At 60.2% G+C, this 54,682-nt stretch carries 43 protein-coding genes, 3 tRNA genes and 2 riboswitches; of the genes, 20 read left to right on the top strand and 26 right to left on the bottom strand.

The features are described 5' to 3' along the window. Positions 1-238: 238 nt before the first annotated feature. A complete protein-coding gene (locus PMI26_RS15190) occupies positions 239-6,184 on the bottom strand; it encodes a peroxidase family protein (RefSeq protein ID WP_007974725.1) in 5,946 nt (1,981 codons plus the stop codon). A gap of 73 nt (positions 6,185-6,257) precedes the next feature. On the opposite strand from PMI26_RS15190, the gene PMI26_RS15195 reads away from it, so the two are divergent. Further along, positions 6,258-7,745 carry a sensor histidine kinase gene (locus PMI26_RS15195; protein ID WP_007974723.1) on the top strand — a complete coding sequence of 496 codons (1,488 nt, stop codon included), beginning with the start codon at positions 6,258-6,260 and terminating at the stop codon, positions 7,743-7,745. On the opposite strand, the gene PMI26_RS15200 is transcribed toward PMI26_RS15195, so the two are convergent. The 9 genes from PMI26_RS15200 to PMI26_RS15240 all read right to left on the bottom strand — a co-directional run bounded on the left by PMI26_RS15200 (position 7,746) and on the right by PMI26_RS15240 (position 13,881). Continuing rightward, entirely contained in the window at positions 7,746-8,444 is a 699-nt protein-coding gene (locus PMI26_RS15200; protein WP_007974721.1) for a response regulator, read from the bottom strand. A gap of 506 nt (positions 8,445-8,950) precedes the next feature. Continuing rightward, positions 8,951-9,037, bottom strand: a tRNA-Leu gene (locus PMI26_RS15205). A gap of 194 nt (positions 9,038-9,231) precedes the next feature. Continuing rightward, positions 9,232-9,305 (bottom strand) — tRNA-Cys (locus PMI26_RS15210). 47 nt (positions 9,306-9,352) lie between these two features. Then, positions 9,353-9,428: transfer RNA gene (locus PMI26_RS15215), tRNA-Gly, on the bottom strand. A gap of 63 nt (positions 9,429-9,491) precedes the next feature. Next, positions 9,492-10,052 (bottom strand): CDP-diacylglycerol--glycerol-3-phosphate 3-phosphatidyltransferase, encoded by a 561-nt coding sequence (gene pgsA / locus PMI26_RS15220; protein ID WP_007974720.1) that lies wholly within the window; start codon positions 10,050-10,052, stop codon positions 9,492-9,494. A gap of 32 nt (positions 10,053-10,084) precedes the next feature. Next, the gene (gene uvrC, locus PMI26_RS15225; RefSeq protein WP_007974717.1) at positions 10,085-11,908 is read right to left on the bottom strand and encodes an excinuclease ABC subunit UvrC; all 1,824 of its coding nucleotides are present in this window, start codon (positions 11,906-11,908) and stop codon (positions 10,085-10,087) included. 2 nt (positions 11,909-11,910) lie between these two features. Continuing rightward, complete coding sequence (gacA, locus tag PMI26_RS15230) at positions 11,911-12,552, bottom strand: response regulator transcription factor GacA (protein WP_008015884.1); 642 nt, start codon at positions 12,550-12,552, stop codon at positions 11,911-11,913. Positions 12,553-12,688: 136 nt separating this feature from the next. Continuing rightward, positions 12,689-13,123, bottom strand: coding sequence for a GNAT family N-acetyltransferase (locus PMI26_RS15235; protein ID WP_007974714.1), 435 nt, complete (start codon positions 13,121-13,123; stop codon positions 12,689-12,691). Next, positions 13,123-13,881 carry a carbon-nitrogen hydrolase family protein gene (locus PMI26_RS15240; RefSeq protein WP_007974712.1) on the bottom strand — a complete coding sequence of 253 codons (759 nt, stop codon included), beginning with the start codon at positions 13,879-13,881 and terminating at the stop codon, positions 13,123-13,125. Before PMI26_RS15240 ends, PMI26_RS15235 begins: the two co-directional genes overlap by 1 nt. Before the next feature lie 628 nt (positions 13,882-14,509). Here PMI26_RS15240 and PMI26_RS15245 point away from each other — a divergent pair. Next, entirely contained in the window at positions 14,510-15,589 is a 1,080-nt protein-coding gene (locus PMI26_RS15245) for a 3-deoxy-7-phosphoheptulonate synthase (protein ID WP_007974708.1), read from the top strand. A gap of 57 nt (positions 15,590-15,646) precedes the next feature. On the opposite strand, the gene PMI26_RS15250 is transcribed toward PMI26_RS15245, so the two are convergent. After that, positions 15,647-16,711: a hypothetical protein gene (locus PMI26_RS15250; RefSeq protein WP_007974707.1), complete on the bottom strand. Its 1,065-nt coding sequence runs from the start codon at positions 16,709-16,711 to the stop codon at positions 15,647-15,649. Positions 16,712-17,049: 338 nt separating this feature from the next. Between PMI26_RS15250 and PMI26_RS15255 the strand changes: the two genes are divergently transcribed. The 12 genes from PMI26_RS15255 to PMI26_RS15310 all read left to right on the top strand — a co-directional run bounded on the left by PMI26_RS15255 (position 17,050) and on the right by PMI26_RS15310 (position 33,256). Further along, complete coding sequence (locus tag PMI26_RS15255) at positions 17,050-17,931, top strand: esterase/lipase family protein (protein WP_007974705.1); 882 nt, start codon at positions 17,050-17,052, stop codon at positions 17,929-17,931. 107 nt (positions 17,932-18,038) lie between these two features. Next, positions 18,039-18,320, top strand: coding sequence for a peptidylprolyl isomerase (locus tag PMI26_RS15260; protein WP_007974703.1), 282 nt, complete (start codon positions 18,039-18,041; stop codon positions 18,318-18,320). A gap of 135 nt (positions 18,321-18,455) precedes the next feature. Continuing rightward, positions 18,456-20,324, top strand: a complete 1,869-nt coding sequence (locus PMI26_RS15265) for an extracellular solute-binding protein (RefSeq protein ID WP_007974701.1) — start codon at positions 18,456-18,458, stop codon at positions 20,322-20,324. After that, on the top strand, positions 20,324-21,385 hold the full coding sequence (locus PMI26_RS15270; RefSeq protein WP_007974699.1) for a microcin C ABC transporter permease YejB: 1,062 nt from the start codon (positions 20,324-20,326) through the stop codon (positions 21,383-21,385). The genes PMI26_RS15265 and PMI26_RS15270 overlap by 1 nt, the downstream gene beginning before the upstream one ends. After that, positions 21,385-22,407, top strand: coding sequence for an ABC transporter permease (locus tag PMI26_RS15275; RefSeq protein ID WP_007974697.1), 1,023 nt, complete (start codon positions 21,385-21,387; stop codon positions 22,405-22,407). The genes PMI26_RS15270 and PMI26_RS15275 overlap by 1 nt, the downstream gene beginning before the upstream one ends. A 13-nt stretch (positions 22,408-22,420) precedes the next feature. Then, positions 22,421-23,998: an ABC transporter ATP-binding protein gene (locus tag PMI26_RS15280; RefSeq protein WP_007974696.1), complete on the top strand. Its 1,578-nt coding sequence runs from the start codon at positions 22,421-22,423 to the stop codon at positions 23,996-23,998. Between the two features lie 146 nt (positions 23,999-24,144). Continuing rightward, positions 24,145-25,560 (top strand): sigma-54 interaction domain-containing protein, encoded by a 1,416-nt coding sequence (locus PMI26_RS15285; protein ID WP_007974694.1) that lies wholly within the window; start codon positions 24,145-24,147, stop codon positions 25,558-25,560. Positions 25,561-25,845: 285 nt separating this feature from the next. Then, a complete protein-coding gene (locus PMI26_RS15290; protein WP_007974692.1) occupies positions 25,846-27,237 on the top strand; it encodes a GntP family permease in 1,392 nt (463 codons plus the stop codon). A gap of 7 nt (positions 27,238-27,244) precedes the next feature. After that, complete coding sequence (locus PMI26_RS15295; protein WP_007974690.1) at positions 27,245-28,018, top strand: 3-hydroxybutyrate dehydrogenase; 774 nt, start codon at positions 27,245-27,247, stop codon at positions 28,016-28,018. A gap of 188 nt (positions 28,019-28,206) precedes the next feature. Further along, positions 28,207-30,162 (top strand): acetoacetate--CoA ligase, encoded by a 1,956-nt coding sequence (locus tag PMI26_RS15300; RefSeq protein ID WP_007974688.1) that lies wholly within the window; start codon positions 28,207-28,209, stop codon positions 30,160-30,162. A 207-nt stretch (positions 30,163-30,369) separates the two neighbouring features. After that, on the top strand, positions 30,370-32,907 hold the full coding sequence (locus PMI26_RS15305) for a PAS domain-containing hybrid sensor histidine kinase/response regulator (protein WP_007974687.1): 2,538 nt from the start codon (positions 30,370-30,372) through the stop codon (positions 32,905-32,907). A 73-nt stretch (positions 32,908-32,980) separates the two neighbouring features. Continuing rightward, on the top strand, positions 32,981-33,256 hold the full coding sequence (locus PMI26_RS15310; RefSeq protein ID WP_007898282.1) for a peptidylprolyl isomerase: 276 nt from the start codon (positions 32,981-32,983) through the stop codon (positions 33,254-33,256). A gap of 161 nt (positions 33,257-33,417) precedes the next feature. Here the strand turns inward: PMI26_RS15310 and PMI26_RS15315 are convergent, their stop codons facing one another. The 9 genes from PMI26_RS15315 to PMI26_RS15355 form a co-directional block, all read right to left on the bottom strand. After that, on the bottom strand, positions 33,418-34,353 hold the full coding sequence (locus PMI26_RS15315; protein WP_007974685.1) for a sugar kinase: 936 nt from the start codon (positions 34,351-34,353) through the stop codon (positions 33,418-33,420). A 140-nt stretch (positions 34,354-34,493) separates the two neighbouring features. Beyond that, on the bottom strand, positions 34,494-35,711 hold the full coding sequence (locus tag PMI26_RS15320; protein ID WP_007974683.1) for an amino acid deaminase: 1,218 nt from the start codon (positions 35,709-35,711) through the stop codon (positions 34,494-34,496). Between the two features lie 39 nt (positions 35,712-35,750). Further along, positions 35,751-36,515: an IclR family transcriptional regulator gene (locus tag PMI26_RS15325; protein ID WP_007974681.1), complete on the bottom strand. Its 765-nt coding sequence runs from the start codon at positions 36,513-36,515 to the stop codon at positions 35,751-35,753. Between the two features lie 146 nt (positions 36,516-36,661). Further along, entirely contained in the window at positions 36,662-37,051 is a 390-nt protein-coding gene (locus PMI26_RS15330; protein ID WP_007974678.1) for a RidA family protein, read from the bottom strand. Between the two features lie 30 nt (positions 37,052-37,081). Continuing rightward, positions 37,082-37,888 carry an amino acid ABC transporter ATP-binding protein gene (locus PMI26_RS15335; RefSeq protein ID WP_007974676.1) on the bottom strand — a complete coding sequence of 269 codons (807 nt, stop codon included), beginning with the start codon at positions 37,886-37,888 and terminating at the stop codon, positions 37,082-37,084. Continuing rightward, complete coding sequence (locus PMI26_RS15340) at positions 37,885-38,547, bottom strand: amino acid ABC transporter permease (protein ID WP_007974673.1); 663 nt, start codon at positions 38,545-38,547, stop codon at positions 37,885-37,887. Before PMI26_RS15340 ends, PMI26_RS15335 begins: the two co-directional genes overlap by 4 nt. Before the next feature lie 9 nt (positions 38,548-38,556). Beyond that, positions 38,557-39,219, bottom strand: a complete 663-nt coding sequence (locus tag PMI26_RS15345) for an amino acid ABC transporter permease (RefSeq protein WP_033047866.1) — start codon at positions 39,217-39,219, stop codon at positions 38,557-38,559. 51 nt (positions 39,220-39,270) lie between these two features. Next, positions 39,271-40,119, bottom strand: coding sequence for a transporter substrate-binding domain-containing protein (locus PMI26_RS15350; RefSeq protein WP_007974668.1), 849 nt, complete (start codon positions 40,117-40,119; stop codon positions 39,271-39,273). A 417-nt stretch (positions 40,120-40,536) separates the two neighbouring features. Further along, a complete protein-coding gene (locus tag PMI26_RS15355) occupies positions 40,537-41,094 on the bottom strand; it encodes a hypothetical protein (protein ID WP_007974666.1) in 558 nt (185 codons plus the stop codon). 395 nt (positions 41,095-41,489) lie between these two features. Between PMI26_RS15355 and PMI26_RS15360 the strand changes: the two genes are divergently transcribed. Then, positions 41,490-42,215 carry a hypothetical protein gene (locus tag PMI26_RS15360; RefSeq protein WP_007974664.1) on the top strand — a complete coding sequence of 242 codons (726 nt, stop codon included), beginning with the start codon at positions 41,490-41,492 and terminating at the stop codon, positions 42,213-42,215. Between the two features lie 12 nt (positions 42,216-42,227). Here the strand turns inward: PMI26_RS15360 and PMI26_RS15365 are convergent, their stop codons facing one another. Beyond that, the gene (locus PMI26_RS15365) at positions 42,228-42,632 is read right to left on the bottom strand and encodes a MerR family transcriptional regulator (RefSeq protein WP_007974662.1); all 405 of its coding nucleotides are present in this window, start codon (positions 42,630-42,632) and stop codon (positions 42,228-42,230) included. A 76-nt stretch (positions 42,633-42,708) separates the two neighbouring features. Here PMI26_RS15365 and PMI26_RS15370 point away from each other — a divergent pair, with 76 nt between their 5' ends. Next, entirely contained in the window at positions 42,709-43,932 is a 1,224-nt protein-coding gene (locus PMI26_RS15370) for an NADH:flavin oxidoreductase/NADH oxidase family protein (protein ID WP_007974661.1), read from the top strand. Between the two features lie 121 nt (positions 43,933-44,053). Here the strand turns inward: PMI26_RS15370 and PMI26_RS15375 are convergent, their stop codons facing one another. From PMI26_RS15375 to cobW, 4 genes are all read right to left on the bottom strand, one after another. Beyond that, positions 44,054-44,599 carry a VWA domain-containing protein gene (locus PMI26_RS15375; RefSeq protein ID WP_157222270.1) on the bottom strand — a complete coding sequence of 182 codons (546 nt, stop codon included), beginning with the start codon at positions 44,597-44,599 and terminating at the stop codon, positions 44,054-44,056. Positions 44,600-44,718: 119 nt separating this feature from the next. Then, positions 44,719-45,726, bottom strand: a complete 1,008-nt coding sequence (locus tag PMI26_RS15380; protein WP_007974657.1) for an ATP-binding protein — start codon at positions 45,724-45,726, stop codon at positions 44,719-44,721. 149 nt (positions 45,727-45,875) lie between these two features. Next, positions 45,876-49,718 carry a cobaltochelatase subunit CobN gene (gene cobN / locus PMI26_RS15385; RefSeq protein ID WP_007974655.1) on the bottom strand — a complete coding sequence of 1,281 codons (3,843 nt, stop codon included), beginning with the start codon at positions 49,716-49,718 and terminating at the stop codon, positions 45,876-45,878. Positions 49,719-49,721: 3 nt separating this feature from the next. Continuing rightward, positions 49,722-50,792, bottom strand: a complete 1,071-nt coding sequence (cobW, locus tag PMI26_RS15390) for a cobalamin biosynthesis protein CobW (protein ID WP_007974651.1) — start codon at positions 50,790-50,792, stop codon at positions 49,722-49,724. Positions 50,793-50,895: 103 nt separating this feature from the next. After that, positions 50,896-51,108, bottom strand: a riboswitch (cobalamin riboswitch). A 213-nt stretch (positions 51,109-51,321) separates the two neighbouring features. After that, a riboswitch (cobalamin riboswitch) is annotated at positions 51,322-51,547 on the top strand. A 122-nt stretch (positions 51,548-51,669) separates the two neighbouring features. Between cobW and PMI26_RS15395 the strand changes: the two genes are divergently transcribed. From PMI26_RS15395 to cobM, 4 genes are all read left to right on the top strand, one after another. After that, positions 51,670-51,861 carry a CbtB domain-containing protein gene (locus PMI26_RS15395; RefSeq protein ID WP_007974650.1) on the top strand — a complete coding sequence of 64 codons (192 nt, stop codon included), beginning with the start codon at positions 51,670-51,672 and terminating at the stop codon, positions 51,859-51,861. Positions 51,862-51,872: 11 nt separating this feature from the next. Next, positions 51,873-52,580: a CbtA family protein gene (locus PMI26_RS15400; protein ID WP_007974649.1), complete on the top strand. Its 708-nt coding sequence runs from the start codon at positions 51,873-51,875 to the stop codon at positions 52,578-52,580. After that, positions 52,577-52,990, top strand: coding sequence for a cobalamin biosynthesis protein (locus PMI26_RS15405; RefSeq protein ID WP_007974648.1), 414 nt, complete (start codon positions 52,577-52,579; stop codon positions 52,988-52,990). Before PMI26_RS15400 ends, PMI26_RS15405 begins: the two co-directional genes overlap by 4 nt. Positions 52,991-53,074: 84 nt before the next feature. Next, positions 53,075-53,821, top strand: a complete 747-nt coding sequence (gene cobM / locus PMI26_RS15410) for a precorrin-4 C(11)-methyltransferase (RefSeq protein WP_007974647.1) — start codon at positions 53,075-53,077, stop codon at positions 53,819-53,821. A gap of 163 nt (positions 53,822-53,984) precedes the next feature. Here the strand turns inward: cobM and nfuA are convergent, their stop codons facing one another. Continuing rightward, complete coding sequence (gene nfuA / locus PMI26_RS15415) at positions 53,985-54,569, bottom strand: Fe-S biogenesis protein NfuA (protein WP_007912592.1); 585 nt, start codon at positions 54,567-54,569, stop codon at positions 53,985-53,987. Between the last annotated feature and the right edge of the window lie 113 nt (positions 54,570-54,682).

The raw sequence follows: 54,682 nt of genomic DNA, 5'->3' as shown, positions 1-54,682 counted from the left end.
CCCCCAGCCAGTACCGGCTGCCGAGAACACGCAGCCCTCGATAATCCGCACGCTTTGTTCCAGTAAAGCCCGTTTCAGGCAGCGTGTCGAAATTTACCGGTTCCCCGCAGCGCATGCAGCCGGGCAGTAGCGAATTGCGCAAAAGATTGTTTGATGGCGGAAAAAGCTGGTCTAGCCGAACCCCCATAAAAAAACGGCGCCACTCTTCAAAGGAGGGCGCCGTTTTTGGTTTTAAGCCTTACGCCACGCCGACGAAATCGCTCGCTGTCAGGGCGACATGCCCGACCAGATCGATTTGGAAATCAGCGCCATTACCGTTGTTGACATTGCCCTCCACATACGTGTGATCAACCCCGCCGACATTGGCGAAGTGGTACTTCAATTGCGCTTGGTTACTGAACTCAGTGCCGACACCATTCCACTCGCCGAGGAAGGCAAAGTCCTGATTACCGGCGGAACCTGCGCCGGAGGTCCGGGCATCGATCTGAGACAGATCGATGTGGTCAGCTCCCTGCACAAAGTCGGTGATCACATCGCGGCTTGCGGTCGAAGTGCCCGAATCATTGATGGCGCTGAACATGAAGATGTCCGCCCCCGCCCCACCAGTCAAAATGTCGCGGTTGCCATTGCCTGTCAGCGTGTCAGCGCCATCTCCACCACTGAGGGTGTCGACGCCGCCTTGCCCGGTCAGGGCATTGTTGGCGTTATTGCCGGTCAAGCTGTTGGTGCCGTTGCTGCCGAGAACATTCTCGATGCCGCTCAAGGTGTCGCTACCGGTTTGCGAACTGCTCGCCAGGCCAGTAGACAAGTTGACCGTGGCGTTGGCCGAGGTCCCCGACAGGTCGTAGGTATCGGTGTCGCCACCACCGTCGTAGCTGTCATTGCCGTCATTGGCCGACGCCCGGAAGGTGTCGTTGCCAAGGCCACCGAACAGGCTGTCAATGCCTTGCCCACCAATCAGCACGTCGTCACCGCTGCCAGCGTCCATCCAGTCATCACCGCCCTGGCCCTGCAGCAGGTTATTCGCGCCGTCGCCCTGGATGTGATCATTGCCGGAACTACCGGTGACGTTCTCGATGCCGGTCAGGGAGTCGTTGCCGGTCTGGGTGCTGGTTGACGTGCCGAGGAGCAAATCGACCGTGGCCGACGCCGATGTGGCCGATAAGTCATAGGTGTCGGTACCCGCGCCGCCGTCATACTGGTCGTTGCCGTCGTTCAGCGATGCCAGCAGCGTATCGTTGCCTGCCTCACCAAAGACGGAGTCGTTGCCGGCCATGCCGCCAAGTTGGTTGTTACCGGTATTGCCGTGGATGACGTTGTCCAGCCCGTTACCCGTGCCGTTACTGTTGTTCGACCCCAGCAATGTCAGGTTCTCGACGTTGGCACCCAGGGTGTAGCTGACCGAAGACATGACCGTGTCGGTGCCTTCATTCAGATTTTCCTGAACCGTATCGCCATTGGCATCCACCCTGTAGATGTCGTTACCGGCGTTCCCCCGCATCGTGTCGTTACCGCTGCCGCCGTCAAGCAAGTCGGAGCCCAGGCCACCATTAAGGACGTCGTTGCCCGAGTACCCCATCAGGATGTCCTGATAGTTGGTGCCATTGAGCGTGTTGCCGAAGAAGTTGGTGCCTTCGATGAAGCGCCCTACCGCTTCCGAAGGGTCGGACGTCAGTTGTTCCACTGTGCCGTTGTTGTCGGTGTAAGTGGTGATGACCCGAAGCTGCTGGCCGAACTGCGCCGAGGTGGGCGCAAAGGTCGAGGCATTCGCCCCGGCAATACTGATCCAGGCCGCGCCCACCAGTGCTTGCCATTGGAAGCTGAACCCGCTTGGCGCAGGCAAGCCGTCGGCGTCCTGTATGGTCGAGGTATTGGCGGTCAGCCGGTATTGAGCTGGCACCGGACGGCCAGGTGTGGTCGGCGCAGTGGCAAACCCCGACAGCACCACATTGCCGGTTGGCAGACTGTTGGTGATGTTCAGGTTGACTGTGCGGTCGGCGAAACGCAGTTTTTCAATGCCAGTCACGATGTCGGTGCCATCGATATTCGCCGCGCCGACCCGCAAATCCACCACTTTGAACGCCGTGATCAACTCGCCACCCGGCCGGGTGTCGGTGAACTTGGTGATGCTGTAGTCGGCAAAATTGCCACTGTACAGCGCTTCATCGGCTGCGCCGTCGGCCGTGCCTGGGGCTGCGTGGTTGTCACCCAGAATGAAGTCCGGACGGGTCGCTTGCAGGCCAGTAAAGTGCTGGGCAAACCCCTGACTGGCGAGCAAGTGATTCAGATCGGCGAGTTTGATCGAGTCACCGACGATCACGTCATTACCGCCGTTACCTTGGGAGACATCATTGCCACTGCCGCCAATCAACCAGTTTTCCGTGGCATTACCGATCAGACCCGCCAGAGGGTTGGCCGGGGTCGTCGTGTTTGGACGGCTATCACTGAAGCGTGAACCGATCAAACCCTCAATGTCTGTCAGCAAGGCGTTGAACGGCTGGAACAGCACAGCAGTGCCCGGCGCCGCCACGATGTTCTGGTTGTTAAGGTCTGCGGCCGCATCCAGGGCAATGTTCACATCGCTGAAGGCCGCGATATCGAAGCCCACATCGCCAATGGCTTCATCGCCGTCACCTTGACCCGGAGCGCCACCCAGGCCAGGCAACAGAATGTCGTCACCGACACCTCCGAACTCCTGGTCACCCGTGGAACCGCCGGAAATGATGTCATCGCCGTCCTCACCGAACAGAATGTCCGGGCCATCGCCACCGTAGATCTCGTCGTTACCGTCTCCGCCATGCACCAGATCAGTGTCGCCGCCGGCATCGATGTAGTCATTGCCGGCGCCACCGTACAACTCGTCGATCCCGGCTTCACCGTAGAGGTGATCGTTACCGTTACCGCCAATCACCACATCGAGGGCACCTGCGCTGGTCCCGGCATAGATGGTGTCGTCCCCTTCACCGCCATCGAGGAAGTCTTCGATATCACCGCCGTAGATCACATCGTTGCCGTCACCGCCATAGATATGGTCGGCACCGGCCTTGCCATCGAGGATGTCATCGCCACCTTCGCCATAGATCGTATCGTCGCCATCGCCAGCGTCGAGCCAGTCGTTATAGTCGGTGCCAGACAATACTTCGTGCGAGTTATAGCCCACTGCCGCAGTGCCATCAGGGTTCAGGCCCTGGTCCGGACGGTAGTCACGGATATAGGTTTGAGCGGTATGCGTTTCCGGATTGGTCAGGCTGACCAGCAAGCCGTTACCGCCAATCCCGCCCGTGCCACCGGTTGAGTAAACGCCGACATGGTTCGCCGCAATCAGCGTGCCGTATTTGTGTTCACTCTTGTACGCCGTCGCACTCGCGCCGGAGTCGGTGTTGCTCAGTTCGATGTAGCTGTCGGCGTAACCGAATACATCACCGGCCAGGTGCCGGGCATCGGTGGTGCGTTCAATGATGTCCTTGAATTGCTCGGTCACTACCTGTTCGTTGAGGTTGGTCATCGCCGGCAAGCCGAGGTCGAGGCGGAACAGGTAATAGAAACGGTCGCCATCCATCAACCGTTCCATCTGATCCTCGAAGATAGCGTTGAAGGTGGTGCCCAGTTGCCCGGTGTAGACGTGTTTTTCCGCGAGGCCACCGATCCACAGATCAATCGCGTTGTAGCCGTCGTAACCGGCCACATGATTGCCGTTGGCATCTGCCGCACCGGAAAGGAAATAGGCCGCCTCTTCAGCCGTGACGCTGCCACCGGCATAGTTGGTGGTAACACCTGAGGTATCGGCATCGATGATGGCCTGGGCATGGGCCACGTCACCATCAAATGAATAGGCAGCGATGAAGTTCACCAATGACTCGGGGTGAATCATGTTGTTGGCGAAGTCACTCCAACTGGTATAGGGCGTCAAGCCATCCACGATCAGGTTCGTGTGATGCTGCGCGCCTGCCGGTGACGCCCTTTCCTCGATGAGCGCATCGTGAATCTGCTGACGCGCCTGGTTCAGGGTAGGCAGGCCCAAGTCGCGACCACGAGCCAGGTTGATGGTCGCCAGGTCCAGCGGCTGACCAAGCAGGCCTTGTTGCAAGGCCGGGGTGACAAATTCGTCGATCTCATTGCTGATCTGCCGGGTCATGCCCAAGGCAATGGCCGTCGGCCCTACCTCGGCAAAACCGCCGGGATTGAGGAACGCCTGCTCAAGCGCATAGTGGGTGATCGCACCGGTCAGGTCATAACCACCACTGGCATTTTTCTCGAGGGCATCGATGGTTTCGCGCAGTTGCGAGTGACCGAAACGGAACGCTGCCTGGCCGTACTCGAGCGAAATATTGGCGTTGATGCCCGAGTCATAGGTCACGAACTCTGGCAAATCCGGGGTGATCAGCCGGGCGTACTGGTCAATCGCAACGTGCTGGTACTCCATTTCCACGGTCAGCTTGGCGGCGTAGAACAGCTTATCCTGGTCCCAGGACACCGTAAGGCCATCCGCCTGGGTGAAATTGCCGTTGGCATCGGTATAAAAACCACCACTGCCATTGCTGACCTGCACCTGCCAGTTGTGACGCACGTTAACGTCAGTCTGGGCCAGCACTTCGTTTTGCAGATTGATCAGTTGTACGTTGTGGTCTTCATGGAAGACGTGATGGATCGCGGTCAGGCCAAAGTTTTCGTTGACCCTGCCGTCGCCGGCAATGTAGTGGTCGCCCACCGATTGCAGCAGCAGTTCGTTGGCCACCGCGTAATCGGCACTGCCCGCAGCGGCACTGATGGAGAAGTCGGCGAAATTGACAAAACTGAACAGGTTTTTCGGTCCGGAGTTATCGTAGTTGATGACCATCCCGAAGGGGTTGTTCGCGTCGAAGGTAATACTGGTGATATGCGCATCCAGAGACATCAGTTTCGCTTGGTCGATATGCAAATCATCGAAGTGCGGATTCATATCCAGAAGGATCGCCTCACGGGTGTACACCGCTTGCACGCCGGGAGTGCCGGGGTCTGCGTCCAACACATGACCATTGGCATCACGCACCCGGAAATTGCTGATGTCATCCCAGGTCAGATCGTCACGGCCGGTTGCCTGCACATGGGCGCGCAGTTCGCTCAGGGTTGGCAAAGTCTGGTGGGTCAACACGCCATTGAGGGTCCAGGCCGCGTCGTCACTCAAGGTGGTGCCATCGAACAGCGCTGCGCCAGCAATGAACTGTCCTGGATGATTTGGATCCGCCACCCACTGACGCAGCAATTGCGTCACCGCGTCATTGGAGCCATAAGTCTGGTTCTGGTCGATGTAGGGCGAGTCGAGGTTGACGTATTGCGCCTGTCCCTGCCCGTCCACCTCGCTGACTGAGGCCCGGTGTACCTTGATCGAGTACACAGGCTGCCCATCCGGACCGATCGAACCGTACAGCGGGTCGTCCGGCGCAAGGGGAATAGTGATCGTGGCGTTTTGATTGGGCTTGTTGATGAAGTCCAGCCCATGATCAAAGAACTGTCCAAACAGGGTGAACCAGCCAGTGGTCGACGGGTCTCCGCCGACAGTATTCTGGTTGCGGATGTAATACTGGCCGGAGTCCGGCGACGTGGTATCGACTTCGCCAATGGTACCCAGGATTCCCGGATCCGTGACGATCGCAACACCCGTGGCAGTGTGCTGTATATGCCCGTTGGCATCGGTGGCAAACGTCACTCCGCCACTGACGATGGTCTGGCTGATCATCCGTGGCGTGTAGTCCACCAGTGAAGCTGTCGGATCGCCATACAGTGAACTACTGTCAATCATGGGCGTAGCGCCCACAGGGACACCCGCCCCCGTCAATGCGGAATTGCTCAGATTCTGCTGGACATAGTGTGTGTAGTCCGAATGGGTCAGGCGTATGAAGTTCTGGCCGAAACTGCCCCAGGCCTGCCCATCCAGGGTCATGTTATTGAAGTGCCCCGAGACGTTGCGCAAGCCGATCGGGTCGCGGGCACCGTTGTACCAGATGGCTTCACCAAGAGGCACGTCAAGCGGATTGAAACTTCCCAGCACACCGAGCACATGGACACTACCATCCGAGCCCTGATAGCCGTAGAGCGGATCTCCAGCGGTGTTGTAACCGACGACATGAATGGTCGGAAAGGAAACCTGCTGATCAAGAAACGAAATATCTTTTTGATTGAGGGTGAAGCGCTTTAGCTCATACATGGCAATCTCCAGACGTACTTTGAGTTGCAGGGATTTCCAGCCGACATATCACTATGTTCAGGGAACCAACCCGATGGAAAAAGATGCAAAAGTCGAATCAAAAAACGAGACTTTCATAGCGGACGAGACTGAGACTTTGGTCGGACCAGCCGCTGGTTCCGATGGGGCTCGCAAGGGAATCTGGCGCACCCGGATAAAGGCCCAGACGCGCAAGCTGAGCCGCTCGGCCCAATTTGTCATTGCCGCTGCGGTGATCCTGGGGCTGACCATGTTCTTCGTCGGCAAACTGGTGAGCGAACGAATAGAAAGTGCTGCGGTGCAAAGCGCGGCAGAAGCAGGCGCCCACTACATGGAAGCGTTTCTGGAGCCCTATGTGCAGGAGATGGGGCGGGACGAAAACCTCTCGGATGAAAGTGTCAAATCCCTGGACCGCCTCATGGAAAACAGTTCGCTGAACCAGCACATTGTCTCGATCAAGATCTGGCGAGCGGATGGCACGGTCGTCTACAGCACGAATAAAGCCATCACCAATCGCGTCTTCCCAACAGACGAGATCTCCGAGGCGCTCAAGGGAAACGTGGTCACCGACCTTGAAGAGCTGAGCCAGGATGAAAACGAGTTCGAGCGCAAGCTCAACCTGCCGCTCTATGAGATCTACGCCCCGCTGCGGGATTTCAACACCAGGAAAGTGATCGCGGTGGGCGAGTTTTATGAAAGGGCCGAAAGTCTGGAGCGTGAAATCAACCGCGTCCGACAGCAGGTATGGATGGTCGTTGGCGCAGCGACGTTGGCAATGCTGACGCTGCTTTTTTTCATCGTGCGACGCGGCGACAAGATTATCGAGCAACAGCAAGTGGCACTGCGCTTACGGCTGTTGGAGCAAACTCGCCTGCGTATCAGCAACGCCGCACTCCAGCGCAAGATGGCGACGGCGACCCAGGAGTTTTCCCGGATCAACGAACTCAACTTGCGGCGCATTGGTGCAGACCTGCACGATGGGCCGGCGCAGTTATTGACCTTGATTCTGATCTGGCTCGACGAGTTGGCCGATAACGGTCCGGCTGTCGATCAGGAGGCGCTGGAAACCATTCGTGGTGCCGCCACCGACGCATTGCGGGAGGTCCGCGATTTATCACGAGGTCTGGCACTTCCGGAAATCAACGACCTGAGCCTGGTGGAAGAGTTGCAGCTGGTGGCGCAACGGCACGAGCAACGCACCGGCACCAGGGTCACCCTGGCCCTGGGGCCGCTACCAGAGGCCACGCCGCTGCCGCTCAAACTCTGTTTGTACCGTTTTGTCCAGGAAACCCTCAACAATGCTTACCGTCATGCCAACGGCGAGGGCCAGGTCATCCAGGCGCAATACATTGATCAGGTATTAAATATCAGCGTCAGGGACAGTGGTCCGGGTATGGCGGCGGACGCCATGCAACTCGATACATCCGGCAGAACCCGATTGGGCCTCGCCGGTTTGCGTTATCGCGTTGAATCGCTGGGCGGGTTGTTCAGTATCGACTCTTGTACCTCAGGGACGTCGGTCAATGCACAGTTCAAACTTTAGTCAGAAGCGGGTCCGGGCATCGACTGATGTTTTCCCTACGCCTATGTGAAATCGCCCGAGGGCTTCGCGCTCCCTGTAATACCGTAGGGCCGCGACCGCTTCAACACGATTTCGGGCATGCAGTTTCTGCATCACACAGGTCATGTAGTGCTTGACGGTTTTTTCGCTGATCAACAGCTTTGACGCAACCTCTCTATTGGTCAGGCCCTTGGAAACTTCATAAATAACCTGCTCCTCGCGCAAGGTCAGATCAAACGTGTGAATCTCCGCTGCGTGTGTCTTGAAGTTACTCAGCAGCTTGTTGACAAAATCAGGGGTGATATAAGTCTGCCCCTTGGCAACCAACCGGATCGCCAAGACCAGCTCCGGTCCGCTGACACCTTTCAACACATACCCGAGCGCGCCGGCCTCCAGCGCCAAAAAGGCGTCATTTTCGGACTCTGAAACCGTGAGCATCAGCACCTTCACATCCGACAGTTCAGTGGAAATGAACCGCACCGCGGCGAAAACATCACCCGGCATATTGACGTCCATCAGCATCACATCCGGACGCACCCTCTGGGCAATTTCCCTGGCCTCATCCGCGTTGGCGCCCTGCTCCACGACCTGCAGGTCCGCCCGTCTTTTCAATATGTTGGCAACGCCCTCACGCAACAACGGGTGGTCGTCGACAATGCAAATACGAATGAACGGATTCATGACGCGCTCCCGAAAGGATTAGCACTCGAACGACAGATCATTGATTAATAGCAGGAAACCCGGGATCACACCGGTCACCCGTCGTGTGTCCCAGGCTCCGGGTGTTCGAAAATCAGACTTAAGTCTGATAAAAGTCGATCGTCAACAAATAATCGACGTTACAAACATACAAATATTTACACCGCAACCTATTGTTTTTAAACGCCTCTAAAAACGCCAAAAAAAAGACAACCTCATAAAACCCGGATACATCTTTATCCGACCAACAGTCGCTCTCCTACGCTCAGGATTCAGTGCGGCAGGCACTCCACAAATCAAATTTTTCGAAATTTTGCAGGTCAGCGATTAGACTGGACATACGACCGTGTAATGACCGAGCAATACATCTGTAGCCGAAAGGGAGAAAACGTCTCGCGAACCAAGTGAATTGCGGGGCAAGTCAATAATTGCGGACCAGAAACGAACAAGGGTTTGCCCAGCTTTCGCTCGCAAACCCTTGATATATATGGTGCCCGAAGCCGGAATCGAACCGGCACGCCCTTACGAGCGGGGGATTTTAAGTCCCATGCGTCTACCAGTTTCGCCATTCGGGCGGTAGCGCGGTGAAACGTCCAGGTTTGCCAAATAACGATCTGGCAGTTCTGACGCCTGTGCAGCAGAGGTGGAAATATATACATCCCGCCCCGGTGAAGCAAGTTCGCAAATACCCTTTTCAAGACTAAATCTTGCAGGCTACTGCAAATAAAAAAGCTCCGTAAATCATAGATCTACGGAGCTTGTTTATTAGTGGAGGCCGAGGTCGGAATCGAACCGGCGTAGGCGGATTTGCAATCCGCTGCATAACCATTTTGCTACTCGGCCTCAAAACATTTGATATCTAGTAGCGCGACATCAAATGCGTACAAACTTGGAGCGGGAAACGAGACTCGAACTCGCGACCCCGACCTTGGCAAGGTCGTGCTCTACCAACTGAGCTATTCCCGCGTCTTGGTGTGGCGCATTCTATAGAATCCAGAAGCCCCGTCAACCCTTTGATTCAAAAAAGTTTTATTTCTTTTCAACGTCGGTCTTCAGATGTGGCCAGGCAGCCCGCAGGTACTGGACCATCGACCACAAAGTCAGGCCGGCCGACACCATCAGCAAGGTGTAGCCCAGCAAGACCCAGAAACTGAAATCCTTGGGATTGGCCAGCAGGATCACCAGCGCGAGCATTTGCGCGGCGGTTTTCCATTTGCCAAGGTTCGATACGGCGACGTGGGCACGTGCGCCCAGTTCGGCCATCCATTCGCGCAGTGCCGAGACGACAATCTCGCGACCGATGATCACGGCAGCCGGCAGCGTGAGCCACAGGTTTCCGTGTTCCTGCACCAACAGTACCAGTGCAACCGCCACCATCAGCTTGTCGGCAACCGGATCGAGAAAAGCCCCGAACGGTGTGCTTTGTTCCAGGCGGCGGGCCAGGTACCCGTCCAGCCAGTCGGTGGCGGCAGCAAAGGCGAAGACCGAGGCGGAAGCCACGAAGCTCCAGTGGTAAGGCAGGTAGAACAACAAAATAAAGATCGGAATGAGCAGAACGCGTAGAACGGTAATCAGATTAGGGATATTCATCGGCACAACTGGCTACGAGGTGAGGGGGCATTCTACTCGCTGTGCAGATTTGCATAAATCAACTCTGCGAGCTTTTTACTGATCCCGGGGGCTTTGGCAATTTCTTCGATGCTTGCACGAGACAGCTCCTGCAATCCACCAAAATGTTTCAACAAATCCCGCCGACGTGTCGGACCGACGCCAGCGACGCCTTCCAGTGTAGACGTCCGACGGGTTTTTCCACGCCGGGCGCGGTGCCCGGTGATGGCAAATCTGTGGGCTTCGTCGCGAATCTGCTGGATCAGATGCAGCGCGGGAGAATCGCCACGCAAGGTGAATTCATGCGCTGCGTCGTTCAGGTACAGGGTTTCGAAACCGGCCTTGCGCGTCGCGCCTTTTGCCACGCCGAGCAGGATCAGATCAGGTACGGCCAGTTCATCAAGCACGTCGCGAGCCATGGACAACTGGCCTTTACCGCCATCCACCAGCAGGATATCCGGCAGCTTGCCCTCCCCGTCCTTCAGTTTGCTGAAGCGTCGGGTCAACGCCTGGTGCATCGCCGCGTAATCATCGCCGGCCGTAACGCCCTCGATGTTGTACCGGCGGTAGTCGGACTTGATCGGGCCTTCGGGGCCGAAGACCACGCAGGACGCCACTGTCGCCTCGCCACTGGAGTGACTGATGTCGTAGCACTCCAGGCGTTGTGGAGGCTCATCCAGTTTCAGCACCTCGGCCAGTGCGTCGAAGCGCGCCGTAATGTGCTGACGATTCGCCAGGCGCGCACTCAGCGCCTGCTCGGCATTGGTCACCGCCAATTGCTGCCAGCGTGCTCGCGTGCCACGCACGCGATGGCTGATGGTCAGTTCACGACCGCGTAACTCGTCGATGGCCGCAATCAGTGTTGGAAAGTCTTCGTGGACCACATTGACGATCAACTCGCTGGGCAAGTCGCGCTCAGGGCTGCTGATGAAGTATTGGCCGAGAAACGCGGCCATGACTTCAGAAACGTCTTCTTCAATACCGACTTGAGGGAAGAAGTTCTTGCTGCCCAACACCCGCCCGCCCCGCACGCTGATCAAGTGCACACAGGCGCCGCCCGGGTTGACGAATGCGGCGATCACATCGACGTCCCCGGTCCCGCCTTCCATGCTCTGTTGGTCCTGGACCCGGCGCAGCAACGCAATCTGGTCCCGCAGCTCGGCCGCTCGCTCGAACTCCAGATTGATCGCCGCCTCTTCCATCCCGGCAGACAACTCGTCAGTCAGCGCATTGCTGCGCCCCTCAAGAAACATCACCGAGTGGCGCACATCTTCGGCGTACACCTGGGGCTCCACCAGCCCGACGCAGGGCGCCTTGCAGCGTTTGATCTGGTATTGCAGGCAAGGACGGGTGCGGTTCTTGTAATAGCTGTCTTCGCATTGCCGAACGAAAAACGTCTTTTGCAGCAGGCTCAGGCTTTCGCGGATCGCGCCGGCGCTGGGGTAAGGACCGAAATACTTGCCCTTGGCCTTTTTCGCACCGCGATGAATGCTCAGGCGCGGAAACTCTCCGTCGGAGAGAAAGACATAGGGGTAGGATTTGTCGTCGCGCAGCAGGATGTTATAGGGCGGGCGCCATTCCTTGATCAGCGTCTGCTCGAGCAGCAAGGCTTCGGTTTCGTTGGCGGTGATCGTCGTTTCAACCTGGGCAATACGTGCGACCAGTGCGGCGGTCTTGGGGGCAAGCCCGGTCTTGCGAAAGTAACTCGACAGGCGATTCTTGAGGTTTTTCGCCTTGCCGACGTAAAGCAACCGCGCTTCGCTGTCGAACATGCGGTACACGCCGGGGCGGCCGCTGACGGTCGACAGAAAGGCGCTCGGATCAAAGGTTTCGGTCATTTTCAGAGGCTGGCGTCGACCATGCCATGACGCACCGCCAACAGCGTCAACTCGACATCACTGCTGATCGAAAGCTTTTCGAAGATGCGGTAACGGTAGGTGTTCACGGTTTTCGGGGACAGGCACAATTTGTCGGAAATGATCTGTACTTTCTGGCAGCCGACAATCATCAGCGCGATCTGGATTTCCCGCTCGGACAGGGCATCGAAAGGCGAGTCGTTGGTGGGCTGGAAGGACTTGATCGCCAGTTGCTGGGCAATTTGCGGGCTGATGTAGCGTTGCCCGGCAAACACCAGGCGGATGGCCTGGACCATTTCCGGCAAACCTGCCCCCTTGGTCAGGTATCCTGCCGCACCGGCTTGCAACAGCCGCGTAGGAAACGGGTCCTCTTCACACACGGTCACCGCGACGACCTTGATATCCGGATGACTGCGCAATAATTTGCGAGTGGCCTCAAGACCGCCGATACCCGGCATCTTGACGTCCATCAACACTACATCGGGTTTCAGCTCACGCGCCTTGAGCAGGGATTCTTCACCCGACTCGGCCTGGCCGACTACTTGCAGGCCATCGATGTCAGCCAGCATTCGTGTAATGCCTGTACGAACGAGATCATGGTCATCGACTACTAGCACCCTAATCAAGCAGACACCTCGCGATATGGTCTTATTGGGTTGCCAGACACCTTAGCAAAAAGCATCTGGCAGACCTAGCGGAAAGCATCAGATTAAAAGTTTCAATTCATCTTGAAAGGCTGGTCGCAAACGCGTTGCGGCAATGTCATGGATTGATATCAAGCTGCATTCTCAGGAAACATTCATCCTGACCCACCACGGTGAATCCTTTGCGCTCGTACAACGCCCGCGCCGGGTTATTTTCAAAAACCGTCAAGCGTAACGCCGGTCGCCGTTCCTGGTACGCGACTGACAGTACCTGATCGATTGTCCAGGAACCAATGCCCAGCCCGCGAAACGCTTCGACGACTTGCAGTTCGCGGATGTACAACGCTCTGGCATCACGGCTCAAGCTCACATAACCCAACAACTGATCGCCGCTTGTCAGCAAGCGGTTGTCCCGCCCTGCCCAGGCCACGTCAAACGCTTCGTCCTGCCACATCAGGTCGTGCCGAATGTAGTATCGCAGCATGTTTTTACAGGTCAGATGGCGGGCAAAGGCCAGGTCCTCTGGCGTGGCCGCACGCCATGCGCAGTCCATCACGCCAGCTCCACGGCGACGACTTCCCCGCTCCAGCCCTCGCTGTTGCGCCGGGCCACAACCATCTGGCTGCCAGTACCGGTGGCGGCGGCAATCAACAAACCGTCCGACGCCCAGATCGCGCTGCGTCCTGCCGACACCCAGCCACCTGTCGCGCCACCATGATTGGCCATCAACACCACCATGGCGTGCTGCGCGGCATAGCCTTGCAGCAACGCGGTATCCGCGACGTAGCCGTTTTCCGAGATCAGCACGCCTGCGGCGTAGACACCTGCACCCTGGCACGCCGCAGCGGCGGCATGGCTGGCGTGTGAAAAGTCGGCGCAGACCGCCAGTGCAATCGTGTCTGTCCCGATGGTCAGGGGTTCACCCCCGGTGCCCGGTGCAAACGCCACTTCTTCTCCGGGGTGCAGATGCTGCTTGCTGTAGACCCCAAGCGAACCATCGGCCCCCAGCACCAGTGCACCGATCAGGACCGGCGAGTTATCCGACAGCCTAATCGGCATACCGACAACCGCCGTCACACCGACTGCCCGGGCGAGGTCCCGCAGCGGTTGCAGGATGGCGGCATCCGGCACAATGGCCAGTTCGGCCGCGAGCCTGCCTTCGTAGCCGGTCAGCGACAGCTCAGGGAACACCAGCAACTGCACGCCCTGCTCCGCGGCTGCCTCGATGAAGCGTTGGTGCCTGGCGATATTGCCGGCAAGGTCTCCGGCGATGGAGATCGATTGGGCTGCGGCGATGGTCAGCGGAAACATGAAGCGTCCTTGTGTCGATGTGTTTTCGAACAGACGCAGAGTTTGTCACAACCTTCAGGCCACTCAAGCGATAGAAAACCCTGTCGCCGGCCAATAGCATTTTCTGATTGAATCTGCGCACCGGCCTCTAGTAAGCTCGACCCATCCATCGGAGACAGACCATGTTCAACACCCTCTCACAGCTTCGTTCCGCCAGCGCCCTGCGCTCGGCTGCGGCTGCCCGGGTGAACGACGGTTGTGCTCCGGTCAGCTTTTATTTTGGGTATTGGTTTAGCCACTGGCGCGCCTGATACCCACACGGCGCCCACTTTAAACGGGTCGCCACCAGAGAATTCTCAACCCCCGGTCGGCCTCCCGACCGGGGGTTTTGTTTTTTTCAGCCCCAACACTTTTAGCGACACACCAGACATTCAGAGGATTCACAACATGAACTACGCCACTTATTACCGTTACGACAGTTTTACCGCCTGGCGATTTACCACCCTCCGCTCGGGACAGCCTGCCGCCTCCGATCGGTCACCCACAGGTGGCAAGCACACACACACAGCCAGTCTGGCCAATTGTCGAACACCCCAGTAGGGCCGAGCGCGCGGGCACGAACCCGCCACCAGCCCAGGAAGCCTTGAATATGAACTCGTCCGTCTCCGCACTGCCGCTGTCCACCTTGAGCCCTGCCAATGAAGCGCTGACCCTGCGTCTGCCCAGCTCATTGCAACTCAAACAGCAATTGCCCCTCGGCAACCTCCTGACCCAGCAAGTCGCCACCCACCGCCAGGCGGTTCGCGCGATCCTCAACGGTGAAGACTCCCGTCTGCTGGTGATCGTAGGCCCATGCTCGATCCACGATCCGGAATCAGCCCTCGAATACGCCGGCAACCTTGCCCGCCTCGCCACCGAAGTCAGTGACGAAATGCTCCTGGTGATGCGCGCCTACGTCGAAAAACCCCGTACCACGGTTGGCTGGAAAGGCCTGGCCTACGATCCGCACCTGGATGGCAGCGATGACATGGCCGCAGGCCTGACGCTGTCCCGTGAGCTGATGCGCGAAATGCTCCGACTGGGCTTGCCCGTCGCCACTGAACTGCTGCAACCGATGGCCGCCGGCTACTTCGACGACCTGTTGAGCTGGGTGGCAATTGGCGCCCGGACCACGGAGTCGCAGATCCATCGGGAAATGGCCAGTGGCCTGGGCATGCCTGTCGGGTTCAAGAACGGGACTGACGGCGGTGTCGCTGTCGCCAGCGACGCCATGCGTTCCGCCGCCCATCCGCACCGCCATTTCGGTGTCGACAGCCAGGGCCATCCGGCGATCATTCAAACCCCGGGCAATGCGGACACTCACCTGGTATTGCGCGGCGGCCATCGCGGGCCGAACTACGACAGCGCCAGTATCGCCCGGGTGAACACTGACCTGGCCCGGCTCAGGATTCCTGCCCGGATCATGGTCGATTGCAGTCACGCCAACAGTGGCAAAGACCCATTGCGCCAGCCGGCCGTGTTCAACGATGTGCTTGAACAGCGCCTGCAAGGTGATCGCTCACTGATCGGCATGATGATCGAGAGCCATTTGTTCGAGGGCTGTCAGCCGTTGAGTTCGTCAATGCAATACGGCGTGTCAGTGACCGATGGCTGCCTTGGTTGGGCCGGGACAGAACAACTGTTGCTTGAAGCGGCAGATCGGCTGCGAGTGCAAGACAACGCCCAATAACCGGCATCACCTGTCCGCCCTCCGGTCTTCGTGTGAAGACTGGAGGGCAAATAGCGATCAATGTCCCATCAGGGATTGCACCTGAACCTGTGTCACCCCGGATTGCTGAGAGGTGTTATCAAGACGCTCGACCGAACAGGAAACACGGATCGCAGAATCTCGATGCTCCCTCCAGAACCGGTAGGGAACGATGAATATCAACGGCTCGCCTGCGGTGTCTCTGGTGATTTCGCGCTCGTCACAGTGATTGAATTTCTCCCCGTCGCATCTCAGGCAGACCAACTCCCCTTTTTCAGCCCTGGGGTTTTCGATGACGACGGTCACGCCATCCTGCGCATCAAGCAGATCCACCCAACCTTCGTCGGCTTCCAGCACCATGGGGGCTGGCAGTGGTCCCCGCTCCATCTTGCCAATCATCAGTGTCGTTGCTTCAGAGTAACGAGGCCCCTGGCTTGCTTGCTTGACGCAATAATCGACGGAAACCGAGGAACCCAGATTGAGCGCAACGCACTCCGGGCTGACCCAAAACGACAGTTCGCCCCCCACCGCAAAGGACTCGACCTTGAGTGCATCACTGAAACTTGCTTCAACCGAAACGCCAGCCCAGGTCAGCAACACCCAGTCGCCCGCCGTCATGCGCGCATAGGGCTTGATTGTAACGATCGCCCCTTCCCTGACCCGATCCGGATCAAGCGTTCTACCCACCGCGTCGCTCACCGTCGCGGGTAACAGGTCTGACTGCACATCACCCACACACAGCTGTAGACGATGGGAATGCACGAGCCCGGTAAAACGACTGCTCAAGAGCGAATAGCTGATTTCCAGTGAACCACCGTCGAGCGCCTCGATATAAGTGCTACCCACGGCAAAGATCATGTCCTCACCGACCCGGTCGTCACTGACAAAACGCGTCACCTGATGATTGCAGGCGAGGCCATCGGCATCCAGCCCCACCCAATTCAATAGCAATTTGTCGCCGCAGGTCATGCCTGGGTAAGGGCGGACCCTGATTACGGCTTTTCGGTCAGTGGGGTTCAGAACGCCGTTTTCCGCCTGCTCCAATACGGGCGGGGGCAAGGGTTGCAGTACGAGATTCAAGGTATCGGGTTCATAAACTGTCATTCATTCGCTCCATTCCCTGGAATAAATACCGAACGGGTGGCCGGCTTTGGATGACGTCTATTTAACCTCACGACTATCCGTCGTGATGTCGGCCTCTCACTCAGCTTCGCTCGGAAAGTCGATACATATGAAGTAGGTCTTTGATCAAGAGCCAGCTGATTGCCGTGAAAAATCGTCAAACGATTCCGACTAAAGCCTCAGCAAATCTTGAGCATTCGCACTTGCTCTATTCCGTTTTCCGGAGGTTTCGGCGGACTTTTCATACATCGCGCCAACCTCGAGTGTTTTAGAGTGAAGCGCCATGCAGTCCCGACGAACTTCTGTGCAAAGGTGTGAATATGCAAAGGAATGCAAGCACTCGTTATCCCATACTGCTGATCCACGGCCTTTTCGGCTTCGAAAGAATCGGCAAGTTCGAGCTGTTTCACGACATCAGGCAGGCGCTGAGGAACGCCGGAGCAAGGGTGTTCGTTCCCCACTTGTCGGCCATCCACGACAACGAAGTACGCGGTAACCAATTGCTCGCACAGATCGAGCGGGTACTGGAAGGAACCGGTGCACACAAAGTCAACCTCATCGGCCATAGCCAGGGTGCACTGGCCGCACGTTATGCTGCAGCGGTTGCGCCACACTGTGTGGCATCGGTGACTTCCGTCAGCGGGCCGAACCATGGCTCGGAGATCGCCGATTTCCTGCGCAAGGCATTGACTCCGGGTCGTCTGCCGGAACATGTGGCCGAGACGGTGGTGACCCTCTTCGCCGACTTCCTCGCGACCCTGAGCGACAACCAGTACCAGCCGCAGAACGCCATTGCCGCCCTCAATGCACTGACCACCGAGGGCGTAGGCGCCTTCAATGACAAGTACCCGCAAGGGCTGCCCGCCACCTGGGGTGGCAAGGGTAGCGAACGGGTCAACGGTGTTCGTTACTACTCGTGGAGCGGCATAGTGCAGTCGAATGTGCTCAAGGAGGGGCTCAATGCGCTCGATCCGCTCAACGCTTTCTGTCGAGTTCTTTCCGGCTATTTCGTCACGGAAGCCGGGCAGAACGACGGTCTGGTCGGTCGCTTCAGCTCTCATCTGGGCACGGTTATCCGCTCCGACTATGCGCTGGATCATCTGGACACCCTTGGCCAGCCGGCGGGCCAGTTGCGCACAGGTGTCGACCCGGTCGACCTCTATGTCCAGCATGCCGAGCGCCTGAGCGCCGCCGGCCTTTGAGGGGCTGCCCGCCGTGAATCCCGCATGGAACGGAACTTTGAGGAGAAATAGCTCACTGAATCCGGTAGGCTCCGCATTTTACCGAATATTGAAAGGAGTATTTCCCCATGGCCAAAGCCACTGCCCGTCACATCCTTGTTGCCTCGGAAGCCAAGTGCAACGAACTCAAGGCCCAAATCGAGGCTGGCGCCGATTTCGCCGACGTTGCCAAGGCAAACTCCACCTGCCCTTCCAGCCGCCAGGGCGGTGATCTGGGTTCGTTCGGTCCAGGCCAGATGGTCAAGGAATTCGACACCGTGGTCTTCAGCGCGCCACTCAACGTGGTCCAGGGCCCGGTCAAGACCCAGTTCGGTTACCACCTGCTGGAAGTGACCAGCCGTCAGGACTGATCGACGCTCGAGCTATCCACACAACGGCCCGCCTTTAGGTGGGCCGTTGTGTTTCACACGCGTAATTCGGCTGGCGAGGGACGCGCCGCTAGCGTACAAATTGTCGTTAACGACTACCCGGCTCTAAGGCTGACAATGCGACTGGCTTTCCCTACCTTGTTGTTCATGGCCGTGGCCCTGTTGTCGGGTGCCGCGGGTGTGGATGCGGCACCGCAACCGGCAATGACCGTGTACGGCGAACCGGCAAAATACCCTGCCGGCTTCAGTCATTTCGCCTACACCAATCCGCTGGCCCCCAAAGGCGGCACGATGCGCCGATCGGCGATCGAAATCGGGCAGTTCGACCACGTATTGCCTTACATCGACAAAGGCATCGGCGTCACCCAGATCGACGGCTTGCTCTATTCGCCGCTGGCCCAGCGCTCACTGGACGAGCCGTACACCGTGTACGGCCTGGTGGCAGAGAAGATGGAGCGTTCCGACGACGGCCTGTCACTGCGTTTTTACCTCAATCCCAAGGCGCGTTTTGCCGATGGCAAAGCCATTACCGCCGAAGACGTGCGCTATACCTTCGACCTGCTGATGACCCAGGGCAGCCTGCGTTACCGCACCCAGTTCGCCGACGTCAAAGACGTCGAAGTGGAATCGCCGCTGACTATCCGCTTCGATTTCAAGAACAACGAAAATCGCACCCTGCCGCTGGATATCGCGACCCTGCCGGTGTTTCCCGAACACTGGTGGAAGACTCGCGATTTCGCCGGTGGCGGCGGCTATGAAGCGCCGTTGGGCAGCGGCCCCTATAAAGTGGGCAAGATCGATTCCGGGCGCAGCATCACCTTCGAGCGCAACCCCGACTGGTGGGGCAAGGACCTGCCGGTCAGCCGTGGCCTGTACAACTTCGATCATTTCAGCATCGAGTACTTTGGCGATACCGACGTGGCGCGCCAGGTCCTGCGCGGTGGCGCCTATGACTACAACCGGGAATTTTCCGCCACCGGCTATTCCATCGGCTATGACAGCCCGGCCCTGAGCGACGGTCGTCTGCAAAAGGCCCACCTCGCCACCGAGGCGCCACAGCCGGCCCAGGGTTTTGTGTTCAATCTGCAAAAGCCCATGTTCCAGGACCGTCGCGTGCGCCAGGCGCTGGTGATGCTGTGGGACTTCGAGTGGAGCAATCGGCAGATGATGCGCGACATGTACATTCGCCAGCAGAGCTTTTTCTCCAATACCGATCTCGCCGCCCGGCAACTGCCGGACGCCGGGGAGCTGGCGATTCTCGAACCGCTGCGCGGGCAGATTCCCGACGAAGTCTTCACCCAGGTGTTCGAGGCGCCGAAGACCGATGGTAGCGGCGTGATACGCGACAAGCAGCTACAGGCCCTGGACTTGCTCGAACAGGCCGGCTGGAAGCCCGATGGCGATCAACTGGTCAATGCCGACGGAGAGCCGTTGAGCTTCACCTTCCTGGTCAGCCAGAACGGCATGGACCGTCTGCTGCTGCCCTATAAACGCACGCTGAAACAGATCGGCATCGACCTCAATATCCGCCGCATCGACTCGTCCCAGTACGTCAATCGACTGATGAGCCGCGACTACGACATGATCGTCACCGGCTACCCCGTCACCACCTCGCCCGGAGGCGAACTGCTCAATTACTTCGGTTCCGAGGCGGCCACCGACCCAGGCTCCAACAACTACATGGTGTTGAAGAACCCGGCAGTGGACACCCTGATCACCGGGCTGATCCGGGCCAATACCCAAGCCGACATGCTGCATTACGCCCATGCCCTGGACCGGGTGCTGCAATGGAATTACTACTGGATTCCCAACTATTACCCGCCGGGCACCTCGACGGTGTGGTGGAACCGCTTCGGCATCCCGAACGTGCAAGCGAGCAATGACGAAGCCATCGAGAGCTGGTGGGAGATGAGCACCACGCCATTGACCAACCAACAGATGACGGCCGAGCGTATCAGCCGTGGCAAACCCGGAGGGCCGCACTGATGTGGGCTTACATACTGCGGCGCCTGCTGCTGATCATTCCGACGCTGGTGATCATTCTTCTGGTCAACTTTGTCATCGTCCAGGCCGCACCGGGCGGGCCGGTCGAACAGGCCATCGCACACTTGCAGGGCATTGGCGGTGCCGCGGTCGGCGGCGGTTCCGGCGAGTCCATGAGCGGCAAGTCCCGGGCCAGTCGCGGGCTTGATCCGCAGCTGATCAAGGACATTCAAAAACAGTACGGCTTCGATAAACCGGCACACGAACGCCTCTGGCTGATGCTCACCAGCTACGCGCGCCTGGACTTCGGCAAGAGTTTCTTCCGCGGCGCCACCGTCACCGACCTGATCCTCGAGAAAATGCCCGTGACCATTTCCCTCGGACTCTGGGCGACGCTGATCACTTACCTGGTGTCGATTCCCCTGGGCATCCGCAAGGCCGTGCACCATGGCAGCCATTTCGATATCTGGAGCAGTACCGCGATCATCATCGGCTATGCCATGCCGGCGTTCCTGTTTGCGATGTTCCTGATCGTGGTGTTTGCCGGCGGCACTTCGCTGAACTGGTTCCCGGTGCGCGGGCTGGTCTCGGACAACTTCGAATCGCTGTCGACCATTGGCAAAGTGGCCGATTACTTCTGGCACCTGGTGTTGCCGGTCACCGCGCTGGTGATCGGCGGTTTCGCCACGCTGACCATCCTGACCAAGAACTCGTTCCTCAATGAAATCACCCGCCAGTACGTGGTCACTGCCCGGGCCAAAGGTTTGAGTGAACGACGGGTGCTCTATGGACACGTGTTCCGCAATGCCATGCTGCTGGTGGTATCAGGCATTCCCCAGGCGTTCATTAGTGTGTTTTTTGCCGGCTCCCTGCTGATCGAAGTGATCTTCTCCCTCGACGGCCTGGGCCGCATGAGTTACGAAGCAGCGGTATCCCGGGACTATCCGGTGGTGTTCGGCTCGTTGTTCATCTTCACCCTGTTCGGCCTATTGATAAAACTGGTGGGCGACCTCTGCTACACCCTGGTCGACCCGCGTATCGACTTCGCCGCGAGGAACGCCTGATGCTCAAGCTTTCACCGCTGGCGCGCCGGCGCTTCGAGCGTTTCAAGAAAAACCGTCGGGGCTGGTGGTCGCTCTGGCTGTTTGTCGGCCTGTTCCTGATGACCTTGGGCGGCGAGTTGATCGCCAACGACAAACCGCTGATGGTCAGCTATCAAGGCCAGTGGTACTTCCCGGTGTTCAAGCGCCACACCGAACAGGAGTTCGGCGGGCAACTGCCGTTCCAGGCCGACTACCGCAGCGACTATGTGCAGAAGCTGATCAAGAAGGATGGTGGCTGGTTGCTGTTTCCGCCGATTCCATTCAGTGACGACACGCCCAACTATGACCTGAACAAACCCGCTCCAAGTCCGCCCACCAGCGTCAATTGGCTGGGCACCGACGACCAGGCGCGGGACGTTCTGGCTCGGGTGATCTTCGGTGCCCGGGTGTCGATCCTGTTTGCCTTGATGTTGACCTTTGTCAGCGCGCTGATCGGCATCGCGGCCGGTGCCCTGCAAGGCTATTACGGCGGCTGGGTGGATTTGCTCGGCCAGCGCCTGCTGGAGGTGTGGTCCGGGTTGCCGGTGCTGTACCTGCTGATCATCCTGTCGGGTTTCGTCGAGCCGAATTTCTGGTGGCTGCTAGGAATCATGGCACTGTTTTCATGGCTGGCCCTGGTGGACGTGGTGCGCGCCGAGTTCCTGCGCGGACGCAACCTGGAATACGTCAAGGCCGCGCGCGCGCTGGGCCTGACCGATCGCAAAGTCATCGTCCGGCACATTCTGCCCAACGCCATGAACGCGACCTTGAGCTACCTGCCGTTCATTCTCACCGGGGCGATTTCCACCCTGACGGCGCTGGACTTCCTCGGCTTCGGCATGCCGGCGGGCAGTGCTTCCCTGGGTGAACTGATCGGCCAGGGCAAGCAGAACCTGCAAGCGCCGTGGCTGGGCCTGACGGCGTTCTTCACCCTGGCGCTGATTCTTTCTTTACTGGTGTTTATCGGCGAGGCGTTGCGAGACGCCTTCGATCCGAGATCTTGAGCGGACGGCGGCAATGACCAACCTGATCGAAATCCGTGACCTCAGCGTGGCCTTCAGTGGCCAGACCGTGGTGCGCAATCTGTGCCTGGACATCCGCCCCGGTGAATGCCTGGCGCTGGTGGGCGAATCGGGATCGGGCAAGTCGGTGACGGCCCACTCGATCCTGCAACTGCTGCCGCAAACCGATACCCGGACAACGGGCAGCATCCGCTATCGTGGCCAGGAACTGGTGGGGGCCGATGCCGGCAAGTTGCGACAACTGCGCGGCAATCGCATTGCGATGATCTTCCAGGAACCGATGACGTCCCTGAACCCGTTGCACAGCATCGAAAAACAGATCGGCGAAACCTTGCTGGTGCACAAAGGCCTGGCGGGCAAAGCGGCGCAGGCGCGGATCCTTGAACTGCTGCACCTGGTGGGCATCCAGAAACCCGAGGAGCGCCTCAAGGCCTATCCCCATCAATTGTCCGGTGGGCAGCGTCAGCGGGTGATGATTGCCATGGCCCTGGCGTGCGAACCGGAACTGCTGATTGCCGACGAACCGACCACCGCACTGGATGTGACGGTGCAGCGCAAGATCCTGCTGCTGCTCAAGTCCCTGCAACAGCGGCTGGGCATGTCGCTGCTGCTGATCAGCCACGACCTGAACCTGGTGCGCAGCATCGCCCAGCGCGTGTGCGTGATGAAGGCCGGGGAAATCGTCGAGCAAGCGCCGTGCGAAACCCTGTTCACCGAACCGAAGCACCCTTACAGCTGCGTATTGCTGCACGCCGAACCCGAGGGCGAAGCCTTGCCCCGGGACGAGCGCGAAAACGTACTGGAAGTAAACGATCTGCAGGTGCGGTTTCCCGTCAGTGGCGGCCTGTTCCAGCGCAAGACCTGGCTGCATGCCGTCGATGGCATCAGCCTGAACATTCAGCGCGGCAAGACCCTGGGCATTGTCGGTGAATCCGGTTCCGGCAAGTCCACACTCGGTCAGGCGATCCTGCGTTTGCTCGATTCCGACGGCAGCATCCGCTTTCAGGGCCAGGCGCTGGATGGCCTGACGCAAAAACAGCTACGGCCGTGGCGCAAGAAAATGCAGGTGGTGTTCCAGGACCCCTTCGGCAGCCTCAGCCCGCGAATGTCCGTGGCGCAGATCATCAGCGAAGGCCTGGAAGTGCACAGCCAGTTGAGCACTGAAGAGTGCAACGCCGAAGTGATCCGCGCACTGAGCGAAGTCGGCCTCGACCCGCAGAGCCGCCATCGCTATCCCCACGAATTCTCCGGTGGCCAGCGCCAGCGCATCGCCATTGCCCGGGCGCTGGTACTCAAGCCTGCGCTGATCCTGCTCGACGAGCCGACTTCGGCGCTGGACCGCACGGTGCAGAAACAGGTGGTCGCCCTGCTCCGCCAGCTCCAGGAAAAGCACGGCCTGACCTACCTGTTCATCAGCCACGACCTGGCGGTGGTCCGCGCCCTGGCCCACGACATGATCGTGATCAAGGACGGCAAGGTGGTGGAACGCGGCGCCAGCCATGAAGTGTTTGACTCACCGCAGCATCCGTACACCAAGGAGCTGTTGGCGGCGGCGTTGTTGGGGCAGGCATAATCCGTTGCATGAAGTTGGACCGAGGCGCGGCCTTCGCGAGCAAGCCCGCTCCCACAGTTGATCTGTGTCGTTCACAAATCCCCTGTGGGAGCGGGCTTGCTCGCGAAGAGGCCGGCACAGGCAAAACATAATCAGGATCAACCCCCATGAACACCACCGAAAGCCTCAAGGACTACCAGCGCGTTCGCCTGCTGGCGATCCGTTCATTGTTCGAAATCATCGAGCAATCGAGCGAGGGCACGGTGATTGTCGACCGCGATGCCAACATCGTCTGGATGAATGAGCGCTATGCCAGGCGCTTCGGCCTGCAATCGGCGCAAGTGGCGATCGGCAAGCCCTGCGAAAGCGTGATCCCGGGCAGCCTGTTGCGTGAAGTGGTGCGCACCGGCCGGCCGATTCTGCTGGACATGCAAGACACCCCAAAAGAGCCGCTGGTGGTCATGCGCCTGCCGATTCACGACGATGCCGGCGTGGTGATCGGCGCCATCGGTTTCGCCTTGTTCGATGAGTTGCGCAGCCTATCGCCGATGCTCAAGCGCTACATGAGCATGCAGGAAGAACTGGCCTCCACCCGCTCGCTGCTGCGCGCGCGGCAGACCAAATACAACTTCGCCCATTTCATCGGCACCAGCGCCGCCAGCCTGGAAGTCAAACGCCGCGCCCGGCGCAGTGCGAGTACCGAATCGCCGGTACTGCTGCTCGGCGAAACCGGCACCGGCAAGGAGTTGTTGGCCCAGGCCATCCACAATGCCTCGCCCCGCGCGCACAAGGCGTTTGTCAGTATCAACAGCGCGGCGATTCCCGAATCACTGCTGGAGGCCGAATTCTTCGGCACCGCCCCCGGCGCGTTTACGGGCGCCGACCGCAAGGGGCGCGCCGGCAAATTGCAGATCGCCCAGGGCGGCACCTTGTTCCTCGACGAAATCGGCGACATGCCGCTGCCCCTGCAAAGCAAACTGCTGCGCGTGCTGCAGGAAAAGGAATTCGAGCCGGTGGGCTCCAACGAAGTGATCCAGAGCGATGTGCGGGTGATCGCCGCGACGTCGACCGACCTGGAAGCGGCGATCAAACGCGGCGAGTTCCGCGCCGACCTGTACTACCGCCTCAACGTGCTGCCGATCCAGGTTCCGCCTCTGCGCGACCGCCTCGATGACGTGCCGGCGCTCAGCGAAGCGATTCTCGAGGAACTGCGCAGCCAGCATGAACTGCACCACGAAGCCCTGGAATTGTTGGGGCAACACGCCTGGCCGGGGAACATCCGCGAATTACGCAATGTGCTGGAGCGGGCGGCGCTGCTCAGTGATGACTTGCGCCTGACGGCGGCGGACATTCGCGCAGCGATTGGTACGTTCACCCCGGTGGAACGCGTGACGCCCTTGGCCCAGGAGACCTTTACCCATGAAACCTTCAGTGCGGCGCGGGAGCGATTTGACCGGCAACTGATTGAAACGACCCTTGCGCAATGCGGGGGCAAAGTCATTGAGGCGGCGGCGCGATTGGGGCTGGGGCGGTCGACGTTGTACAAGAAGATGGTGGCGCTGGGGATTGCAGAATCTCCATAATGAGACATATATCTCCATTGCTGGACAGACCTTCGCGAGCAAGCCCGCTCCCACAGGAGAAGGCATTCCCCTGATCAATTCGATCAACTGTGGGAGCGGGCTTGCCCGCGAAGAGGCCGGCACTCTAAATACAAGTCTCAAACAAGAGACAACAATCCCGAACCAGCTCACCCACATCAGAATATATCTTTATATTTCAACAAGTTAAGTACTTGGCACAAAACCCGCTATACACCTCTGCTACCCAGTTCCACCCTACAAAAATAACAACCCAGGAGACACACCATGAGTGTGATCATTGCCTTGGCAGCCCTCGCGCTGCTGATGCTGGCTGCCTACCGTGGCTACAGCGTTATCCTCTTTGCCCCGATCGCCGCCCTCGGCGCCGTCCTGCTCACCGACCCCTCTGCCGTCGCCCCCGCTTTCACCGGGGTGTTCATGGAAAAAATGGTCGGTTTCATCAAGCTGTATTTCCCGGTGTTCCTGCTCGGCGCAGTGTTCGGCAAGCTGATCGAACTGTCCGGCTTCTCGCGCTCCATCGTCGCCGCGGCGATTCGCCTGCTCGGCACCCGCCAGGCAATGCTGGTGATCGTGCTGGTCTGCGCCCTGCTCACCTATGGCGGCGTGTCGCTGTTTGTGGTGGTGTTCGCGGTCTACCCGTTTGCCGCTGAAATGTTCCGCCAGAGCAACATCCCCAAGCGCCTGATCCCGGCGACCATTGCCCTGGGCGCGTTCTCGTTCACCATGGACGCCCTGCCCGGCACGCCACAAATCCAGAACATCATCCCCAGCACCTTCTTCAACACCACGGCCTGGGCGGCGCCATGGCTGGGCGTGATCGGCACAATCTTCGTGTTCTGTGCCGGCATGCTGTTTCTCCAGCGCCAACGCAACAAGGCACAGCGCGCCGGTGAAGGTTATGGCTCCGACCTGCGCAACGAGCCGGAAACCGCCGCCGACCTCAAGCTGCCCAATCCGTGGCTCGCACTGTCGCCACTCTTGGCGGTGGGCATCATGAACCTGCTGTTCACCCACTGGATTCCACAGGTGTACGGCAAGACCCACAGCCTCGCGCTGCCAGGCATGGCCGCGCCGGTGACCACGGAAATCGCCAAGCTCACGGCGATCTGGGCGGTCCAGGCCGCCTTGCTGGTCGGCATCCTCATGGTGCTGGTGTTTGGCTTCCAGGCGATCCGCAGCAAACTCGCCGAAGGCAGTAAAAGCGCGGTCAGCGGGGCGCTGCTGGCGGCCATGAACACCGCTTCGGAGTACGGTTTCGGCGCGGTGATCGCATCCCTGCCAGGCTTTCTGGTGTTGGCCGACTGGCTCAAGAGCATTCCCAATCCACTGGTCAACGAAGCGATTACCGTGACCCTGCTGGCCGGCATCACCGGATCCGCTTCGGGCGGCATGAGCATTGCGCTGGCGGCCATGTCCGAGCAGTTCATCAGCGCCGCCCATGCGGCGAACATTCCGCTGGAAGTGCTGCACCGGGTCGCCGCGATGGCCAGCGGCGGCATGGACACCCTGCCGCATAACGGCGCGGTGATTACCCTGCTGGCGGTCACCGGGTTGACCCACCGCGAGGCTTACAAAGACATTTTCTGTATTACGCTGATCAAGACCCTGGCGGTTTTCGTGGTGATCGGCACTTTCTACGCCACTGGCATTGTGTGAGGTATTCATGACGACTCTTTCGGGCAAGACCGCACTGGTCACCGGCTCCACCAGCGGCATCGGCCTGGGGATCGCCCTCAGCCTGGCTAAAGCCGGGGCCAACCTGATCCTCAACGGTTTTGGCGATGCCTCCCAAGTGATCGCCGAAGTGCAACAGTTCGGCGGCAAGGTCGGCCACCACCCGGCCGATGTCAGCGATCCGGCACAGATTGCCGACATGATCGCCTACGCCGAGCGCGAGTTCGGCGGCGTCGACATCCTGGTCAACAATGCCGGCATTCAACACGTGGCAGCGGTGGACGAGTTTCCGGTGGAGCGCTGGGATTCGATCATCGCGATCAACCTGTCGTCGGTGTTCCACAGCACCCGCTTGAGCCTGCCGGGCATGCGCGCCAAGGGCTGGGGCCGGGTGATCAACATTGCCTCGGTGCATGGCCTGGTCGGCTCGGTGGGCAAATCAGCCTATGTCGCCGCCAAGCACGGGGTGATCGGTTTGACCAAAGTGGTCGCGCTGGAAACCGCGACCACCCAGGTCACCTGCAACGCGATCTGCCCAGGCTGGGTACTGACGCCGCTGGTGCAGAAACAGATCGACGACCGTGCCGCCAGCGGCGTTGATCCACAGCAGGCGCAGCATGATTTGCTCGCTGAAAAGCAGCCATCGCTGGAGTTCGTGACACCGCCGCAACTGGGTGAACTGGTGCTGTTCTTGTGCAGCGACGCTGGCAGCCAGGTGCGGGGCGCGGCGTGGAATGTGGATGGTGGGTGGTTGGCGCAGTAACTGCCGATTGCTTTTGTGGCGAGGGAGCTTGCTCCCGCTCGGCTGCGTAGCAGTCGCAAAACCAAACAACCGGTTTTGCCTATGAGACTTATGGGGCGGCTTCGCCACCCAGCGGGAGCAAGCTCCCTCGCCACAAAAATCTGCTCCACATCAGCCTGTGTGAAGGCATAAAAAAGAAGAGGCAAACCATGTCCGACATCCTCTGGCAACCCGACGTCAAACGCATCGGCAAGACCCGCATGGAGGCCTTCCGGCGCTTCATCAATCAGCGGCACCACCTCAAGATTGACGACTACCCGGCCTTGCACCAATGGTCCATCGAGCAACGCCCCGACTTCTGGCAGGCCGTCGTCGATTTCTTCGACATCCGCTTCCACGAACAACCCGACGCCGTGCTGCTCGAAGGCCCGCAGATGCCCGGCGCCCAGTGGTTCCCGGGCGCCACGCTGAACTTTGCCGAACACCTGCTACAGCGCCGCGATGATGCAATCGCCGTGGTAGCCGTTGCCGAGAACGGTCAGCGTGAACATTTGACCTGGGCCGAGCTGGCCGAACAGGTCGCCGGCTTTCAAAACGGCTTGATCGCCGCCGGTGTCGGTGTGGGTGACCGGGTCGCCGCGTGCATGCCCAATACCTGGCAAACTCTGGTGGCCATGCTCGCCACCACCAGCCTCGGCGCTGTCTGGTCCTGTTCTTCACCGGACTTCGGCACCCAAGGGGTGGTTGACCGTTTCGGCCAGATCGAACCGAAAGTGCTGGTGACCTGCGCCGGCTACCGCTATGCCGGCAAAGAGATCGACCAGACCGCCAAGATCAACGAGATCCTCCAGCGTCTGCCTTCGCTGCAACAGCTGATCGTCGTGCCTTACGCACGCCCACAGGCGCACATCGAACACTTCCGCACCCCGGCCAACGTGACGCTGTGGGACGATTTCTACGCACCCGGCGGCGAACCGGATTTCGTCCCGGTGCCCTTCGCCCATCCGCTGTACATCCTCTACTCCAGCGGCACCACCGGCGTGCCCAAATGCATCATCCACAGCACCGGCGGCGTACTCCTGCAACACGTCAAGGAACACGGCCTGCACTGCGATCTCGGCCCCGGCGAGCGCCTGTTCTACTACACCACCTGTGGCTGGATGATGTGGAACTGGCTGGTCTCGGCCCTCGCGGTAGGCAGCGCGGTGGTACTGTACGACGGCTCGCCGTTCCACCCTGACCCGCAACGCTTGATCGACCTGATCGACGACGAAGGGATCAGCGTATTCGGCACCAGCCCGAAATACCTCGCCACCCTGGAAAGCAGCGGTATCAAGCCCCGTGACAGTCATGACCTGGGCAGCCTCAAGACCTTGCTGTGCACCGGCTCGGCGCTGTCGCCGCAGAGTTACGACTTCGTCTATCGCGACTTCAAGGCAGACCTGTGCCTGGCCTCGATGTCCGGCGGCACCGACATTGTCTCGTGCTTCGTCAACGGCAACCCTGTATCGCCGGTGCGGCGCGGCGAAATCATGGGCAAGAGCCTGGGCATGGCCGTCGAGGTATGGAACGACGCCGGCCAGCCGGTGATCGGCGAAAAAGGCGAACTGGTCTGCACCCGGCACTTTCCGGCGATGCCCGTTGGCCTGTGGAACGATGCCGATGGCGAAAAGCTGCGTCAGTCCTATTTCAGCCTGTTCCCCGGTGTCTGGGCCCAGGGCGACTACGCCGAACAATTGCCCCATGGCGGGATGATGATCCACGGCCGCTCCGATGCCGTGCTCAACCCCGGCGGTGTGCGCATCGGCACGGCGGAGATCTACCGTCAGGTGGAAAAGATCCCGCAGGTGCTCGACAGTGTGGCCATCGGCCAGCAATGGCAGGATGACGTGCGGGTGGTGCTGTTCGTACGCTTGCGCGACGGGCTAGAGCTGGACGAGGCGCTGCAGCAACAGATCCGCCAGACGATTCGCGCCAACACCACGCCGCGCCATGTGCCGGCGAAGATTGTCGCGGTCACCGACATTCCGCGGACCATCAGCGGCAAGGTGGTTGAGCTGGCGGTGCGCAATGTGGTGCATGGACAGATGGTGAAAAACACCGATGCCCTGGCCAATCCCGAAGCGCTGGAGCAGTATCGCAACAGGCCCGAACTCCAGTTTTGAACCGCCACAAAAACCTGTGGGAGCGAGCTTGCTCGCGATAGCGGAGTGTCAGTTGACATCAATGCCAATTGACCCGACGCCATCGCGAGCAAGCTCGCTCCCACAGGTCCTGCGTCGCTTAACCGCTCAAGCACCTGAATCAACCTGCGCCTGCCACCTGTGCAAGAATAGACGCCAGCTAAAGCGACTCAGGCGCAGGACTCCCGGATGAACGCAATACCCACCGCCAGCGATGCCCAGGCCCTGATCGCCCGGATCGACTGGGCAAGCAGCCCGCTGGGCGCTGCCAGCACCTGGCCACAGAGCCTGCGAACCGCCGTGGACATTGTCATTCACTCACCGATGCCGATGCTGCTGCTATGGGGCCCGCAACTGACACAGATCTACAACGACGGCTTCGCCCTGCTCGCCGGAAGCAAGCATCCGCAGGCTTTCGGACAACCGACACACCTGATCTGGCCAGAACTGAAAGACTTTACCGACCCGATCTACAGCGCCGTCCTGCAAGGTCAGGTGCGAACCTACAGTGAGCAGCGATTTACCCTCCAACGTGAGGGCCGGGAGTCCGACTTCTGGCTCGACCTGACCTACAGCCCGATCCGCGACGAAGGTGCCGCGGTGGCCGGGATCCTGGTCACCGCCATCGAAACCAACGAGCGCCGGCGCATCGCCCTCGAACTCGAGCAACGTTCGGCGGCGAGCCTCAAGGCCCAGCGCGAAACCGAGGAGCGCCTGCAACTGGCCCTCGCCGCCACCGATGCGGTCGGCACCTGGGACTGGGACATCAGCGAGGACCGTTTCATCGCCGATGCGCATTTTGCCCAGCTCCACGGCGTCGACCCGGCCATGGCCAGCCAGTTGCCGATCAGCGAATACCTGCACGGCGTACACCCGCAAGACCGCGCCCTGATCGCCCGCAGCATCAAGCACTGCATCACCCACGGCAGCGAATACGCCGAGGAGTATCGCCTGTTGCAAACCGACGGCCAGATGCGCTGGGTGTTTGCCCGCGGTCGCTGCTACAAGGACCATCACGGCCGGCCGATCCGGTTCCTCGGTGCCGCCCTGGACCTGACCGAGCGCAAACACACCGAACAGGCCCTGCGCCAGAGCCAGACCGAACTGCAACTGATCATCAACGCCATGCCGGTCCTGATCAGCTACGTCGACCGCGAAGAACGCTTTCGCCTCAACAACGCGGCGTACCTCGACTGGTACGGGCTGACGCCGCAAGAGCTATACGGGCGAACCATTCTTGAAGTGCTCGGCGAAGAAGCCTACGCGCTGCGCGCCCCGTACATCACTGAGGCGCTGTCAGGCCGGCCCTGCTGTTTCAGCATCAGCACGCCGCACCGCGACGGCAGCCTGCGCCAGGCCTTGATGAATTACCTGCCGCGCCACGGTGCAGATGGTGCGGTCAACGGCTTCTACATCTTCGTGATCGATGAAACCGAACGCAAAATGACCGAAGAGGCCTTGCGCGACCTGAACGAAACCCTTGAGGAACGAGTGGCCGCCCGCACCCGACAACTGGCCGAGGCCAACGAGCGCCTGCAAAACGAGATGTTCGAGCGTGAACGTGCCGAAGACGCCTTGCGCCATGCCCAGAAAATGGAAGCCGTCGGCCAGCTTACCGGCGGCATCGCCCATGACTTCAACAACATGCTCACCGGCATCATTGGCAGCCTCGACCTTATGCAGCGCTACATCGCCGAAGGCCGTGCCAACGAGATCGGCCGGTTCACCGAGGCGGCAGTGTCCTCGGCCAACCGTGCCGCCGCCCTCACCCATCGCTTGCTGGCGTTCTCCCGGCGTCAGTCGCTCAATCGCACGCCGCTGAACCCCAATGACCTGATTCGCTCGCTCGAAGACCTGTTGAGTCGTACCAAGGGCGACCACATTGAACTCAAGCTGCAACTTGCGCAGAACATCTGGCGGGTCAACACCGATGTCAGTCAGCTGGAAAACGCCCTGCTCAACCTGGTGATCAACGCCCGGGACGCCATGCCCGGGGGTGGCGAGTTGCAGATCGAAACGGCTAACGTGTACCTCGACGGCAGCGACATCACGACCCTGGAACCGGTCAAGGCCGGCGACTACGTGATGATTGCCGTCAGCGACAACGGCACCGGCATGACGCCCTCGGTGCTGGCCAAGGCCTTCGACCCGTTCTTCACCACCAAGCCCATCGGCCAGGGCACCGGCCTGGGCTTGTCGATGATCTACGGTTTTGCCCAGCAATCGGGGGGCCACGTCAGCCTGTTCAGCCGGCCCGGACGAGGCACCAGCGTGCGCTTGTACTTGCCGCGCCTGCATTCGACCGAGCCGGAAAAAGTCCTGTCACCCCTGGTCGGCGAAGCGCCGGCGGCGATTGCTGGCGAAACGGTGATGCTGGTCGAGGACGATGCGGCGGTACGCATGTTGGTACTGGACCTGCTCAAGGAACTCGGTTACCGCGCCCATGAAGCCGAAGATGCCAAAGACGCGCTGCCGGTGCTGGAGTCGGACCTGCGGGTGGACCTGCTGGTGACCGATGTGGGGTTGCCGGGCATGAATGGCCGGCAACTGGCGGAAATCGCCCGCCAGCATCGTCCCGGACTGAAAGTGTTGTTCATGACCGGTTACGCGCAGATCGCGGCCGAGCGCCAGGGTTTCCTTGAAGAAGGCATGGACATGGTGACCAAACCTTTTTCCATCGACCTGCTGGCCAACAAGATTCGCACGATGATCGGTCAACCGGACTGAGTTGAGGCATAATTGCGCCCCCCCCCCCCCGCTGCCACCCACATAGCCAGTATCGTTGCAAGGTAACCACCCCATGAAAGCTCAAGCCCGCCATATCCTGGTGAAAACCTCGGAAGAAGCCGAGCAGCTCAAACAACGCATCGCCAAGGGTGAAGCGTTCGATGTGCTGGCCAAGAAGTATTCGACCTGCCCATCGGGCAAGCGCGGCGGCGACCTCGGCGAAGTGCGGCCGGGGCAGATGGTCGGCGTGATCGATGCGGTGATCTTCAAGAAACCGCTGCGGGTGGTGCATGGCCCGATCAAGAGCAAGTTCGGCTATCACCTGGTGCAGGTGTTTTACCGGGATTGATGCTGTTGCCGGGCCTCTGTGGCGAGGGGGCTTGCCCCCGTTCGAGTGCGCAGCACTCGTAAGTTTGCTAAACCCGGTATGTCAGACAAACCCGGTCGAGAGGTTTTAGGGCTGCTTCGCAGCCCAACGGGGGCAAGCCCCCTCGCCACAGATAATGCATTTCAATCTCTGGGGATCAGCGCCCCCGGCAGCTGAATCACCCGGCTCGCCAACCGATGCCCGGCCTCGGCGGCATCCACCGGGCTGCCGCCCTTGAGCCGACTGGCCAGATACGCGGCACTGAACGAATCCCCCGCCGCCGTGGTGTCCACCACCCGCTCGACCTTCTGCGCCGGCACCTCGAATGACTCGCCATCACAACGAATCAGGCACGCTTGCGCGCCGCGCTTGAGCACCACTTCCGGCGTCCCCATCTGCTCATACGCGGCAAACACCGCGTCATCATCGGCATAACCAAACAACGCCTGTTCGTCATCCACCGTCAGCAATGCCAGGTCGACTTGCGGCAGCACGCTGCGATACGCCGCCCGGGCGTCCTCGACCGATGCCCAGAGCCGCGGCCGGTAGTTGTTGTCGAACACGATCCGCGCATCGCGCTGGCGGGCTTCGATCAGGGTTTCCAGGAGTTTTTCCCGACCTTGCACGCCGAGTACCGCCAGGGTGATGCCACTGAAATACAGCACATCGTAATCCGGCAGCGCCGCGAGGATCGGTGCGGCGGCCGGGGTGGTGAAACAGTCGCGTACCGCAGCTTCATTGCGCCAGTACAGAAAGCGTCGCTCACCGGCGGCGTCAGTCTGGATGCAATACAAACCCGGCAGGCGTCCGGGCAGGCGCTGGACCCTCTCAAGGCCGATGTTCTCCGCCGCCCAACTCTGGCACATCGCGTCGCTGAAACTGTCATCGCCCAGGGCGGTGACGTAGTCCACGGAGCCGTCCTCTCCCAGTTCCCGGGACAGGTACACCGCCGTGTTCAAGGTGTCGCCGCCGAAGCTTTGTTGCAGGCTGCCGTCGGCGCGATGCTGCAACTCGATCATGCATTCGCCGATCAGGGCGATGCGCGGGGTGTTGGGGCCGAGGGTGTTGATGGTGTTCATGTTGTGGGATCTCAGATGTTTCGGTGTTGTCTGGCAGGGCCTCATCGCGAGCAAGCTCGCTCCCACAGGGATTTTGTGAATGCCACAGATCCAATGTGGGAGCGAGCTTGCTCGCGATGGCAGCACCTCGGTCCTCAGCCTTAGAAACAGGTTTCCATGGTCTCGATGACGTTCAGTTGCTCATCGACCAGACAGCCGACACGCCACTTGTCGAACGTCAGGCACGGGTGCGAAGTGCCGAACGAAATGATGTCGCCCACCCGCAGATCAATCCCCGGTGCCACGGTCATGAACGCATGCTGGTCCATGACCGCGGTGACTTTGCAGGCACTCACGTCATCGCCGCTGGCCGGCACCACGCCCGCCTTGTAGCGCCGCAACGGCACCGGCAAACCGGCGTCGTAGGCGACGTCGCGCTTGCCCAGGGCAATCACCGCAAACCCCGGCTCCGGCAACGACTGCACGTGCGCCCACACTTCCAGCGCCGGGCGCAGACCTTCGTGCAAATCACTGCGACGGTCGAGCACGCAGCACTGCGCTTCCTTGTAGATGCCATGGTCGTGAGCCACGTAACTGCCGGGACGCAGCACGCTGAGGAAGCGTCCGGCGGCGTTCTGTGCTTCGAAGGACTCGGCAATCAGGTCATACCAGGCCGAACCCGACGCGGTGATGATCGGCTTGGCAATGGCGAAGGCGCCGCTGTCCTGCAACTGCACCGCCAGGCGCACCAGTGATGCGGCGAAATCACGGATGCCGGTCACGGCGTGATCGCCATGGATCACCCCTTCGTAGCCTTCGATCCCGGTCAGGGCCAGTGCCGGTTGCGCGGCGATGGCCTTGGCCAGGTCGAGCACTTCCTGTTCGCTGCGGCAACCGCAACGCCCACCGACCACGCCGTATTCGATCATCACGTTCAGGCGCACGCCACGGGAGGCGAAATAGGCACCGAGGTCGGCGACGTTGTCCGGGTGATCGACCATGCAATAGAAGTCGAACGTCGGGTCGGCCAGCAGATCGGCGATCAATGCCATGTTCGGCGTACCGACCAACTGGTTGGCCATCAGGACACGGCGCACGCCATGGGCATAGGCGGCGCGGGTTTGCGTGGCGCTGGCCAGGGTGATGCCCCAGGCACCGGCGTCCAGTTGGCGACGGAACAACGCCGGGGTCATGCTGGTCTTGCCATGGGGCGCCAGTTCCGCGCCGCTGTCGCTGACGAACGCCTGCATCCAGCGGATGTTGTGTTCCAGCGCCTCGCGGTGCAGTACCAGCGCGGGCAGGCTTACATCACGCACCAGGCTGGCACCGATCGGAGCCGCGCCTTTATCCACGTTGGCGGTATGGGGGGCAGAAGACATGGTCGAACTCCTCGTTCACGCGGCTGCAGGCAGCCGCTGTTATTCGTTGATGCGACGGGCCAGGCTATTGGCGCTTGCAATCAGCACCCGGCGGTAGTCGTTGTAGTTTTTCTTCGCATCGGCCCGCGGGGCGACGATGCACAGGGTCGCGATGGCCACGCCGTCGGGGTTTTTGACCGGCGCGGCGAAGCAATGGGTAAAGGTGTCGGCGACGCTATCGAAGGAAAAGAATCCATCGATACCGGCCTGACGGATTTCCTTGAGAAACTGCTCCAACGGCAAGCGTTCGCCATCGGGCAGGATGAAGTCGTCGTGGTCGATCAGATCGACGATCTCCTGGTCGCTCAGGTGCGCCAGCAACAGGCGCCCGGAAGCGGTCCAGGGGATGGGCGCGTTTTCGCCGATGTCCGAGGAAATGCGGAAATGCCGCTCGCCTTCCTTCATCAGCGCCACGGTGTATTTGCGCCCATTGAGCAGGCACATTTGCGCGGTTTCATGGGTCTGGCTGACGATGTCCTGCAAGGCGTGATCGGCCTCGCGGGTCAGGTCGAAATGGCGCAGGTGGGCCTGGCCGAGAAAGTACAGCTGACGACCGAGGTAGACATGACCGTCCTTGCCCACCGGCTCCAGGATCCGCCGTTCCAGCAGCGAGGCCACCAGTTCGTAGACCGTGGATTTGGGGCTGCCGATGCCGTTGGCGATGTCGTTCGGGCGCAGGGGCTGGCCGATCTCCTTGAGGAAATCGAGGATATCGAACGCCCGGTCCAGACCGCGTGCCCGGCGCTTGATGGTGTCTTCGGTCATGTCAGTGTTTCCCATTTATAGTCGCCGGGAGTTTAACCAGAGTGACGGGGTGACTGTTAGGGCGCCTTCGCGAGCAGGCTCGCTCCCACATTTGGAATGCAATCCCCTGTGGGAGCGAGCCTGCTCGCGAAGAAGTCACCACGGACTCAAGCCTTTTTCTTGTACGCAATGCAGTCGATCTCGACCTTGCAGTCGACCATCATGTTCGCCTGCACACAGGCCCGTGCCGGGGCGTGCTCGGGTTTGAAGTACTCGGCGAAGACCTTGTTGAAACTGGTGAAATCCCGCGGATCCTCCAGCCACACGCCAGCACGCACCACATCTTCCAGGCCGAAGCCTGCCTCTTCGAGAATCGCGATCAGGTTCTTCATGGTCTGGTGGGTTTGTTCGACAATGCCGCCAGTAATGATCTCGCCGTCCACCGCCGGCACCTGCCCGGAAACGTGCAGCCAGCCATCGGCTTCAACGGCGCGGGCGAAAGGACGAGGCGTGCCGCCTGCAGCGGCGCTGCCGGTGCCGTAACGAGTAATGCTCATGAGTGTTTCTCCTGATTGAACATTGAAGGATCAAAAACGGGTGCTTTTGAGAAATTCCGCCAGTCGCGGCGATTGCGGGCGCTCGAACAGGTCCTTGGGCGACCCCTGCTCTTCGATGCGCCCCTGATTCATGAAGACGATTTTGTCCGAGACCTCGAAGGCAAAGCGCATTTCGTGGGTCACCAACAGCATGGTCATGCCGTCTTCGGCCAGGCCCTTGATCACGCTCAGCACTTCGCCGACCAGCTCCGGGTCCAGTGCCGAGGTCACTTCGTCGAACAGCATCAGGCTCGGGTTCATCGCAATCGCCCGGGCAATCGCCACGCGCTGCTGCTGGCCGCCGGACAACTGACCGGGAAAGTGGTCGCGCCGTTCCAGCAGGCCAACGCGCTCCAGCCATTTCTCGGCCAGGGCCACAGCCTCGTCCTTGTGCAGTTTCTTCACCTTGAGCAGGCCCAGGGTGACGTTCTGCAACGCGGTCAGGTGCGGGAACAGGTTGAACTGCTGAAACGCCATGCCGGTCATGGCGCGATGCCGGGCGATGACTTTTTCCGGGTGGCGCACACGCTTGCCGTTAACCTCGTCATAGCCGATGGACTCGCCATCGAGCAGGATCTGCCCGCCCTGGAACTCTTCGAGCATGTTCACGCAACGCAGCAATGTGGTCTTGCCCGAGCCGCTGGAACCGATCAAGGTCACCACGTTGCCGCGCTGCATGCTCAGGTCGACGCCCTTGAGCACTTCGAGCTGGTCGTAACGCTTGTGCAGGCCGCGAATGTCCAGCAGGGGTTGGCCGTTTTGAGCAGGATTTTGTGCAGGGTTTTGAGTCTGAGTCATGGCAAAGCCACCCGCTTTTCAATGTGCCGGCCGAGTAACTCGATGCCGTAGTTGATGACGAAGAACAGGAAACCGGTGAACAGGTAAAACTCCAGGGTCATGAAGGTCCGGGCGATGATCTGCTGGGTGCTGAGCAGCAATTCCGCCACGCCGATCACCGACAACAGGGTCGAGGCCTTGACGATCTCGGTCGACGAGTTGACCCAGGTCGGCAGGATCTGCCGCAACGCCTGGGGCAACAGCACATAACCCAGCGCCTGGTAGAACGTCAGGCCAATGGCCTTGCTGGCCTCCATCTGCCCGCGCGGCAATGCCTGCAAGGCTCCGCGCACGATCTCGGCGACGTGGGAGCCGCAGAACAGGGTCAACCCCAGCGCACCGGCCTGGAACGCGCCGATCTGCCAGCCCAGCGCCGGCGCCATGTAAAAGCACGCCAGCACCAGCACGAACACGGGTGTGCCGCGAATCACATCGACGTAAAAACGAAACGGCGCGCGCATCCAGAATTTGCCGTAGGTCAGCACGAGCCCGGTGACCACTCCCACCAGCGTGCCAAGCAAAATCGCCAGCACCGACACCTGGACACTGGTCAGAAAGCCTTGCCACAGCACTTCCCGCGCCACCCACAACTCATGCAACCAACTAGGGGATTCGTACATGGGGAGCTCCTATCGGCGAATCGCCAGACGCTGTTCGAGGTAACGCAGCATCATGGCAATGAGGTAACAGGCCGCCACATAGAGCGCCGTGGTCACCAGCCAGGTTTCAATCACCCGGTAGCTCTCGACATTGATCTTGCGCGCGTAATAGGTCAGCTCCGGTACGGCAATCGCGGCCGCCAGCGAGGTGTCCTTGAACAGCGAAATGAAGTTGTTCGACAGCGCCGGCAACACATTGCGCAGCATCACCGGCACGGTGACGTAGGCCTTGACCTGCCACTCGCCCAGCCCGATGGCCAACCCGGCTTCGCGCTGGCCCTTGGGAATGCTCAGCAAACCGCCGCGGAACACTTCGGTCAGGTAGGCCCCGGCATACAGCGACAGGGTGATGATGAACGAAGGGATCTTGTCCAGGCGGATGCCCAGGCTTGGCAGCGCAAAGTAGATCAACAGAATCAACACCAGGATCGGCGTGTTACGAATCACCGTGACGTACACCGACGCCATCACCCGCAATGCGCGGTGCCTGGACAGCAAGGCAAACGCCATCATCAGGCCGATCACGCAGCCGATGGCGATTGACACCAGCGCCAGTTCAAGGCCCAGGCCGAGCCCCGCCAGCAAGGTGTCGAAGTCGCGCCAGACGGCGGCAAAGTTCAACTGATAGTTCATGGTCAGTAGTACCTGAACGGGGCGATTCATCACCGCCCCGCTCTCACGGGATCATTGAAATTCGACAGGGAAACCGATCTTTGGCGAAGGCAGGTCGACACCGAACCACTGCTTGAACGACGCCGCGTAAGCCGGGAATTCAACACCGGTCATGGCTTCATGCAGGGTGGTGTTGATGAAATTCAGCCAGTCCTGATCGCCGCGCTTGACCGCGCACGCATAGGTCTGCGGGCTCCAGGCGTAGGCCGGGCTGCGATAACGGCCAGGGTTCTGCACCATCAGGTACTTCACCGAAGACTGGTCGGTGGCCGCCGCGTCGGCCCGGCCGGAGTTCACGGCCTGGTACATCAGGTCCACGCTGTCGTACTGATCGACCTTGGCCTTGGGCAACGCCTGGTGCACCAGCTCCTCGGCGTAGACGTTTTGCAGCACTGCCACCGTGACGCTGTCACCGGCGGCCTGCATGTCGTCGATTTCCTTGTACTTGCTGTTCGCCGGCAACAGCAGGCCGACACCTTCACGGTAGTACGGCAGCGTAAACGCCACTTGCTGGGCGCGGCTGGCGGTCACGGTGATGAACTGGCAACTGATGTCGACCTTGTCGGTCAGCAGGTTCGGAATCCGCGCATCGGACGACTGCACCACGTATTCAACCTTGGTCGGGTCGTTGAACAACCCCTTGGCGATCATGTGCCCGATATCGATATCGAACCCCTGCAACTTGCCATCCGCACCCTGGAAGTGCCACGGCGCATTCGTGCTGCCGGTGCCCACAATCAGTTTGCCGCGGGCCAGAACACTATCGAGCTTGCTGTCCGCCGCCTGGGCCACGCCCATGGCAGCGGCTGAAGCTGCGAAAAGAAAAACACACGCTTTGAACAAGGATGGTCGGCGATGCATGGCAAGCACTCCAGGGTGATGTTTATTCCGCTATACCGGAACTTGGTATGTAACAACGGAATAGACAGCAGAAAGTGTGCCACAGCCGGTAGCGTGTTTCCCAGCGCATTTGAAAAATGAGATGAATCAATGGGATGGCAAAATCTACAGAAAAGGCGTTACCCAACACACAACCGGTGGACGCTACCGTTGGCTACAGGTGCGGGTATGAAGGTCACAAATGGGTGCGTGTAGGTTCGTGCGCCCCCCCCTCAAGCAGTCCGTTTGAAAAGAAAATGCCAGTCAAACGGGGCTGACTGGCATCAGATGTCAATCGCGAAATTTTCAAGAGAGGTTGTCTGAAGGTAACTCAAACGTTATCTCTCGACTAACTGCTCACCTGACATCCAAATTTTTCGTGGCATTATTCAATTGCCATCACGATGGATGACGATCAATAATTTTTAATTTAAAAAGCACAGGTTTCCCGCTACGACGTGGATCATCAGTCAGAACCGGGAAAGTTGGATATCCAGAGTACGTTTTAACCGACCGGCGTTGCGGACCGGTTTCAAGATAAACATCACTGATTGCATCTGGAATCTCATCCAGTTTAACAACGTCACCCGAGCTGTTAATGATACGAAAGTAAGTCGGATCGTCTCCTTTAAACTCGCTCAGACTTCGAGATTCCCCTTCCATGCTTGCCGTTTTATTGAACCATCCGGTATCTCCCTTAATCCTGATGGTGTACACGTCGTCGTGATATTCGAAATAGAAGATATAGGGCAGTACACCTTCCCCGTAGCTCATCATGCCATTATCAATGAGATCACTGAGCAGCTTGCGATGGAGCTCAAGCCACTCCTCTCCCTCTCTCTCTCCATTCTTCGGATCTACAAGCAGCTTTAAAACAACCCAGTGCGCTGATGACACAGGCATATCATCGACAAAAAGTTGAGCCGTGAACGATTGTGTAAAGTCCGTATCCCACATAATAGATCTCTCCTCCATGATAGATTTACAACCCTTCCATTGATTATTTTGTGGCCTTGGTTGTTCGTTGCTTTGTAGTGACCCGGAGCAAATCTATCACGAAATTTTCGCGCAGCTGCTTTCTGGAGTTTTGCAAAAAAAACAACCCACCTTAGTTCTTAGTTTGTGAACAGCAACTATAGCGGCACGGTCTATCTCTCATCAATGAGCTGATCCATCCCACTCGCCGCGCAGAAGGCTTGACATCGGTACCGAGCGCGTAGTGCCCTTTGAAAAAAGATCTGTTTAAACCCGAAAAAACTGATCACTACTGTCAACTATGACAGTAGACGCATCGAAGCATAGGAGGAAATACTGGCGCCGTAACTGACTGTCAACACCAAAGGGAATCGGACATGAATACGGCCAGAACTCTACTTTTTTGCACAACGCTGGGAATGGGTTTAACGGGCTGCAGCGTCCATCAGGACGCGACTGTCTCTACGGTCAACGAAGAGTGCCGCGACTTGGTCGACAGAGGGCGCATTGGCCAGAATGGCCCGGAAGTTTGCGTCACTACTCCCCTTTCAAAAAGTGCCACATCCATCTCCGGGACTGTCGTTGGGACCGTAGCCACAGGCCCGTTCATCGTAACGGCGGTAACCAGCGATGGGGACATCTTGAAACAGGTACCTACTCTGTCGAACCTCAACTTCACGATGTCTCAATTGAATCTGCAAAACCTGCCAGGCAAGGGCATTTCATTTTCGGTGTTTGTAAACGATATGAGTTCACCGCCTACCAATATGGTCATAGGCCAGGAACCACCTTCAACATGTTTACGTAACACTCCAAACTATCCACTGTGCGGTACTCACCCGGGCGCAATCTTTTTTCCGATAAAAACATCCATCACCACTATTTTTTCGGTTCCGTCGAAGGCGAATTACGGAGCGACGTTGCTCCCCCACCTGATGGGGCTGAACCCAATTAACTGGAAGCAAGACCGATATATCAGCTACTTGGCAAACGTTCCAGCGCCGATAAAGCCGGGGGAAGTACAAACCGTTTTTGCGACCATTAACGACGACGAATCATTTGCCTACCCGGTCAAGCAGACTGTTCTGCCAAGCCAACCGTAACACTGAGCTGACCTAGTGCTTGAATGACGTCATCACCCGTTCGGCATTTTCATCGCAACTCATGCCCTCAGGCTTGGCCTGGATGGTGTCGATCCACCCCAGCAACTGCGCCTTGCTATGGGCCAGGTGCCGTTGCATCTCTTCGATTTGCTCGACCTTGCGATACAGGCCCGCCATCAGCTCATCATGCTTGAACGCGCCGGTCACATTATCCGGGAGCAACTGCTTGAGTTCTTCCAGGCTGAAACCGGCCTGTTGTGCGCATTGGATCAGTTGCAGGGTTTGCAGCGCCTGTTGCGAGTAACGCCGATAACCGTTGGCAGAACGCTCGACTTGGCGGATCAAGCCCTGAGACTCGTAAAAACGGATGCGCGATGCGGTCAGGCCGCTCAACTGCGCCAATTCACCTATTTTCATTGCGACCTCATTTGCCTGCTTGACATTAAAGTTAACTTTAAGCTTAGCCTCTGCTTATCAGTATGAGGAGTCAAGCATGTCACCCTTCCAAACCTTGAATTTGCCCAACGGCCAGAGCATCGGCAATCGCATTGCCAAAGCCGCGATGGAGGAGAACCTCGCCAACACCGATCAAGTCCCCGATCAGGCACTGCTTCGCCTGTATCAGGCCTGGGCCGAAGGCGAAGCCGGTTTGTTGCTGACCGGCAATGTGATGATCGACCGCCGCGCCATGACCGGCCCCGGTGGTGTCGCACTGGAGGACGAGCGACACCTGGAACGCTTCCGCCAGTGGGCCCGTGTCGGCCGGGCCGGCGGTGCGCACTTCTGGATGCAACTCAACCACCCTGGCCGCCAGACCATGGCCAACCTCGGCCAGCAAGCACTGGCGCCGTCGGCGGTTGCGCTGGATCTCGGCCAGTTCTCGAAGATGTTCGCCGAACCCAAGCCGATTGGCGAGGACGACATCCAGGAGGTGATCCGACGTTTCGCCAGCAGCGCTGCATTGGCGGAGAAAGCCGGTTTTACCGGCGTGCAGATCCACGCCGCCCATGGCTACCTGCTCAGCCAGTTCCTGTCGCCGCTGACCAATCGACGCACTGATCGCTGGGGTGGTTCGCTGGAGAATCGCGCGCGCCTGCTGTTGTCCGTCGTCGAGGCGGTTCGCCAGGCGGTGTCGCCGCAGTTTTGTGTGTCGGTAAAGCTCAACTCAGCGGATTTCCAGCGCGGTGGTTTCGATGCCGATGATGCACGGCAAGTGATCCAGTGGCTCAACGAGCAACCGATCGACCTGCTGGAACTCTCCGGCGGCAGTTACGAAGCACCGGCCATGCAAGGCGAAGCGCGCGACGGCCGGACCCTGGCCCGGGAGGCGTACTTTCTGGAAATGGCCGGTGAACTGGCCAGCGTGGCGCGCATGCCAGTGATGGTGACAGGCGGGATCCGGCGTCTGGCAATCGTCGAACAAGTCCTCGACAACGGCATCGCCATGGCCGGCATCGGCACTGCGCTGGCCGTGGAACCGCACCTGGTCAAGCATTGGCGCGAGGGCAAGAACAGCCACCCACAACTGCCGCCGATCCACTGGAAGCGCAAACCCCTGGCGGCGCTGGCGAGCATGGCGGTGGTGAAGTTCCAGCTGCATCGCTTGAGCCGTGGGCGCAAGACCCGACCTGAGGTTTCGGCGCTATGGGCGTTGATTGTCGACCGGTTGTACATAGGCAAGCGTACCCGGCAGTATCGGCAGGCGATGGGTAAGTAATCCGAAATGGGTGGTGGCTGATACATCGCTTCGCGGGCAAGCCCGTTCCCACATTTGGAATGCGTTCCCCCCTGTGGGAGCGGGCTTGCTCGCGAAGAGGCCAGCCCGGGCAAAGGAGAACTCAGCCCGGAATCAGTTCGTCGATGTGCCGATACTCAGCCTCCAACTGCGCTGCCAACACTCTGCTGCGCCCGAGCCGGATCGGCCCACGTTCGATGTCGATCAACAGCCCCGGACACGCAAGCATCGGCAGCAGCGACCAGTCCTTCAACCGGCCATCGGTCACCACCAGCAACCGTTGCTGCTCTGCCGGAAAACGTTTCTGCCGCGCGGCAAGCCACTGCCCGGCTTCACTCAATGCCGCCAGCAGCGGCGTACCACCACCGGCACCCAGGTCATCGAGCCAATGGCGCAGCCCCGTCGAGGCCTTCAATCCCTGCACCTGCCACTTGGGGGCAGCACCGCTGGCCGTGAGCAACGCCAGTCGCGCACGCTGGCGATAGGCATCGTCGAACAACTGTGCCAGCAAGCCCTTGGCATCGCTCAATGCCTGATGACGGCGGGTCGATGCGGAGGCATCGACTATCACCAGCCACAGTTCATGGGGCGAACGCGTGCGCAGTTGAAATATCAGGTCGTCGCGCTGACGCGGCCGGCCATTGAGCAAAGTGCCAGGCCAGTTGACCGAGCCACTGCGGGCGGCGTGACGCTTGCCCTGCTTGCCGTGGTCCAACCGCCCGGCTCGGGGTCTGGCATTCACCCCCGCGTCGCAGCGAGGGCGAATGCCTAGGGCTTTTTTGGCCAGCTCGGCACTTCACGTCGGGCGCCGGTCGCCAGCGCCCGGGCAGGCAGTTCGCCCCACTGGCCCTGCCCTTCACCCGGATTGTCGTTCTGCGGCACGGTTTGTTGCGCAGTTTGGGATTGCGCAGGTGCCGGCGGCGAATGTTCGCGACGACGATGGCGCAAGGCGAACTCGGCGACGGCGTCGATATCTTCTTCGGCGATAGCGTTCGCCCCGCGCCAGGCGGCGTGAGCCCGGGCGGCACGGAGCCAGACCAGATCGGCGCGCAAACCATCGACGCCAGCGGCAAAGCAGCGCTCGGTAATGTGTGCCAGTGCCTGGTCGTCGAGGGGAATGCTTGCCAGCGCATTACGTGCGTTCTGGCAACGTTCACGCAAAGACGCCTGCGCGGATTCCCATTCAGCGCAGAAACCTTGCGGGTCGCTGTCGAAATCCAGGCGACGGCGGATGATCTGGCCTCGTTCGGCCGGTGCTGTGTGGCCACCAAGGGCGACATTCAAGCCGAAACGATCGAGCAATTGCGGACGCAGCTCACCCTCTTCGGGATTCATGGTGCCAATCAGCACGAACTTCGCCGAGTGCCGATGGGAAATGCCGTCACGCTCGACCAGATTGGTGCCGCTGGCGGCCACATCGAGCAGCAGGTCAACGAGGTGATCGGGCAACAGATTGACCTCGTCGACGTAGAGCACGCCACCGTCAGCCTTGGCCAGTACGCCAGGGGAAAACTGAGCCCGCCCCTCGCCCAGCGCCGCGTCGAGATCGAGGGTGCCGACCAGGCGCTCCTCGGTGGCGCCCAGCGGCAATGTGACGAACTGACCGCTGGCCAGCAGGTCCGCCAGACCACGGGCCAGGGTCGACTTGGCCATGCCGCGCGGTCCTTCGATCAGGACTCCACCGATTTTCGGGTCGATGGCGGTCAGGTACAGGGCCAACTTCAAATCATCGGCGCCGACCACGGCGGAGAGCGGGAAATGCGGAGTGTCGGTCATTGTTCTATCTCGGTCATGGTCGGTGATCTCACAGGCGCCCCAATCCCTGTGGGAGCGAGCTTGCTCGCGATGGTGTTTGTCCAGTCGAAGAAGATGTTGCCTGACAGACCGCTATCGCGAGCAAGCTCGCTCCCACAGGTTCAAGCGCGTCAGTCATCTTCTTCTATATCCAGCAACAGATTCTCCAATGCCTCGCGGTAGGCGCCCGGCTCCTTCCACATCCCGCGTTGTTGCGCCTCGAGCATGCGTTCCGTCATGTCGCGCAAGGCATGGGGATTGTGTTCACGGACAAAATCCCGGGTGTCCGGATCAAGCAAATAAGCGTCGGCCAGCAACGCGTACTGGTGATCGTCGATCAACTGCGTGGTGGCATCGAAGGCGAACAGATTATCGACGGTCGCGGCCATTTCGAACGCACCTTTGTAGCCGTGGCGCTTTACCCCATCGAGCCACTTCGGATTGGCCGCCCGGGAGCGGATCACCCGGTTCAGCTCTTCCTTCAAGGTGCGAATCTTCGGCAGGTCCGGCTGACTGTGATCGCCATGATAGCTGGCCGCCGCCTCGCCTTTCAGGCTTTCCACCGCCGCGAGCATACCGCCCTGGAACTGGTAGTAATCGTTGGAGTCGAGCAAATCGTGCTCGCGGTTATCCTGGTTTTGCAGCACCGCCTGTACCTGGCTCAGGCGCTGGCTGAACTGTTCTCGTGCGGCGGTGCCTTCGTCGGAACCGCCGTAAGCGTAGCCGCCCCAGTTGAGGTAAACCTCGGCCAGATCCTCGCGGGTTTGCCACAGGCGACCGTCGATGGCGCCCTGCACGCCTGCGCCGTAGGCACCGGGCTTGGCCCCGAAAATCCGCCAGCCGGCCTGCCGTCGCGCAGCGTCTTCATCCAGCCCGGCCTGCAACAAGGCTGCCCGCTCGGCACGCACTTTGGCCGCCAACGGATTGAGGTCGTCCGGCTCATCGAGGTCGGCCACCGCTTGTACCGCCGCGTCAAACAGGCGGATCAGATTGGCAAAGGCATCGCGGAAGAAACCGGACACGCGCAAGGTCACGTCGACCCGAGGGCGGTCGAGCAAACTCAACGGCAGAATCTCGAAATCGTCGACCCGCTGACTGCCGGTGGCCCAGACCGGACGCACGCCCATCAACGCCATGGCCTGGGCGATGTCATCGCCGCCGGTGCGCATGGTCGCGGTGCCCCACACCGACAGACCGAGCTGGCGCAGATGATCGCCGTGGTCCTGCAGGTGCCGCTCCAGAATCAGGTTCGCCGACTGGAAACCGATGCGCCACGCGGTGGTGGTCGGCAAATTGCGCACGTCCACCGAGTAAAAGTTGCGCCCGGTGGGCAGCACGTCCAGGCGGCCGCGACTCGGCGCACCGCTGGGGCCGGCCGGGACGAAGCGACCGCTGAGGGCGTCGAGCAGACCGCGCATTTCCGCTGGGCCGCAGGCGTCCAGGCGCGGGGCGATGACCTCGCGCAAACCATTGATAATGGCCTGCACCTCAATCCAGTCCGCCTCCTGTAGGAGCGAGCCTGCTCGCGATGGAGTGTCAGTTGGCACCAATGTGGCTGACACACCATCGCGAGCAGGCTCGCTCCCACAAGGGGCGGCCAATGCCTGCGAGATCAGTTGTGTGGCGAACAGCTCGAGGCGTTCGCGGGTATCGCCCGCCGTGCGCCAGGTATCTTCGCTGACGTCCACAAGAGACTCGGGACGCGGCCCGATCCACGGCTCGGCCAATGCACAATCAAGCGGATCGAAGCCCAACGCAAACGCCTTGGCCAGCGCCCGCAGCAGACTCGATTGTGCTCCTCGTCCATCGCCCCGTGGAATGCGCAACAACGCCAGCAAGGTGTCGATACGCAAACGCCCGGTGGGCGATTCGCCGAACACATGCAGGCCGTCGCGGATCTGCGACTCTTTCAAGTCGCACAGGTACGTGTCGAGACGCGGCAACCAGATCGCTGCGTCGGTATCGCTGTCGAGTGGCTCGTCCAGTTGCAGTTCACGGTCGATGTGCGAGTCGCGTACCAGTTGCAGGATGTCGCGCTGCAACTCCCGAGCGCGGCGCGGATCGAGCAGCTGCGCCTCGTAATACTCGTCGGCCAACAGTTCGAGGTTGCGCAGCGGGCCATAGGTTTCGGCGCGGGTCAGCGGTGGCATCAGGTGATCGATGATCACCGCCTGGGTGCGCCGCTTGGCCTGGGCGCCCTCGCCCGGGTCATTGACGATGAACGGATAGATGTTCGGCAGCGGCCCGAGCAGCGCATCCGGCCAGCAGTTTTCCGACAGCCCCACGCCCTTGCCCGGCAGCCATTCGAGATTACCGTGCTTGCCGACGTGGATCACGCCATGGGCGCCATAGGTGTGGCGCAGCCAGAAGTAAAACGCCAGGTAGCCGTGGGGCGGCACCAGGTCCGGGTCGTGATACACCGCGCTCGGGTCGACCTGATAACCCCTCGCCGGTTGAATGCCGACAAAGGTCAGGCCAAAGCGCAGGCCGGCGATCATCATCCGTCCGCTGCGACACATCGGGTCGTTTTCCGGCGCGCCCCAACGTTCGAGTACCGCCGCGCGATTGGCTTCGGGCAGGGCATTGAACATCGCCAGATAGTCATCCATTCCCAGGCTTTGCCGGCACGGACGCAGGTCGAGGGTATCGAGATCGTTGCTGACGCCGCCCAGCAACTGCTGGATCAGCGCGGTGCCGCTGTCCGGCAATTCGGCCGGCAGCGGATAACCTTCGGTATGCAGTGCCCGCAGGATATTCAGTGCCGCGGCCGGGGTGTCGAGACCGACGCCATTGCCGATGCGCCCGTCGCGGGTCGGGTAATTGGCGAGAATCAAGGCGATGCGTTTTTCAGCGTTGGGCACCCGCGCCAGTTCGACCCAGCGCCGCGCCAGTTCGGCAACGAAGTCCATGCGCTCCGGTTGCGGCCGGTAGCAGACCACATCCGACTGGCTGCGCTCACTGCGCCACGCCAGGTCCTTGAAGCTGATCGGACGGCTGATGATGCGCCCGTCCAGCTCCGGCAAGGCAATGTGCATCGCCAGATCGCGCGGGCCAAGCCCCTGTTCACTGGCGCGCCACCCCGGTTCGTTGTCCTGGGCACAAATCGCCTGGATCACCGCAATATTGCGCCGGAACGGCCGCAGGTGCGGCGCTTCGGGGCTGGACTGGGCGAAACCCGTGGTGTTCAGGATCACCGAGACGCTGACTTCATCCAGCCAGTCCTCGACCGCAGCCAGGCAGCCGGGCTCTTTCAAACTGGCCAGCGCAATCGGCAACGGATTCAACCCCGCAGCCTGCAAGCGTTGGCAAAAAACATCGATGAACGCGGTGTTCGCCGCCTGCAAATGCGAGCGGTAAAACAGCACCGCCGCCACCGGTTGATCGGCGTGCCAGTCGGCCTGCCAGTCACTCAGTGCGGCCGAATGTTTGTGCGGATGGTAGATGGCGGTGCGCGGCAGGGTTTGCGGCTCGCCCCAGGTGTAATCGCGGGCCAGCCAGCGGTTGGCCAGGCAGCGGAAGAAATCCAGGGCGTTGCCCATGCCGCCTTGACGCAGAAACTGCCAGAGCCGGTCGCGGTCCTCGGCGCCGACGGTGCTCAGGTCGCTGAGCTCCGGGTCCGGGCGGTCGTCGCCCGGCACCAGAATCACCTGCACGCCGCGCTGGGACAGCTCGACCAGGCGCTCGATGCCGTAACGCCAATAGGCGATGCCGCCGTGCAGCGAAATCAGGATCACTTTGGCGTGGCGTAGCACCTCATCGACGTACAAATCGACCGAGGCATGGTTCTGCACCTGCATCGGGTTGGCCAGGCGCACGCTCGGGTAATCCTCGGGCAACTGTTGCGCCGCCTCGGCGAGCAGCGCCAGGCTGGAGTCGCCGCTGCACAGGACCACCAGCTCGGCGGGGGTTTGTCCAAGGTCGGCGATGTTGTCATCCGACACGAAACCGCCGGGCTGGGTCCTGAGCAGGTGCATGGGTTACACGCTGAGCGCAGCGCGCAATTGCGCTTCGAGCACGGCGGCATCCAGCTCCTGGCCGATCAGCACCAGACGGGTGACGCGCGCCTCTTCGGCGCCCCACTGGCGGTCGAAGTGCTTGTCGAAACGCGTGCCCACGCCCTGGATCAGCAGGCGCATCGGTTTGTTCGGAACGGCGGCGAAACCTTTGACCCGCAGGATGCCGTGCTGGACCACCAGTTGGGTCAGCGCGTCCATCAGCAGGCTTTCGTCGGCTTGTGGCAGTTCGATGGAGATCGAATCGAAGGCGTCGTGATCGTGGTCGTCATGATCATCGTCGCCATCGTGATGATGGTCGTGGTGACTGTGGCGGCTGTCGATGTGTTCTTCGGAGCCGGCACCCAGGCCAATCAGTACGTCCAGCGGCAGGCGACCGCTGCTGGCTTCGATGATTTTCACCGCTGGCGGCAACTCTTCGGCGACTTCCAGGCGCACGCGGGCCAGGTCGGTCGGGTTGATCAGGTCGGATTTGTTGAGAATCACCAGGTCGGCGCTGGCCAGCTGGTCGGCAAACAGCTCGTGCAATGGCGATTCGTGGTCCAGGTTCGGGTCGAGCTTGCGCTGGGCATCGACCTGGTCCGGGAAGGCGGCAAAGGTGCCGGCGGCCACGGCCGGGCTGTCGACCACGGTGATCACCGCGTCAACGGTGCAGGCACTGCGGATTTCCGGCCACTGGAATGCCTGGACCAGAGGCTTTGGCAGGGCCAGGCCCGACGTTTCGATGAGGATGTGGTCGAGATCGCCGCGACGAGCCACCAGTTCGCGCATCACCGGGAAAAATTCTTCCTGGACGGTGCAGCACAGGCAACCGTTGGCCAGTTCATACACGCGGCCGTTGGCTTCTTCTTCGGTGCAACCGATGGAGCATTGCTTGAGGATTTCGCCGTCGATGCCCAGCTCGCCAAATTCGTTGACGATCACTGCGATGCGGCGCCCCTGGGCGTTGTCGAGCATGTGCCGCAGCAGCGTGGTTTTACCCGAGCCGAGGAAACCGGTGACGATGGTGACGGGAAGTTTGGCCAGTGTTTTCATCGGATGCCCTATGACTAGTGTGGCGGGCATACGGGACGACAACCGGCAACGCAGATGCGCGTGCCTGAAGAGTTCGCCACCGGATCACCCCGCCCGGTTGAAAGTGAGAATCTGTGTCGAGGCAGGTCTCCTGGCTGACGGCGTGCCGGCCTTGGGCCTGGCATTCGCTGCGCCTTCCCGCCGGCCTCATGGATTGAGCCTGCAGTGGCGTGGCAACGAACATCACCGTTCACAGTTGCGGGGGCAGCCGCGGCATTGACCGCGTTCCCTTCTTAGCTTCGACAAACGCCGAAGAACCTCGAAAGCGCAAGGCTACGCATGGTATCGGGGCGGGTCAATCTTTGCCCGGCGCCCCCAACCTCATTGACTGCACGCTTCCCCTGTAGGAGCTGCCGCAGGCTGCGATCTTTTGATCTTGATTTTAAAAAGCAACATCAAAAGATCGCAGCCTGCGGCAGCTCCTACAGGGGATCGTTTCGATCCAGGTGAGAACCCTTGCCAATTGACGCCCAACCCTCGCCCATGCTCTCCTACGCATCTTGTTACGGGTGCCCTTCACAGGGTGAAACGGGAAACCGGTGAATCATGTGCTTTACTCTAAAGCCATGTCAGTCCGGTGCTGCCCCCGCAACGGTAAGCGAGCGAAGCATCAGATCCACTGTGCCACTACGGCATGGGAAGGTGATGCTTGCAGGATCAGGCCCAAGCCTTTTCCCCTCGTGAGCCCGGAGACCGGCCCGCAACATAAAGTGACCATAACGATCACTGAAACAACAAACCCGCGGAGGGCGGGCGCTGTTTGAAACGCTGCGCGCCTGGTCGTGCAGGTTTTTGCATGCGCTCTTGATTCCCCGCTGACAGACCAGAGGGAAACGCCATGTCGATCATCAGCAGCACCGGCCACACTACAGCCAGCACCACTTCTACCCTGACTCAACGTCTGACCGCCGCCGTCTGCGCGTCGATCCTGGGCGCGTGTCTGGTGTATTTCGCCGGTTTCTCGCACATCGAAGCGGTGCACAATGCCGCCCACGATACCCGTCACAGCTCCGCGTTCCCGTGCCATTGAGACCTGCTGACATGATCAAGCGTATTGCGCAAACCGCAGGTTTCACCGGGCTGCTGGCCGCCCTGTTGCTGACCCTGCTGCAAAGTTTCTGGGTCGCGCCCCTGATTCTTCAGGCCGAAACCTACGAAAAAGCCGAACCGGCTGCCGTTGAAATGCATGAACACGCCGATGGCGCGATGGCTGCCCACACCCACGACGCCGAAGCCTGGGAGCCGGAAGACGGCTGGCAGCGCGTGCTGTCGACCACTGGCGGCAACCTGGTGGTGGCCGTCGGTTTCGCCCTGATGCTGGCGGGCCTGTACACCTTGCGTGCGCCGACCAAAACCTCCCAGGGCCTGCTCTGGGGCCTGGCCGGTTATGCGACCTTCGTGCTCGCGCCGACCCTCGGTCTGCCACCTGAACTGCCAGGCACGGCAGCTGCCGATCTGGCACAACGGCAACTGTGGTGGATCGGTACCGCCGCCTCCACCGCCGTCGGTATCGCGCTGATCGTGTTCAGCCGTCACTGGCTGATGAAAGTCCTCGGTGCGGCAATCCTTGCCGTTCCCCATGTGATTGGCGCACCGCAACCGCAAGTGCATTCGATGCTCGCTCCGGAGGCACTGGAAACCCAATTCAAAATCGCTTCGCAACTGACCAACGTGGCGTTCTGGCTGGCCCTGGGCCTGATCAGCGCCTGGTTGTTCCGTCGCAAAAGCGATGGCCAATACCACGCATGACGGACGCCAGCACAGCGCCGACCCTGGTGGTCGGCCTGGGCTGCCAAAAGGGCTGCCCCGTCAGCACCTTGTTGGCGCTGCTCGACCAGGCACTGGAGGCGCACCAGATTGCCCGCCATGAAATCAAGGCCCTGGCCAGCATCGATTCGAAGCGCGACGAACCTGCACTGATCGAACTGGCTCAGCAGCTTGGCCTGGAATTGCTGTACTTCAGCAGCGAACAACTGGCCCCCTATGAACCGCAACTCAGCCATCAATCGCAAATAGCGTTTGAACGCACCGGTTGCTACGGCGTGGCGGAAAGTGCCGCACTGGCCCTGGCCGAACAACTGGCCCAGGCCCCGGCAAAACTGCTGATCCCCCGACAAAAATATGCCCAGGCAACCCTGGCATTGGCCGGCGCGGCATAAAATCCCCGATAATCCCCGCCTCGATCATGAACATTCTTCATCTGAAGCCCTGTTCAGCCCCTTTTATTCCCACAGGAACCGACGATGACCGTCTACTTCATTGGCGCAGGTCCCGGCGACCCCGAACTGATTACCGTCAAGGGCCAGCGGCTGATTCGCAGTTGCCCGGTGATCATTTATGCCGGCTCGCTGGTGCCGGCCGCGGTACTGGAAGGTCATTGTGCCGAGCAGGTCGTCAACAGCGCCGAACTGCACCTGGAGCAGATCATCGACCTGTTCAAGGCCGCCCACGCCAAGGGCCAGGACGTGGCCCGGGTACACTCCGGCGATCCGAGCCTGTATGGCGCCATTGGCGAACAGATTCGTTATCTGCGTGAGCTGGGCATTGGGTTCGAAATCGTCCCGGGCGTCACAGCCACCGCCGCTTGTGCAGCGCTTCTGGGTGCAGAACTAACGCTGCCGGACGTTTCACAGAGCGTGATCCTGACGCGCTACGCCGACAAAACCACCATGCCACCCGGAGAGGAATTCGCCAGCCTGGCGCAGCACGGCGCGACCATGGCGATTCATTTGGGGGTCAATCACCTGCCGAAGATCGTTGAGGAGCTTGTGCCGCATTACGGCGCCGATTGCCCGATTGCGGTGGTTCACCGCGCGAGCTGGCCGGATCAGGATTGGGTGACGGGAACGCTTGAGGACATTGCCGAAAAGGTTGCCGCCAAAGGGTTTCGGCGCACGGCGTTGATACTGGTAGGACGGGTGCTGGGCAGTGACCATTTCAGCGAATCGTCACTGTATCGCGCGGGGCATGCGCATCTCTACAGAGCGTAACTCCCCGGTGTAGGAGCTGCCGCAGGCTGCGATCTTTTGATCTTGTTTTTTAAAAATCAAAGTCAAAAGATCGCAGCCTGCGGCAGCTCCTACACAGGGGTTTCGATAGGGCATAAAAAACGGCGCTCACGGGGCGCCGTTTTTTTATTTCGCAGCGAACTCCTTAGTAGTAGGCGTTTTCTTTCTGCGTGTGGTCGGTCACGTCGCGAACGCCCTTGAGCTCGGGAATACGCTCAAGCAGGGTGCGCTCGATGCCTTCCTTCAGGGTCACGTCGGCCTGGCCGCAGCCCTGGCAACCACCGCCGAACTGCAGGACGGCGATGCCGTCTTCGACCACGTCGATCAGGCTGACCTGGCCGCCGTGGCTGGCCAACCCCGGGTTGATCTCGGTTTGCAGGTAGTAGTTGATGCGCTCGTTGACCGGGCTGTCGGCGTTGACCATCGGTACTTTGGCGTTTGGCGCCTTGATGGTCAGCTGGCCGCCCATGCGGTCGGTGGCATAGTCGACAACGGCATCGTCCAGGAAGGCTTCGCTGAAATGGTCGATGTAGGCAGTGAAGCTTTTCAGCCCCAGCGCGGTGTCTTCGGGTTTTTCTTCGCCCGGCTTGCAGTAGGCAATGCAGGTTTCGGCGTACTGGGTGCCAGGCTGGGTGATGAAGACGCGGATGCCGATGCCCGGGGTGTTCTGCTTGGAGAGCAGATCAGCCAGATAATCGTGGGCGGCGTCGGTAATGGTAATAGCGGTCATGGAAACTCCTCGCAGGCTTGGGCGCAGTTTACGCCAATCGGCGCGCCGGACAAAGTCCCAGTATTTTTGTCAGGAAAGATTCCGACGATATCCTCTGTGTAGGAGCTGCCGCA

The organism is Pseudomonas sp. GM33 (assembly GCF_000282295.1).
In the GTDB taxonomy this organism is placed as follows: domain Bacteria; phylum Pseudomonadota; class Gammaproteobacteria; order Pseudomonadales; family Pseudomonadaceae; genus Aquipseudomonas; species Aquipseudomonas laurylsulfatiphila.
Note: the sequence above shows the minus strand (reverse complement) of the source record. Positions and strands in the feature narration are given on the sequence as shown.

Coding starts and splice junctions, on each gene's coding strand:
- PMI26_RS15340 (WP_007974673.1), bottom strand. CDS start 38,547: ATGTACGAATCCCCTAGTTGGTTGCATGAGTTGTGGGTGGCGCGGGAA.
- PMI26_RS15330 (WP_007974678.1), bottom strand. CDS start 37,051: ATGAGCATTACTCGTTACGGCACCGGCAGCGCCGCTGCAGGCGGCACG.
- uvrC (WP_007974717.1), bottom strand. CDS start 11,908: ATGACCGAAACCTTTGATCCGAGCGCCTTTCTGTCGACCGTCAGCGGC.
- PMI26_RS15200 (WP_007974721.1), bottom strand. CDS start 8,444: ATGAATCCGTTCATTCGTATTTGCATTGTCGACGACCACCCGTTGTTG.
- PMI26_RS15270 (WP_007974699.1), top strand. CDS start 20,324: ATGTGGGCTTACATACTGCGGCGCCTGCTGCTGATCATTCCGACGCTG.
- PMI26_RS15245 (WP_007974708.1), top strand. CDS start 14,510: ATGAACTCGTCCGTCTCCGCACTGCCGCTGTCCACCTTGAGCCCTGCC.
- PMI26_RS15380 (WP_007974657.1), bottom strand. CDS start 45,726: ATGACCGACACTCCGCATTTCCCGCTCTCCGCCGTGGTCGGCGCCGAT.
- PMI26_RS15315 (WP_007974685.1), bottom strand. CDS start 34,353: ATGAACACCATCAACACCCTCGGCCCCAACACCCCGCGCATCGCCCTG.
- PMI26_RS15190 (WP_007974725.1), bottom strand. CDS start 6,184: ATGTATGAGCTAAAGCGCTTCACCCTCAATCAAAAAGATATTTCGTTT.
- PMI26_RS15405 (WP_007974648.1), top strand. CDS start 52,577: ATGACGGACGCCAGCACAGCGCCGACCCTGGTGGTCGGCCTGGGCTGC.
- PMI26_RS15350 (WP_007974668.1), bottom strand. CDS start 40,119: ATGCATCGCCGACCATCCTTGTTCAAAGCGTGTGTTTTTCTTTTCGCA.
- nfuA (WP_007912592.1), bottom strand. CDS start 54,569: ATGACCGCTATTACCATTACCGACGCCGCCCACGATTATCTGGCTGAT.
- PMI26_RS15265 (WP_007974701.1), top strand. CDS start 18,456: ATGCGACTGGCTTTCCCTACCTTGTTGTTCATGGCCGTGGCCCTGTTG.
- PMI26_RS15235 (WP_007974714.1), bottom strand. CDS start 13,123: ATGGACTGCGCATGGCGTGCGGCCACGCCAGAGGACCTGGCCTTTGCC.
- PMI26_RS15285 (WP_007974694.1), top strand. CDS start 24,145: ATGAACACCACCGAAAGCCTCAAGGACTACCAGCGCGTTCGCCTGCTG.
- PMI26_RS15400 (WP_007974649.1), top strand. CDS start 51,873: ATGATCAAGCGTATTGCGCAAACCGCAGGTTTCACCGGGCTGCTGGCC.
- PMI26_RS15250 (WP_007974707.1), bottom strand. CDS start 16,711: ATGACAGTTTATGAACCCGATACCTTGAATCTCGTACTGCAACCCTTG.
- pgsA (WP_007974720.1), bottom strand. CDS start 10,052: ATGAATATCCCTAATCTGATTACCGTTCTACGCGTTCTGCTCATTCCG.
- PMI26_RS15335 (WP_007974676.1), bottom strand. CDS start 37,888: ATGACTCAGACTCAAAACCCTGCACAAAATCCTGCTCAAAACGGCCAA.
- PMI26_RS15310 (WP_007898282.1), top strand. CDS start 32,981: ATGAAAGCTCAAGCCCGCCATATCCTGGTGAAAACCTCGGAAGAAGCC.
- PMI26_RS15345 (WP_033047866.1), bottom strand. CDS start 39,219: ATGAACTATCAGTTGAACTTTGCCGCCGTCTGGCGCGACTTCGACACC.
- cobM (WP_007974647.1), top strand. CDS start 53,075: ATGACCGTCTACTTCATTGGCGCAGGTCCCGGCGACCCCGAACTGATT.
- PMI26_RS15305 (WP_007974687.1), top strand. CDS start 30,370: ATGAACGCAATACCCACCGCCAGCGATGCCCAGGCCCTGATCGCCCGG.
- PMI26_RS15365 (WP_007974662.1), bottom strand. CDS start 42,632: ATGAAAATAGGTGAATTGGCGCAGTTGAGCGGCCTGACCGCATCGCGC.
- cobN (WP_007974655.1), bottom strand. CDS start 49,718: ATGCACCTGCTCAGGACCCAGCCCGGCGGTTTCGTGTCGGATGACAAC.
- PMI26_RS15260 (WP_007974703.1), top strand. CDS start 18,039: ATGGCCAAAGCCACTGCCCGTCACATCCTTGTTGCCTCGGAAGCCAAG.
- PMI26_RS15290 (WP_007974692.1), top strand. CDS start 25,846: ATGAGTGTGATCATTGCCTTGGCAGCCCTCGCGCTGCTGATGCTGGCT.
- PMI26_RS15320 (WP_007974683.1), bottom strand. CDS start 35,711: ATGTCTTCTGCCCCCCATACCGCCAACGTGGATAAAGGCGCGGCTCCG.
- cobW (WP_007974651.1), bottom strand. CDS start 50,792: ATGAAAACACTGGCCAAACTTCCCGTCACCATCGTCACCGGTTTCCTC.
- PMI26_RS15195 (WP_007974723.1), top strand. CDS start 6,258: ATGGAAAAAGATGCAAAAGTCGAATCAAAAAACGAGACTTTCATAGCG.
- PMI26_RS15360 (WP_007974664.1), top strand. CDS start 41,490: ATGAATACGGCCAGAACTCTACTTTTTTGCACAACGCTGGGAATGGGT.
- PMI26_RS15240 (WP_007974712.1), bottom strand. CDS start 13,881: ATGTTTCCGCTGACCATCGCCGCAGCCCAATCGATCTCCATCGCCGGA.
- PMI26_RS15395 (WP_007974650.1), top strand. CDS start 51,670: ATGTCGATCATCAGCAGCACCGGCCACACTACAGCCAGCACCACTTCT.
- PMI26_RS15280 (WP_007974696.1), top strand. CDS start 22,421: ATGACCAACCTGATCGAAATCCGTGACCTCAGCGTGGCCTTCAGTGGC.
- PMI26_RS15255 (WP_007974705.1), top strand. CDS start 17,050: ATGCAAAGGAATGCAAGCACTCGTTATCCCATACTGCTGATCCACGGC.
- PMI26_RS15275 (WP_007974697.1), top strand. CDS start 21,385: ATGCTCAAGCTTTCACCGCTGGCGCGCCGGCGCTTCGAGCGTTTCAAG.
- PMI26_RS15325 (WP_007974681.1), bottom strand. CDS start 36,515: ATGACCGAAGACACCATCAAGCGCCGGGCACGCGGTCTGGACCGGGCG.
- PMI26_RS15295 (WP_007974690.1), top strand. CDS start 27,245: ATGACGACTCTTTCGGGCAAGACCGCACTGGTCACCGGCTCCACCAGC.
- PMI26_RS15355 (WP_007974666.1), bottom strand. CDS start 41,094: ATGTGGGATACGGACTTTACACAATCGTTCACGGCTCAACTTTTTGTC.
- PMI26_RS15370 (WP_007974661.1), top strand. CDS start 42,709: ATGTCACCCTTCCAAACCTTGAATTTGCCCAACGGCCAGAGCATCGGC.
- PMI26_RS15300 (WP_007974688.1), top strand. CDS start 28,207: ATGTCCGACATCCTCTGGCAACCCGACGTCAAACGCATCGGCAAGACC.